52 protein-coding genes and 1 tRNA gene (2 of these 53 only partly in view) are annotated in these 56,131 nt (G+C 62.2%); 32 read left to right on the forward strand and 21 right to left on the reverse strand.

Annotation, left to right across the window (positions count from 1 at the left end; all coding sequences use genetic code 11):
- From lon to ACYCCG_RS17135, 3 genes are all read left to right on the forward strand, one after another.
- Nucleotides 1-738, forward strand: the 3' end of a protein-coding gene (gene lon, locus ACYCCG_RS17125; RefSeq protein ID WP_209964868.1) for an endopeptidase La. The gene continues 1,659 nt to the left of window position 1, outside the view; 738 of the gene's 2,397 nt are visible here — the last part of the coding sequence; its start codon lies off the left edge, out of view; its stop codon occupies nt 736-738.
- A 152-nt stretch (nt 739-890) separates the two neighbouring features.
- Nucleotides 891-1,163 carry a nucleoid-associated protein HU-beta gene (hupB, locus tag ACYCCG_RS17130; protein ID WP_003250246.1) on the forward strand — a complete coding sequence of 91 codons (273 nt, stop codon included), beginning with the start codon at nt 891-893 and terminating at the stop codon, nt 1,161-1,163.
- 181 nt (nt 1,164-1,344) lie between these two features.
- Complete coding sequence (locus ACYCCG_RS17135) at nt 1,345-3,216, forward strand: SurA N-terminal domain-containing protein (protein WP_209964870.1); 1,872 nt, start codon at nt 1,345-1,347, stop codon at nt 3,214-3,216.
- Nucleotides 3,217-3,331: 115 nt separating this feature from the next.
- Here ACYCCG_RS17135 and ACYCCG_RS17140 read toward each other — a convergent pair whose 3' ends face one another.
- The gene (locus ACYCCG_RS17140) at nt 3,332-4,372 is read right to left on the reverse strand and encodes a patatin-like phospholipase family protein (RefSeq protein ID WP_176683952.1); all 1,041 of its coding nucleotides are present in this window, start codon (nt 4,370-4,372) and stop codon (nt 3,332-3,334) included.
- A gap of 177 nt (nt 4,373-4,549) precedes the next feature.
- Here ACYCCG_RS17140 and ACYCCG_RS17145 point away from each other — a divergent pair, with 177 nt between their 5' ends.
- From ACYCCG_RS17145 to ACYCCG_RS17155, 3 genes are all read left to right on the forward strand, one after another.
- Nucleotides 4,550-4,828, forward strand: coding sequence for a hypothetical protein (locus ACYCCG_RS17145; protein WP_176683951.1), 279 nt, complete (start codon nt 4,550-4,552; stop codon nt 4,826-4,828).
- A 14-nt stretch (nt 4,829-4,842) separates the two neighbouring features.
- Nucleotides 4,843-5,622, forward strand: a complete 780-nt coding sequence (locus tag ACYCCG_RS17150) for a CHAD domain-containing protein (protein ID WP_339443602.1) — start codon at nt 4,843-4,845, stop codon at nt 5,620-5,622.
- A 77-nt stretch (nt 5,623-5,699) separates the two neighbouring features.
- Entirely contained in the window at nt 5,700-6,497 is a 798-nt protein-coding gene (locus ACYCCG_RS17155; RefSeq protein ID WP_459671259.1) for an acyl-CoA thioesterase, read from the forward strand.
- 41 nt (nt 6,498-6,538) lie between these two features.
- Here ACYCCG_RS17155 and ACYCCG_RS17160 read toward each other — a convergent pair whose 3' ends face one another.
- The 3 genes from ACYCCG_RS17160 to ACYCCG_RS17170 form a co-directional block, all read right to left on the reverse strand.
- The gene (locus tag ACYCCG_RS17160; protein ID WP_176683948.1) at nt 6,539-6,907 is read right to left on the reverse strand and encodes an Mpo1-like protein; all 369 of its coding nucleotides are present in this window, start codon (nt 6,905-6,907) and stop codon (nt 6,539-6,541) included.
- A 75-nt stretch (nt 6,908-6,982) separates the two neighbouring features.
- Nucleotides 6,983-8,461: a methyl-accepting chemotaxis protein gene (locus tag ACYCCG_RS17165; RefSeq protein WP_176683947.1), complete on the reverse strand. Its 1,479-nt coding sequence runs from the start codon at nt 8,459-8,461 to the stop codon at nt 6,983-6,985.
- Nucleotides 8,462-8,587: 126 nt separating this feature from the next.
- Nucleotides 8,588-9,385: a TatD family hydrolase gene (locus ACYCCG_RS17170; protein WP_176683946.1), complete on the reverse strand. Its 798-nt coding sequence runs from the start codon at nt 9,383-9,385 to the stop codon at nt 8,588-8,590.
- A 155-nt stretch (nt 9,386-9,540) separates the two neighbouring features.
- On the opposite strand from ACYCCG_RS17170, the gene ACYCCG_RS17175 reads away from it, so the two are divergent.
- From ACYCCG_RS17175 to greB, 4 genes are all read left to right on the forward strand, one after another.
- Complete coding sequence (locus ACYCCG_RS17175; protein WP_176683945.1) at nt 9,541-10,947, forward strand: MltF family protein; 1,407 nt, start codon at nt 9,541-9,543, stop codon at nt 10,945-10,947.
- A gap of 112 nt (nt 10,948-11,059) precedes the next feature.
- Complete coding sequence (locus tag ACYCCG_RS17180; RefSeq protein WP_010953281.1) at nt 11,060-11,497, forward strand: DoxX family protein; 438 nt, start codon at nt 11,060-11,062, stop codon at nt 11,495-11,497.
- A 248-nt stretch (nt 11,498-11,745) separates the two neighbouring features.
- Nucleotides 11,746-12,054 (forward strand): hypothetical protein, encoded by a 309-nt coding sequence (locus ACYCCG_RS17185; RefSeq protein ID WP_176683944.1) that lies wholly within the window; start codon nt 11,746-11,748, stop codon nt 12,052-12,054.
- 11 nt (nt 12,055-12,065) lie between these two features.
- Nucleotides 12,066-12,554, forward strand: a complete 489-nt coding sequence (gene greB / locus ACYCCG_RS17190) for a transcription elongation factor GreB (RefSeq protein WP_209964877.1) — start codon at nt 12,066-12,068, stop codon at nt 12,552-12,554.
- 97 nt (nt 12,555-12,651) lie between these two features.
- Here the strand turns inward: greB and ACYCCG_RS17195 are convergent, their stop codons facing one another.
- Both ACYCCG_RS17195 and ACYCCG_RS17200 read right to left on the reverse strand, forming a co-directional pair.
- Entirely contained in the window at nt 12,652-15,159 is a 2,508-nt protein-coding gene (locus tag ACYCCG_RS17195; protein ID WP_176683942.1) for an ABC transporter permease, read from the reverse strand.
- Nucleotides 15,156-15,842, reverse strand: coding sequence for an ABC transporter ATP-binding protein (locus ACYCCG_RS17200; RefSeq protein ID WP_021782890.1), 687 nt, complete (start codon nt 15,840-15,842; stop codon nt 15,156-15,158). Before ACYCCG_RS17200 ends, ACYCCG_RS17195 begins: the two co-directional genes overlap by 4 nt.
- Before the next feature lie 10 nt (nt 15,843-15,852).
- Between ACYCCG_RS17200 and ACYCCG_RS17205 the strand changes: the two genes are divergently transcribed.
- From ACYCCG_RS17205 to ACYCCG_RS17215, 3 genes are all read left to right on the forward strand, one after another.
- Nucleotides 15,853-16,458 (forward strand): arylesterase, encoded by a 606-nt coding sequence (locus ACYCCG_RS17205; protein ID WP_176683941.1) that lies wholly within the window; start codon nt 15,853-15,855, stop codon nt 16,456-16,458.
- A gap of 58 nt (nt 16,459-16,516) precedes the next feature.
- Nucleotides 16,517-16,807 (forward strand): hypothetical protein, encoded by a 291-nt coding sequence (locus ACYCCG_RS17210; RefSeq protein WP_003250283.1) that lies wholly within the window; start codon nt 16,517-16,519, stop codon nt 16,805-16,807.
- 113 nt (nt 16,808-16,920) lie between these two features.
- Entirely contained in the window at nt 16,921-17,898 is a 978-nt protein-coding gene (locus ACYCCG_RS17215; RefSeq protein ID WP_176683940.1) for a L,D-transpeptidase family protein, read from the forward strand.
- A 132-nt stretch (nt 17,899-18,030) separates the two neighbouring features.
- Here the strand turns inward: ACYCCG_RS17215 and ACYCCG_RS17220 are convergent, their stop codons facing one another.
- Nucleotides 18,031-18,282: an Lpp/OprI family alanine-zipper lipoprotein gene (locus ACYCCG_RS17220; protein WP_003250288.1), complete on the reverse strand. Its 252-nt coding sequence runs from the start codon at nt 18,280-18,282 to the stop codon at nt 18,031-18,033.
- 507 nt (nt 18,283-18,789) lie between these two features.
- On the opposite strand from ACYCCG_RS17220, the gene ACYCCG_RS17225 reads away from it, so the two are divergent.
- Nucleotides 18,790-19,071: a GNAT family N-acetyltransferase gene (locus tag ACYCCG_RS17225; RefSeq protein ID WP_003250290.1), complete on the forward strand. Its 282-nt coding sequence runs from the start codon at nt 18,790-18,792 to the stop codon at nt 19,069-19,071.
- A 69-nt stretch (nt 19,072-19,140) separates the two neighbouring features.
- Here ACYCCG_RS17225 and ACYCCG_RS17230 read toward each other — a convergent pair whose 3' ends face one another.
- Nucleotides 19,141-20,217: a 3-deoxy-7-phosphoheptulonate synthase gene (locus tag ACYCCG_RS17230; protein WP_176683939.1), complete on the reverse strand. Its 1,077-nt coding sequence runs from the start codon at nt 20,215-20,217 to the stop codon at nt 19,141-19,143.
- Between the two features lie 232 nt (nt 20,218-20,449).
- On the opposite strand from ACYCCG_RS17230, the gene ACYCCG_RS17235 reads away from it, so the two are divergent.
- The 3 genes from ACYCCG_RS17235 to cysB all read left to right on the forward strand — a co-directional run bounded on the left by ACYCCG_RS17235 (nt 20,450) and on the right by cysB (nt 23,122).
- Nucleotides 20,450-21,397, forward strand: coding sequence for a putative 2-dehydropantoate 2-reductase (locus ACYCCG_RS17235; protein WP_209964880.1), 948 nt, complete (start codon nt 20,450-20,452; stop codon nt 21,395-21,397).
- A 124-nt stretch (nt 21,398-21,521) separates the two neighbouring features.
- Nucleotides 21,522-22,019 (forward strand): universal stress protein, encoded by a 498-nt coding sequence (locus tag ACYCCG_RS17240; protein WP_176683937.1) that lies wholly within the window; start codon nt 21,522-21,524, stop codon nt 22,017-22,019.
- Nucleotides 22,020-22,147: 128 nt separating this feature from the next.
- On the forward strand, nt 22,148-23,122 hold the full coding sequence (cysB, locus tag ACYCCG_RS17245) for an HTH-type transcriptional regulator CysB (protein WP_010953293.1): 975 nt from the start codon (nt 22,148-22,150) through the stop codon (nt 23,120-23,122).
- A gap of 168 nt (nt 23,123-23,290) precedes the next feature.
- Here cysB and ACYCCG_RS17250 read toward each other — a convergent pair whose 3' ends face one another.
- The 5 genes from ACYCCG_RS17250 to rloA form a co-directional block, all read right to left on the reverse strand.
- Entirely contained in the window at nt 23,291-24,025 is a 735-nt protein-coding gene (locus tag ACYCCG_RS17250; RefSeq protein WP_003250299.1) for a phosphoadenylyl-sulfate reductase, read from the reverse strand.
- 78 nt (nt 24,026-24,103) lie between these two features.
- Nucleotides 24,104-25,444, reverse strand: a complete 1,341-nt coding sequence (pabB, locus tag ACYCCG_RS17255) for an aminodeoxychorismate synthase component I (RefSeq protein ID WP_209964882.1) — start codon at nt 25,442-25,444, stop codon at nt 24,104-24,106.
- A 199-nt stretch (nt 25,445-25,643) separates the two neighbouring features.
- A complete protein-coding gene (locus tag ACYCCG_RS17260; protein WP_176683935.1) occupies nt 25,644-26,624 on the reverse strand; it encodes an alpha-L-glutamate ligase-like protein in 981 nt (326 codons plus the stop codon).
- Entirely contained in the window at nt 26,624-28,159 is a 1,536-nt protein-coding gene (gene rloB, locus ACYCCG_RS17265; protein ID WP_176683934.1) for an osmotic stress tolerance membrane protein RloB, read from the reverse strand. Before rloB ends, ACYCCG_RS17260 begins: the two co-directional genes overlap by 1 nt.
- Nucleotides 28,160-28,164: 5 nt before the next feature.
- Nucleotides 28,165-28,701, reverse strand: coding sequence for a retropepsin-like aspartic peptidase RloA (gene rloA, locus ACYCCG_RS17270; protein ID WP_021782881.1), 537 nt, complete (start codon nt 28,699-28,701; stop codon nt 28,165-28,167).
- 306 nt (nt 28,702-29,007) lie between these two features.
- On the opposite strand from rloA, the gene ACYCCG_RS17275 reads away from it, so the two are divergent.
- The 6 genes from ACYCCG_RS17275 to prpD all read left to right on the forward strand — a co-directional run bounded on the left by ACYCCG_RS17275 (nt 29,008) and on the right by prpD (nt 37,548).
- Nucleotides 29,008-29,724 carry a GntR family transcriptional regulator gene (locus tag ACYCCG_RS17275; RefSeq protein ID WP_176683933.1) on the forward strand — a complete coding sequence of 239 codons (717 nt, stop codon included), beginning with the start codon at nt 29,008-29,010 and terminating at the stop codon, nt 29,722-29,724.
- The gene (gene prpB / locus ACYCCG_RS17280; protein WP_012053054.1) at nt 29,721-30,611 is read left to right on the forward strand and encodes a methylisocitrate lyase; all 891 of its coding nucleotides are present in this window, start codon (nt 29,721-29,723) and stop codon (nt 30,609-30,611) included. Before ACYCCG_RS17275 ends, prpB begins: the two co-directional genes overlap by 4 nt.
- Nucleotides 30,612-30,671: 60 nt before the next feature.
- Entirely contained in the window at nt 30,672-31,799 is a 1,128-nt protein-coding gene (gene prpC / locus ACYCCG_RS17285) for a bifunctional 2-methylcitrate synthase/citrate synthase (RefSeq protein ID WP_021782879.1), read from the forward strand.
- A 162-nt stretch (nt 31,800-31,961) separates the two neighbouring features.
- The gene (acnD, locus tag ACYCCG_RS17290; RefSeq protein WP_459671296.1) at nt 31,962-34,550 is read left to right on the forward strand and encodes a Fe/S-dependent 2-methylisocitrate dehydratase AcnD; all 2,589 of its coding nucleotides are present in this window, start codon (nt 31,962-31,964) and stop codon (nt 34,548-34,550) included.
- Nucleotides 34,551-34,701: 151 nt separating this feature from the next.
- Nucleotides 34,702-35,892 carry a 2-methylaconitate cis-trans isomerase PrpF gene (gene prpF, locus ACYCCG_RS17295; protein ID WP_459671273.1) on the forward strand — a complete coding sequence of 397 codons (1,191 nt, stop codon included), beginning with the start codon at nt 34,702-34,704 and terminating at the stop codon, nt 35,890-35,892.
- Between the two features lie 171 nt (nt 35,893-36,063).
- Nucleotides 36,064-37,548 (forward strand): 2-methylcitrate dehydratase, encoded by a 1,485-nt coding sequence (gene prpD, locus ACYCCG_RS17300; RefSeq protein ID WP_209964887.1) that lies wholly within the window; start codon nt 36,064-36,066, stop codon nt 37,546-37,548.
- A gap of 71 nt (nt 37,549-37,619) precedes the next feature.
- Here the strand turns inward: prpD and acnB are convergent, their stop codons facing one another.
- On the reverse strand, nt 37,620-40,229 hold the full coding sequence (gene acnB / locus ACYCCG_RS17305) for a bifunctional aconitate hydratase 2/2-methylisocitrate dehydratase (protein WP_459671297.1): 2,610 nt from the start codon (nt 40,227-40,229) through the stop codon (nt 37,620-37,622).
- Between the two features lie 405 nt (nt 40,230-40,634).
- Between acnB and ACYCCG_RS17310 the strand changes: the two genes are divergently transcribed.
- Nucleotides 40,635-41,117, forward strand: coding sequence for a DUF1289 domain-containing protein (locus ACYCCG_RS17310; RefSeq protein WP_176683990.1), 483 nt, complete (start codon nt 40,635-40,637; stop codon nt 41,115-41,117).
- A gap of 10 nt (nt 41,118-41,127) precedes the next feature.
- Here ACYCCG_RS17310 and queD read toward each other — a convergent pair whose 3' ends face one another.
- Nucleotides 41,128-41,484 (reverse strand): 6-carboxytetrahydropterin synthase QueD, encoded by a 357-nt coding sequence (gene queD, locus ACYCCG_RS17315; RefSeq protein WP_003250327.1) that lies wholly within the window; start codon nt 41,482-41,484, stop codon nt 41,128-41,130.
- Between the two features lie 445 nt (nt 41,485-41,929).
- On the opposite strand from queD, the gene ACYCCG_RS17320 reads away from it, so the two are divergent.
- Nucleotides 41,930-42,661, forward strand: coding sequence for a zeta toxin family protein (locus tag ACYCCG_RS17320; RefSeq protein ID WP_339443598.1), 732 nt, complete (start codon nt 41,930-41,932; stop codon nt 42,659-42,661).
- A gap of 303 nt (nt 42,662-42,964) precedes the next feature.
- On the opposite strand, the gene ACYCCG_RS17325 is transcribed toward ACYCCG_RS17320, so the two are convergent.
- Entirely contained in the window at nt 42,965-44,044 is a 1,080-nt protein-coding gene (locus ACYCCG_RS17325; RefSeq protein WP_209964892.1) for a patatin-like phospholipase domain-containing protein, read from the reverse strand.
- 237 nt (nt 44,045-44,281) lie between these two features.
- On the opposite strand from ACYCCG_RS17325, the gene ACYCCG_RS17330 reads away from it, so the two are divergent.
- The 5 genes from ACYCCG_RS17330 to ACYCCG_RS17350 all read left to right on the forward strand — a co-directional run bounded on the left by ACYCCG_RS17330 (nt 44,282) and on the right by ACYCCG_RS17350 (nt 48,327).
- Nucleotides 44,282-44,590 carry a PepSY domain-containing protein gene (locus ACYCCG_RS17330; RefSeq protein WP_176683927.1) on the forward strand — a complete coding sequence of 103 codons (309 nt, stop codon included), beginning with the start codon at nt 44,282-44,284 and terminating at the stop codon, nt 44,588-44,590.
- A complete protein-coding gene (locus tag ACYCCG_RS17335; RefSeq protein WP_209964896.1) occupies nt 44,590-44,904 on the forward strand; it encodes a PepSY domain-containing protein in 315 nt (104 codons plus the stop codon). The genes ACYCCG_RS17330 and ACYCCG_RS17335 overlap by 1 nt, the downstream gene beginning before the upstream one ends.
- A complete protein-coding gene (locus tag ACYCCG_RS17340; protein ID WP_010953307.1) occupies nt 44,905-45,573 on the forward strand; it encodes a response regulator transcription factor in 669 nt (222 codons plus the stop codon). It begins immediately after the preceding gene.
- The gene (locus tag ACYCCG_RS17345; RefSeq protein ID WP_209964898.1) at nt 45,570-46,889 is read left to right on the forward strand and encodes an ATP-binding protein; all 1,320 of its coding nucleotides are present in this window, start codon (nt 45,570-45,572) and stop codon (nt 46,887-46,889) included. Before ACYCCG_RS17340 ends, ACYCCG_RS17345 begins: the two co-directional genes overlap by 4 nt.
- Before the next feature lie 283 nt (nt 46,890-47,172).
- On the forward strand, nt 47,173-48,327 hold the full coding sequence (locus ACYCCG_RS17350) for an HPP family protein (protein WP_459671277.1): 1,155 nt from the start codon (nt 47,173-47,175) through the stop codon (nt 48,325-48,327).
- Here the strand turns inward: ACYCCG_RS17350 and ACYCCG_RS17355 are convergent.
- Entirely contained in the window at nt 48,301-49,167 is an 867-nt protein-coding gene (locus ACYCCG_RS17355; RefSeq protein WP_209964903.1) for a LysR family transcriptional regulator, read from the reverse strand. The genes ACYCCG_RS17350 and ACYCCG_RS17355 overlap by 27 nt on opposite strands.
- Nucleotides 49,168-49,346: 179 nt before the next feature.
- On the opposite strand from ACYCCG_RS17355, the gene ACYCCG_RS17360 reads away from it, so the two are divergent.
- Entirely contained in the window at nt 49,347-51,236 is a 1,890-nt protein-coding gene (locus tag ACYCCG_RS17360) for a propionyl-CoA synthetase (protein ID WP_339535730.1), read from the forward strand.
- A 412-nt stretch (nt 51,237-51,648) separates the two neighbouring features.
- Here the strand turns inward: ACYCCG_RS17360 and zapE are convergent, their stop codons facing one another.
- Entirely contained in the window at nt 51,649-52,719 is a 1,071-nt protein-coding gene (gene zapE, locus ACYCCG_RS17365; protein ID WP_459671279.1) for a cell division protein ZapE, read from the reverse strand.
- Between the two features lie 132 nt (nt 52,720-52,851).
- Complete coding sequence (locus ACYCCG_RS17370; protein WP_020193386.1) at nt 52,852-53,094, reverse strand: hypothetical protein; 243 nt, start codon at nt 53,092-53,094, stop codon at nt 52,852-52,854.
- A 259-nt stretch (nt 53,095-53,353) separates the two neighbouring features.
- Between ACYCCG_RS17370 and ACYCCG_RS17375 the strand changes: the two genes are divergently transcribed.
- Nucleotides 53,354-53,428, forward strand: a tRNA-Gln gene (locus tag ACYCCG_RS17375).
- 116 nt (nt 53,429-53,544) lie between these two features.
- Here the strand turns inward: ACYCCG_RS17375 and ACYCCG_RS17380 are convergent.
- Entirely contained in the window at nt 53,545-55,932 is a 2,388-nt protein-coding gene (locus ACYCCG_RS17380; RefSeq protein WP_459671282.1) for a hybrid sensor histidine kinase/response regulator, read from the reverse strand.
- Nucleotides 55,933-55,945: 13 nt separating this feature from the next.
- Nucleotides 55,946-56,131, reverse strand: partial view of a response regulator gene (locus ACYCCG_RS17385; RefSeq protein ID WP_176683919.1) — the 3' end only. Its footprint extends 276 nt past the window's final position; 186 of the gene's 462 nt are visible here — the last part of the coding sequence; its start codon lies off the right edge, out of view; it ends in the stop codon at nt 55,946-55,948.

A 56,131-nucleotide genomic window follows, 5' to 3' on the forward strand; every position in this document is an offset into this window, starting at 1 on the left:
GAACATACCGGGCAGAAGCAGGTCAAGGTCAAGGTGGCCAGCGAGCAGCTGGAGCACCTGCTGGGCGTGCGCAAGTTCCGCTATGGCCTTGCCGAGCAGCAGGACCAGATCGGCCAGGTTACCGGCCTGGCCTGGACCCAGGTGGGCGGCGAGTTGCTGACCATCGAGGCCGTGGTCATCCCCGGCAAGGGCCAGTTGATCAAGACCGGCTCGCTGGGCGATGTCATGGTCGAGTCGATTACTGCCGCGCAGACCGTGGTGCGCAGCCGCGCCCGCAGCCTGGGGATTGCCGCCGACTTCCACGAGAAGCACGACGTGCACATCCACATGCCTGAGGGCGCCACGCCGAAGGACGGCCCTAGTGCCGGTATCGGCATGTGCACCGCACTGGTGTCGGCGCTGACGCAGATCCCGGTACGTGCCGACGTGGCCATGACCGGCGAAATCACCTTGCGTGGCCAGGTATTGGCCATTGGCGGGTTGAAGGAAAAACTGCTGGCGGCACACCGTGGCGGGATCAAGACGGTGATCATTCCCGAGGAGAATGTTCGCGATCTCAAGGAGATTCCTGAAAATATCAAACAGGATCTTCAGATCAAACCGGTCAAATGGATTGACGAAGTCCTGCAAATTGCGCTGCAATACGCCCCGGAGCCCTTGCCAGATGTGGCTCCGGAGATTGTCGCGAAAGATGAAAAGCGCGACGGCGATGCCAAGGAAAGAATTAGCACGCATTAGTAGTTTTCGGCTGGGGGGCTTTCCTTGACAGTTTTTTCGAGGCCTTGCTATAAAGCGGCACGCTATTGTCGTCAGGCCGCCCAGCACACGTTTCATAAGCTTTTCATTACATACTTAGAAACAAACTCAATAGAGAAATAAGGGGACTTAGAGTGAACAAGTCGGAACTGATTGACGCTATCGCCGCATCTGCTGACATCCCGAAAGCTGTAGCCGGCCGTGCGCTGGACGCAGTCATCGAATCCGTCACCGGCGCCCTGAAGCAAGGTGACGATGTGGTACTGGTTGGCTTTGGTACCTTCTCGGTCAAGGAGCGCGCCGAGCGTACCGGCCGCAACCCGCAAACCGGCAAGGCCATCAAGATCGAAGCCGCCAAGGTTCCAGGTTTCAAGGCAGGCAAAGGCCTGAAAGACGCCGTCAACTAAGTCGTCTTTCAGCCGGGCCCGGCCTGGCCTGGTCCGAGCACGGTGATGGCGGGGCGCAAACGTTCCCGCCTGACACGTTTGCTAAGAAAAGGCGCATCCTCGGATGCGCCTTTCTTTTATCAGGATTCTACCCACGCTCCGCGGTTGTCGACGCAGTGGTACAGCCGTTTCTGGGGGACGCATGCTGCAAAATATCAGGGACAATTCACAAGGTTGGATTGCCAAGACCATCATCGGCCTTATCGTCGTGTTGATGGCATTGACCGGTTTCGAAGCCATTTTCCAGGCCGCCACTCATAGCCAGGACGCCGCCAAGGTGAACGGCCAGACCATCAGCCAGAACGAACTGAGCCAGGCGGCCGAGATGCAGCGCCGTCAACTGATGCAACAGTTGGGCAAGGATTTCGACCCGGCGCTGCTGGATGACAAGTTGCTGCGTGAAGAAGCACTCAAGGGGCTGATCAGCCGCAAGCTGCTGCTACAAGGCGCTGAAGATGCCAAGTTCGCTTTCTCTGACGCCGCACTGGATCAGGTGATCTTGCAGACCCCTGAATTCCAGGTGGACGGCAAGTTCAGCGCTGAGCGTTTCGATCAGGTGATCCGCCAGATGGGCTACGGCCGCATGCAGTTCCGCGAGATGCTTGGCGAGGAAATGCTCATCGGCCAACTGCGCACCGGCCTGGCCGGTAGCAGCTTCGTCACCGATCAGCAGGTCGATGCCTTTGCTCGCCTGGAAAAGCAGACCCGCGACTTCGCCTCCCTGACCTTCAAGGCCGACCCGGCCGCAGTCAAGGTCAGCGACGAAGAGGTCAAGGCGCACTACGACCAGCACGCCAAGGAGTTCATGTCGCCTGACCAGGTCGTGATCGACTACATAGAGCTGAAGAAGTCGGCCTTCTTCGACCAGGTCAAAGTGACCGACGAAGAGCTCAAGGCTCAGTACGAGAAGGAAATCGCCAACCTGGCTGAACAGCGTCATGCCGCGCACATTCTCATCGAGGTCAACGACAAGGTCACCGACGCCCAGGCCAAGGCCCGCGCCGAAGAGATCGAGCAGCGTCTGGCCAAGGGTGAGGACTTTGCCGCACTGGCCAAGGAGTTCTCCCAGGACCCAGGCTCCGCCAACAGCGGTGGTGACCTCGGCTTCGCCGGCCCGGGCGTCTACGACCCGGCCTTCGAAGAGGCGCTGTACAAGCTTCAGGATGGCCAGGTATCTGCTCCGGTGCGCACCGAGTTTGGCTACCATCTGATCAAGCTGCTGGGCGTGCAGGCGCCAGAAGTACCGAGCTTCGCCAGCTTGAAGGACAAGCTGACCCGTGATCTGAAGATGCCGCTGGTCGAGCAGCGTTATGTCGACGCCAGCAAGCAGTTGCAGGATGCTGCCTACGAGGCTTCCGACCTGGCTCAGCCGGCCCAGGACCTGAACCTCAAGGTACACACCTCCGCCGCCTTCGGCCGCGAGGGTGGTGAAGGCATTACGGCGAACCGTTCGGTGGTGCAGGCTGCGTTCTCAGAAGAAGTGCTGGATGAGGGTGCCAACAGCAACGCCATCGAACTCGACCCTGAGACCACCGTGGTGCTGCGCGTCAAAGAGCACCGCAAGCCAGAGCAACTGCCGCTGGAAGCTGTGGCCAAGAACATCAGGGAGCACCTGGCCAAAGAGAAGGCGACTGCCGAGCTCAAGGCCAAGGCGGACAAGCTGATTGCCGGCCTGCGCGACGGTTCCATCGCAGCAGGCAGCGTGCACGAAGGGCAGGGCTGGAAAGCCTATGAAGCCGTCACCCGTGGTGAGGACGGTATTGATCCGGTCGAACTGCAGGCACTGTTCCGTCTGGGCAAGCCGCAAGCCAAGGGCAAGCCTGTTTACGGCAGTGTAGTGCTGCGTGACGGTAGCCTGGTGGTGTTGCAGCTCAAGGGTGTGAACGAAGGCGCTACCGCCACCGACGAAGAGAAGCAGCAGATTCGCCGCTACCTCGCGTCACGTGCTGGCCAGCAGGACTTTGCCGCTTACCGCAAACAGCTGGAAGCCAATGCAGACATCACTCGTTACTAAGGTGTTCGTTGCATGAAGAAACAGGCCGCTTCGTGCGGCCTGTTTCGTTTTCGCCAGCCGCGCGGACGGTGATTGTCGAAGAGCACACCGCCTCAGGGGCGGCGCCGACCAGGTTCTACCGCTTCACCCCTTCATAACTATCCAGCGTATCGCGTGCAATCTCTCGCCCCAGGGCGATCAGCTCCGGCGCTTTGTAGAACTCGAAAAACCGGCACACCCGCTTGGGTACGTTTATCAGCACATCCGGTGGATAGCCGGCAATCTTGTACTGTGCCAACGAAGTCTGCATGACCTCGAAGCTCTGGTTGATCAAGTCCAGCAGCGAGGCCGGCCCCACGTTGTCGATGATGAAAGAACCGGTGGCCGACTTAGGCGCGCCCTCGCGCTCCGGGGCCGCCGCTGATTGCTGGCTTTCCGGGTCGGCGCTGTCGGTCAGCCACGGGCTTGGTGGTGCCAACCCTTCGGCGACGATTTCCTTTTCGATGCGGATCAGCTCTTCCGCCGGTTTACGCCGGAATGGCAAGCGTGAGCCCAGCGAGCTCAGCAAGGCGTCAAAACGCATCTTGAAGGCCGCCGGACGCTCGATCACCGGCAACTGGTACTGCTTCTGGTTGGTGGCGTTAAGGTTGACTGCGATGATCAGGTCGCAATGGCTGGACACCACAGGCACGATTGGCAGCGGGTTGAGAATGCCGCCGTCGACAAGCATACGGTTGCCTTGCATCACCGGCGTGAACAGGCTGGGAATGGCCGCCGAGGCACGCATGGCCTGGTGCAGGCAACCCTCCTGGAACCAGATTTCCTGCTGGTTGGTTAGGTCGGCGGCCACTGCGGTGTAGGGGATGCGCAGTTGCTCGATGTTTATCTCGCCGACGATCTTGCGGATCTGCCCGAACACCTTGTCGCCGCGAATCGCACCGAGGCGAAAGCTGACGTCGACCAGGCGCAGCACATCCAGGTAGTCGAGGCTCTCGATCCAGTTGCGATAGTCGTCCAGCTTGCCAGCGGCATAGATACCGCCAATCACCGCACCCATGGAACACCCCGCGACGCAGGCTATGTCGTAGCCGCGGCGCTCGATTTCCTCTATTACGCCGATGTGCGCATACCCTCGGGCTCCGCCCGACCCCAGTACCAGTGCCACACGTTTACTCATGAACATTCCCCAGCCAGTGCCATCATGGTCCTACAATGCACCCATCGCTGCCTGTGCTTCAATGTAGATCGTGCTGAGCTACTGTAATAAAACTGGCCAGGCAACGCCGGCTGGGCATGGCACTTTCCAGCTGTCGGCGCGTCGAACAGCCACCGTTTTTCCATAGAGGTATTACTGATGAAAGCCTGGATTTGCCTTCCACTGATTGCCTTGGCCCTTGCTGGCTGCGCGGGCAAGACGGCCTACCGTGACAGCTGCGCGACCCAGCTGGATGCCGCCTGGAAGGAGCTGGACCTGGCCAAGGCCGAAGGCTTCGCCGGTGCCGTCAGTTACTCCAAAGCCTTGTCTTTGCTGACGGGGGCCAAGACCCAGCAGCAGTTCGAAGGCTTTGAAAGCTGTACCCGCAAAGCCGAAAAGGCCCGCTTCTACATTCGTGAATCTCGCGCCGGGCGCTGATCAGGGAGCATCGTATGTCTGCCATGCTCGACCATGTAGTTGTCCAGATACTGACCTTGCAGGTGCGGTTGCTGGCCTGTCGTGAACGCCTGGCTGCCAATACCGACAGCGAAGCCTTGCACGACCTGCGTGTCACCTTGCGGCGCCTGCGCAGTCTGTTGAGGCCGCTGCGTGGGCTGCCCGGCGTGGAGCAGCTCGAGGATGCTGCAAGGTCGCTGGGTACCCTTACCACGCCCTTGCGTGATCGCGAGGTACTGGCGGCCGAGCTGATCGGACGCGGTCATGCGGCAGCCGGGCAGCGGCGTCTGCAGGGGCGTGACAGGACCTTCGCCAGCGTTGCTGCCAGCCCACAGCTGGCCAGGGTATTGGCGATTCTCGACGCCTTTCCATTGTTCCTGCGGGCGGCGGGCCGGGAGGGGTTGGTCAAGTCGCTGGGCAAGCGCATCGACAAGCGTCTGGTCAAGCAGTGGCGCAAGTTGTACGAAGCGTTGCAGGACCCGGCCCACGATCGCCACCGCCTGCGTTTGCTGATCAAGCGTGCGCGGTATGGTGATGAGGCCTACCCGCAACTCGATCACGCTGGGAAAAAACTGCAACGTCTGCTGAAAAAGGCACAGGGCGACCTGGGCGATTGGCACGACCGCCTGCAATGGCTGCTGCAAGCGCGTGACCAGGCCGACCTGCTCCCCTGCAGGGCCGATTGGGAGCAGGAACTGCATGAGGCGGAGCGTCAGTCAGATATGACGCTGGACGCCCTGCAACAGGCACTGACGCGGCGCTATCACGGAAAATGACCGATATGCGGGCTGATTCCCCGGGGTTTGCTGGCTAGGATGAGCGGACCTTTTCCTTTGCAGGCAGGAGCCGGCCAATGAATTTCAACCAACTGCTCGACGCCGTGCGGGCCAACCCGGATTCCGTCAGCATCCCGCCCAGTTGGGCCCAGGGGCGCGCTGCTTTTGGCGGCTTGATGGCGGCCATGGTGTATGAATCCATGCGCCTCAAGATCTGCGACAACCGCCCGGTACGCTCATTGGCCATCAGCTTTGTGGCACCCGCGGCGGCGGATGTACCCATCCGCTTCGAGGTGGAGGTTTTGCGCGAAGGCAAGGCGGTTAGCACGCTGCTGGGCCGCGCCGTTCAGGCTGGCCAGGTGGTGACCTTGGTGCAGGGCAATTTCGGTGCGGGCCGGCCTTCGGTGGTGGAAGTGCCGGCGTTACCGGCCATTGAAATGCCTGCGCTCGACGAGGCGGCCCCGGAGTTGCCCTATATCAAAGGCGTTACCCCTGAGTTCATGCGGCATGTTGCCCTGCGCTGGGCAGTGGGCGGGTTGCCGTTCAGTGGCAATCAGTCGCGCAAGATGGGCGGTTGGGTACGCTTGCGGGATGTGCTGGAAGAACCGGTGAGCGAGGCGCACGTGCTGGCGTTGGTCGATGCCTGGCCGCCCAGCCTTATGCCGTTTCTCAAGCAGCCCGCTGCGGGCAGTACGCTGACCTGGACCATCGAGTTCATCCAGCCAACAGCGAAGCTGTCGACCCTGGATTGGTGTCGGTACTGCGTGGAGACCGAGCATGCGCGGGATGGCTATGGGCACGCTGCTGCGGCGTTGTGGACGGCGCAGGGCGAGTTGTTGGCGTTGAGCCGGCAGACCGTCACCGTTTTCGCCTGACCCTTGCAAGGCTGCTCACAAGGAGTGCTCCGGCAACTGACTCAGTGTCGGTGCTTGTGCCGCTCCCGCCAGGCCTTCCACCAGGCCCCGCTCAGCACAAAGCGCGGAAAGGTGATGAACTGCTCGGTCAGTAAGCGCTGCACGGCATCCTGGCGGTTGGCGAACGGCTCGGGCTGCTCGGCTTCAAGGCGGTGCCCTTGGCGCTGCAGGCCCAGCGCGGCGACCAGGGCAATCACACCCACCGCGATCTGGCCGAGGTCGAAACCGAACAGGCCGGACAGCACCAGTAGTGTCCCCAGAATGAACAGCGGCACAGCAATCAGGTGCAGCACCAGGTTGGCCGGGTGGCGGTGATTGTGGTGATAGCCGCGCCATTGCCAGGCGGGAAGATTGGGCAGGCGTTTGCTCATGGGGATTTCCTCTCGGTCATGCCCAAAGCTTAGTGCGGCCCCCGAGTGGGGGCCAATCGAGGCTAGCTATGCTGACTATAGCTTGAGCTGGCCAATGGCCTTGTTAAGCTCGCCGGCCAGGGTCGCCAGTTCGCTGCTGGTAGTCGCCGAACCGACCGTCTGCTGCACGGTCCGCTCGGTGACATCGCGGATGCTGACCACCGCGCGGTTCATTTCCTCGGCTACCTGGCTTTGCTGCTCGGCCGCTACAGCGATCTGGGTATTGCTTTCGCGCATCTGCGCCACGGCACCGGTAATTTCAGCCAGCGCCTCACCGGCTTCCTGTGCCTGACGCACGCAGTCGTCGGCCTTGTACGAGCTTTCCTGCATGAACTCCACCGCATCGCGGGTACCCGACTGCAGGGCCGAAACCATGGTAGTGATTTCATCCGTGGAGGTTTGCACGCGTTTGGCCAGGTTGCGCACTTCATCGGCCACCACGGCAAAGCCTCGGCCGAGGTCGCCGGCGCGCGCGGCTTCGATGGCAGCATTGAGCGCCAGCAAGTTGGTCTGTTCGGCAATACTGTGGATCACACTGACTACACCGTTGATCTTCTGACTGTCTTCGGCTAGCTGTCGAATCATCTCGGCAGTTTGCTGCACGCCGCTGGAAAGCCCGGAAATCGAATCCTGCACTCGGCTGACCACCGCTTGGCCGCTGCCGGCCAAGGTGTCGGCGGTTTGTGACAAATCGCGGGTGGCACCGGCGTGCTGGGCGATGTGGTGCACGGTCGCCGACATTTCGTTGATGGCAGTGGCGGCCTGGTCGGTTTCACTCTGCTGGCCGAGCATGCCATGGCGTACGTCGCTCATGCTGGCGGCCAGGCGTGCAGCGCCCGAGTCCAGTTGTGCTGCGCTGTGGGCGACGGTGCTGACCACGCGGTGATAGGTGGACTGCATGGCGTTGAAGGCCCCGGCCATCTGGCCGACCTCGTCGCCACTGGCCAGTGGTACGCGGGCCGACAGGTCGCCGGTTTTTTCCACGTGCAGCATCACGTCCTTGAGGGTGTTGAGCTGGCTGAGCAGGAAGCGGATCAGCAGTTGGGAGGCGCCGAGCATGGCCAGCATCAGGATCAGTACACACACCGCGTAATTGCTGAAGCGATCGAAGAAAACCTGACGCAGACTGGGGGACTGGGCCAGCACAGCCAACTGCTGGTCGCCGTTGCGCAGCACCTGTGCGCCACGCAGCGGGTTTTCACCGAGGATCCAGGCGCTCGGCAGTTCTACCCAGCCTTGGGTGTTGCGCAGGGCATCGAGCGCCTCCCCGGCGTAGGTTGGCGTTTGCCCTGTTGACCAACTGATGACGTTGGCCGGGCGTGGCAGTGCTTGCCCGGCTGGCCAGGCGGCCAGCAACTGAGCTTGTGCGGCCGCCTGGCTCTGAGCCGCCTCGGCACGTGCGCGTTGCTCCAGGTGCACGGCGTACAGCACCAGCAGCAAGGTGGTGACAAAGGCCACTGCGTTGACGGCCCAGAATTTGTACTTCAGGGAAACATTGCTAAGCCAGGCACCCATGGGCAGGTCTTCTCTGAGTTGAGCGGAAACAATATTGGCAAGGTGCCATCATTGTGCCCGCATCCTCGACGGGGTTTGTTGATGCATATCAACGGCGTTCACCCGCCCCGCAGAAACCCGCAAGAATCAGGGGAGCTGGAAAAAGTCGCGCGCCGTTGCCGTGGTATGCGCCGCCGTGTGCTCGGCTGACTCACCGCGATGCGAGGCCACCTCGCGCAGTACCTCCGGCAAGAACGCCGGCTCGTTGCGCCCACTCTTGGGCTTGGGTCGCAAGCTGCGCGGCAGCAGATAGGGTGCGTCGCTTTCCAGCATCAGCCGGCCTTGAGGGATGTTGCCCACCAGCGGGTGCAGGTGAGTACCGCGGCGTTCGTCGCAGATCCAGCCGGTAATGCCGATGTGCAGGTCCAGGTCCAGGTAGGCGAACAGCGCCTCGCGCTCACCGGTAAAGCAGTGCACCACCGCGCCGGCCAGGTGGTCGCGGTAGTCCTTGAGAATCGCCAGCAAGCGCTCGCTGGCATCGCGCTCGTGCAGGAACACCGGCAGGCGCAGCTCCGCAGCCAGTGTCAGCTGGGCTTCCAGGGCTTTTTCCTGCAGCGGGCGAGGGGAAAAGTCGCGGTTGAAGTCCAGGCCACATTCGCCCACAGCGCGTACGCGCGGTTCACTCAACAACAGTCGCAACTGGCGCTCGCTGTCGGCATCCCAGGCCTTGGCATCGTGAGGGTGCACGCCGGCCGTGGCGAAGAGGTGCGCGCCGCTGGCATCCAGTTGTTGGCACAGCTCCAGCGCTTGTTCGCTGACCGCCAGGCTGGTGCCTGTCAGCAGCATTTGCGTAACGCCGGCCTCCAGTGCGCGCTCGACGATTGCTGCCTGTTGGTCATGGAAACTGCTGTTGGTCAGGTTGACGCCGATATCGATCAGTTGCATGGTGCTGTCTCGTGCCGCGGGACGGCCAGCATAGCAAATGCCGCGTTTCTGAAAAAACCAAGAACTTCATGCTGTTGCCGTGGTCATTTGCCGTCGTTCATCACTTGGCGGTGCACCCCATGGATGCCGCTCACCGACCACGGACACGTTTTCGCATGCTGCGATGCTGGCTCATTTTTCTGCTGACGCTCGGGTTGATCTTTACCGGCCCCGCCCAGGCGCGTACGCCGGGGCCACAGCAGAACATACCGCCTGCCAAGGTGCGTGACCTGCTGCAGATTCGCACCAGCAAAGTACTGCGAGTGCTGGTCAACCAGAGCCGCAACAGCTCGGGGGAGGTCAAGGGCGAGCCAGTAGGCATCGAGTATTATCGCCTGCGTGCCTTGGAGCATTTCCTCAATGCTCGTACCGCCGACGACCAGCAGATTCAGCTAAAGCTCATCCCGCGAGCCAAGGAGCAGTTGTTGGGCGCCCTGGCCCGCGGCGAGGGTGACCTGGCCGCGCCAGGCGAGCTGCTTGACCCCACGACGGTGGGCGCTGTCAGCAGCAGTGCGCCGATACTCGACCAGGTGCCGCTGACGCTGGTCGGGCGCAAAGGCGAGCGAAGTTTCAGCAAGGTCGAACAGCTGTCAGGGCGTACCGTCGCCTTGACCAGCGCCAGTGCCGCCGGGCCGCTGATCCAGCAGGTCAACCAGCAACTGGCACTGCGCAAGCGGCCGCTGATCAAAGTGGAGTGGGTCGATTCGACACTGGCGGTGGAGGATGTGCTGGAGATGGTACAGGCGGGTATCTACCACCTGACCGTGGTCGAGCAGCCCATTGCCCGGCGTTGGGCCCGGGTTATGCCGCGCTTGCGCCTGGACAGCCGGGTGCGCCTGGGGCCGCCGCAAGCCATGCGCTGGTATGTAGGGCGTGATGCGCCGCAACTGTTGGCAACAGTCGATCACTTTCTGCAAGGTTACCGCGCGCCAGACAACCAGGATGCGGCGTTCGAGCGTATCTACCGCCGCCAGTACCGGGTACACAACCCGTTGGCCAGCAAGGGCCGCCAGCGTCTGGCCTCGGTACGGGCAGTGTTGCAGAAACACGGCCAGGCGCAACAGATCGACTGGCTCAACCTGGCTGCACTGGCCTTCAAGGAGTCGACGCTCAACCCGGCTGCACGCGGCACTGGCGGTGCCCATGGCCTGATGCAGATTACCCCCGCGGCGGCCCAGCGGGTAGGGGTGAGCAATACCGCGACGGTAGATGGCAATGTCCTGGCCAGTGCCCGTTATCTGGCGCTTATCCGGCGCAAGTTTTTTGCCAGTGCCAAGATCAATGAGCGTGAGCGCATGGCCTTTGTGCTGGCAGCCTACAACCTTGGCCCCGAGCGGGTTCAGGCCATGCGCGCAGAGGCCCGACGGCGAGGGCTCAACGGTAACCAGTGGTTCTTCCAGACCGAGCGTATCGCCATGGAGCAGGTGGGGATGGGACCGGTCAATTTCGTCAATAGCATCAACAAGTACTACCTGGCGTTCAACCGCGAACGCACAGCACTGGAGCGCGTAGCGAAGCGTTAATAATCGATTATATCGATTGTTATGTTGGGTTTTTTGCGATTTTCATATCTATTGAATTGATTATGATGGCGCCCATCCCAACACAACTGCTTCGCTTCAAGGACGCTTCCACATGAACAACACTACCCTCAACGCACTGTTCTCTACTCGTGCTGGCGCAGGCCTAAGCGTTATCCGCATCCTGGTCGGCATCATCTTCATGGCCCATGGTGCGCAAAAACTCTTCGGCCTGTTCGGCGGCTACGGCCTGGAAGGCACCGGCCAATGGATGGAAAGCATCGGCCTGGCGCCGGGTTATCTGATGGCCTTGCTGTCCGGCAGTGCCGAATTCTTCGGTGGCCTGGCCTTGGTGGTCGGCCTGCTGGCTCGCCCGGCGGCCCTGGCGCTGACGGTGACCTTGATAGTGGCGATCGTTTCGGTGCACATCGGCAACGGCCTGTTCATGTCCAACAACGGCTATGAGTTCGCCCTGGCGCTGTTGGCCGGCACTGTTGCAGTCATGATCGAAGGCGCCGGCCGCTTTTCGCTCGACCGCCTGATCGCCCGCTAATCACCTGTATGCTGCGAGCAACGAGCCGCAGGCAAGCGCGGGCCAATACTCGGCTTGTTCTTGCTTGCGGCTTGTAGCTTGCAACTTGGGGCTCATCGCTCTAGCATACCGCCTGCGCCGATTTAAACAGCTACTTGCGGGGCGCAGGAAAGCCCCACCTCCGGGTCGTCCGAAATACCGCTAAAGCGCTGGTTCGGTGACGCCTCCCACCGCTGCCCAGCGGGATTCGCGAGGCGGAGAGAAACTCCATGAGTTGCCCACGTACCAGTGTCTGTTTGAGCCCTTTGCCTGCCAGCCAGGCGTCCCGTACACCGCGCATCCTGCTCGGCGGTCGGCATCAGCCCACCCTTTTGCGTCATCTTGAAGGCCTGTCACGGCGCAAGGGGCAGGCACGTGCCTTTCTGATCCAGTTTGCCGATAGCGGCTGCCACCTCGCGCAGTATGGCAATGACCGTTTCGATCTGGCTGTGATCCAGGCGCCGGTGCCGGATGAGGCCGCCGAAGTCATAGGCCATCTTACCCGCATCGCGCGTCAAGGCCTGATTACCCGCCGCTGAGGAATGCGCTATTGAGCACCAATATCATTACCACAGAAGGCCATGAGGCACTGAAGAAAGAGCTGGACCACCTGTGGCGGGTTTATCGCCCGGAAATCACCCAAAAGGTTGCCTGGGCGGCGTCGTTGGGTGACCGCAGCGAGAACGCGGACTACCAGTACAACAAGAAGCTGCTGCGCGAAATCGACCGCAGGGTGCGGTACCTGCGCAAGCGTCTTGAAGATGTGAAAGTGGTGGCCTATTCGCCTGAGCAGGAAGGTAAAGTATTTTTCGGTGCCTGGGTTGAGATCGAGAACGACGAGGGCGAGACCATGAAGTTTCGCATTGTCGGCTACGACGAGATCTACGGGCGCAACGATTACATTTCGATCGATTCGCCCATGGCTCGCGCCTTGTTGAAGAAGGAGGAGGGTGATGAGGTGGTGGTGCATACACCTACCGGTGAAGCGACCTGGTATGTGAGCAGCATCAGTTACGGCCAGGGCGTCTCGACGGACTGACTGGGCCCGTTTTGCGCCGCCCTGAGGCATGTGCTGTCCTTTTAAGGAATCGCCCAGCCCTCAGGGTCGCTCCTGCAGAAGCTCTGACAGCCAGGCCTCAAGCCTCGCGCAACACCGCCAGCGGGCTGGCATTCAGCGCCCGCCGCGTTCCCAGCACCCCCGCACCACCCACCAGCAGCGCCCCCGCCAGCGGCAACACCAGCAACCACGGGTGCGGGCTCCACTGCAAGTCGAAGGCATAACGATACAGTACCCAGGTAATCAGTTCGCAGCCCACGGCCGCCAATAGCCCGCTGGCCGCACCCAGCAGGCCGAACTCGATACGCCGTGCCTTGACCAGCAACGGCCGCGCCGCACCCAATGCCCGCAGCAGTGCGCCTTGGCGAATGCGCTCGTCCAGCGTGGCCTGCAAGCCAGCGAACAGCACGGCCAGCCCGGCGGCCAGCACGAAAAGCAGCACATACTCCACCGCCAGGGTGACCTGGGCGAGGATGCTGCGCAGCTGGTCGAGCAAGGCATCCACCTGCAGGATGGTCACCGCCGGAAACGCCCGTGACAGTGCCACTACATCCAGGTCATGCCCCGGTGCCAAATAGAAGCTGGTCAGGTAAGTGGTCGGCAGCCCCTGCAGCGTACCGGGCTGGAAGATCATGTAGAAGTTCGGCTGGAAGCTGTCCCAATGCACGCTGCGCAAGCTGCTCACGCGGGCTTGGCGTTGCTGTCCGCCAATATCGAACGTCAGCAGGTCGCCCATCTGCAGTTTCAGGCTGCTGGCCAGTTCCGCTTCCACCGAAACCCCCGGGATGTCGTTGTCGGCTGGCAAGGCTTGCCACCAGCTGCCGGCGCTCAACACATTGCCTTCGGGTAACTCGGCGGCCCAGGTCAGGCTAAGGTCGCGCTGCACCGCGCGCTCGCCTGCCGAGTCCTTGCTGACCATCTGCTGTACCGGTTTTTCGTTGATTTGCACCAAGCGTCCGGGTGTCACTGGGTAGAGCGGTGCCGAAGCGGCATTGACCTGGTGCAGGCGTTGGGCGAACAGCTCACGGTCATCTGGCAGGATGTTCAGGGCGAAGTGGTTAGGCGCATCCTTGGGTAACTGTGCTTGCCAGGTGTCGAGCAGCTCTGCGCGCAGCAGGGCGACCAAGGCCATGGCCAGCAGTATCAGGCCGAAGGCCAGTGCCTGGCCAGCCGCAGCCATGGGGTGGCGTAATAGCTGGCCCAGCCCCAGACGCCAGGTGAGTGGCGCTCCGGCCAGCAGTTGGCGCAGGCTGCGTAAACCGAGCAACAGCAGCCCGCCGAGCAGAAGTGCAGCGACCAGGCCGCCACCGAGCAGGGCGAAGGTGAGCAGCAGGTCGAGGCTCAGGCGCCACATGATGAGGCCCAGGGCGAGGAGGGCGGCGCCGTACACCAACCAACTGCGCGCAGGTATCGGCAGCAGGTCACGGCGCAGCACGCGCAGTGGCGGCACCTGGCCCAGCGCTGCAATCGGCGGCAGGGCGAAGCCAGCCAGTGCCACCAACCCGGTACCGATACCTGCCAGCGCTGGAATGATGCCGCCGGCGGGCACCACGCTCGGCAGCAAGCCGTGCAGCAGGCGGAACAGGCCCAGCTGAGCCAGCCAGCCGAGCAGGGCGCCGGCCAGGGCAGCGACCAGTCCGAGCATGGCCAGTTGCAGGCAATACAGGCCCAACGCCTGGTGGCGCGACAGGCCCAGGCAGCGCAGCAGGGCGCTGGCGTCCAGCCGGCGTGCAGCATAGCGGCTGGCCGACAGAGCCACGGCTACGCCTGCCAGCAGCACAGCCACCAGGCTGGCCATGTTCAGGTAGCGCTCGGCTTTGCCCAGGGCGCCGCCGATCTGCTGGTTGCCATCGCGGGTGTCACGCAGGCGCTGGTTGGCGGCCAGGTCTTTTTCCACGGCCTGACGGTACTGCGCCAGCGCCTCGGCATCGCCGCGCCACAGGTCGCGGTAGGTGACCCGGCTACCCGGCTGGATCACACCGGTGGCTTCCAGGTCGGCCAGGTTCATCATCACGCGCGGGGTAAGGCTGTAGAAGTTGTTGGCGCGGTCCGGTTCGTAGGTAAGCACACGGCTCATGCGCAGGGATTTCATGCCCACGTCGATGCTGTCGCCGATCGCCAGCCCCAGTGCCGCCAACAGGCGCGGTTCTACCCACACCTCGCCACGGGCAGGGCCGCCGCCGGGTGTTTCTTCGGCATAGGGTGCCGGAGCGCTGCGTACTTGCCCGCGCAATGGGTAGGCGCCGTCGGCGGCCTTGACGCTGGACAGCTGGATGCCATTGTCACCGCCGACCACGCTGGTGAACTCGACCACGTGTGCATGGCGCAAGCCCAGTGCCTTGCCGGCATCGAGCTGTTGTCCGCGGGCCGGGGCGCTGCCCTGCAGTACCAGGTCGGCGCCAAGGAACTCGCTGGCACGCAGCTGCATGGCGCCGTTGAGGCGGGCGCCGAAATAGCCGATGGCGGTGCTGGCGGCTACCGCCACCAACAGGGCAAAGAACAGCACGCGCACTTCACTGGCGCGAACATCGCGCAGCAACTGGCGCAGTGCCAGGCGACACAAGCGGGACAGCGGCATATGGCTCACCGGGCCTCCATCGGCGCCACAAGGCGGCCCGCGTCCAGGCGGATCTGGCGCCGGCAGCGGCGGGCCAGGCGTTCGTCATGGGTGACCAGCACCAAGGTAGTGCCGCGCTCCTTGTTCAGCTCGAACAACAAGTCGCTGATGCGCTCGCCGGTGTGGCTGTCGAGGTTGCCGGTGGGCTCATCGGCAAACAGCACCGCAGGCTGCGCGGCGAAGGCGCGGGCGATTGCCACGCGTTGCTGCTCGCCGCCCGACAACTGCCGAGGTGTGTGGCTCAGGCGCTTGCCCAGGCCGACCCGTTCCAGCAAGGTGCGAGCCTGTTCACGGGCATCGCGGCGGCCGTCCAGTTCCAGTGGCAGCATGACATTTTCAAGGGCATTGAGGCTGTCGAGCAGCTGGAACGACTGGAACACGAAGCCCACATGTTCGGCACGCACACGGGCACGCTGGTCTTCATCCAGTGGCCCCAGGTCGTGGCCGGCGAGCATGACTTTGCCGGCGCTGGGCCGGTCGAGGCCGGCGAGCAGGCCGAGCAGGGTCGATTTGCCGGAGCCCGAGGCGCCGACGATGGCCAGGCTGTCGCCTTGGGCCAGGTCGAGAGAAAGCGCGTGGAGGATGGTGAGGTCACCTTCCGCGCTGGGGACCACTTTGCTAAGGTTCTGCGCAACGAGAATGCTGGGGCTCATGGAGAATCCGATGCGAGTGTGGTGGTTGAGTGCCGGTCTGGCCCTGTATTGCCTGGCCCAGAGCGCAGCGGCAGGAACACTGCTGATTGTTGGCGATAGTATCAGCGCCGGTTTTGGCCTGGATAGCCGCCAGGGCTGGGTGTCTCTCTTGCAGGCCCGCCTCAGGGAGGAAGGTTTTGACGATAAAGTGGTCAATGCGTCGATCAGTGGCGACACCAGCGCAGGCGGCCAGGCGCGGCTGCCGGCGCTGCTTGCAGCACATAAACCAAGCCTGGTGGTGCTGGAGCTGGGCGGCAACGATGGTCTGCGCGGGCAGCCGCCTGCTCAATTGCAACAAAATCTTGCCTCGATGATCGAGCACTCGCGCGAGGCAGGTGCCAAGGTGCTGCTCTTGGGCATGCGCCTGCCGCCCAATTATGGTGTGCGTTACACCACTGCATTTGCCAAGGTGTATGAACAGCTGGCGGTGGACAAACAGGTTCCTTTGGTGCCGTTTTTCCTCGAAGGGGTAGGGGGTGTACCTGAGTTGATGCAGGCTGATGGCATCCATCCGGCCCAGGGTGCTCAGCAGCGGCTGCTGGAAAATGCCTGGCCAGCGATAAAACCCTTGCTGTGACGCTTTAAACGGGGACGCCTTTCGGCTAATGTTGCGCCCCCCGTTTCGAGTGCTCCAAATGCCGCGCCCTGCCTGGTCCCTGTATGCCTATCAACTGATCGAGCCCGATGAGCAGCTCGACCTGTTCGCCTGCCAGGAAATTCGCGTCCACCTCGTGGCCCGCCAGCTTGAGCTGGGCGTGCCGGTCGACCGTACTTTGTGCGGCGGCCTGCTGCCAGCCCAGCCGCGTTGGTCGGGGGTGCCGCGATCGATCTATCGCGATGGCCGCCTGTGTGAGCTGTGCCGTGCCATCCTCGATGCCCAGCGACGTGGCATGCGCCCGGTGTGGCCAGAGCTGCACGGCAGCTGAACGACAAGCGCCTTTCATCATCTGAAACGTTTGCAACGTGCCAATGCCTCCCGCTTGCATCGGCGCGGGTGTACAATCGATCCTCTTGACCCACCTTTCGAAGGATTTACCGGATGTTGCCGCGCTTTCCTGCCGTCACCCGTAGCCTGTCCCTGGCCGCCCTGTTGGTAGCGGGCCCCGCTGCTGCGCTGGAGCTGCCACTGCCACCGCCCGGTGAAGACATCGTCGGCCAGGTGCATGTGATCAAGGCAAAGTACGAGGACACGTTCGCCGATATCGGCACCGCAAACGACCTTGGCTACCTGGAAATGATCGCCGCCAACCCGGGCGTGGACCCTTGGCTGCCGGGCGCCGGCACCGAGATCATCCTGCCGACCCGTTTCGTCCTGCCGCCGGGCCCGCGCGAAGGCATCGTCATCAACCTGGCCGAGTACCGCTTGTACTACTTCCCTAAGGGGCAAAGCGTGGTGTACACCTTCCCGCTGGGTATTGGTCGCGAGGGTTGGGGGTCGCCGATCGCCAACACCAGGATCACCGCCAAGACGCCCAACCCGACCTGGACGCCGCCCGCTTCGATTCGCAAAGAGCACGCAGCTGACGGTGACATCCTGCCGACCGTCGTGCCGGCTGGCCCGGACAACCCGCTTGGGCCGTTCAAGTTCACCTTGGGCGTGCCGGGCTACCTGATCCATGGTTCGAACAAGAAGTTCGGCATTGGCATGCGCACCAGTCACGGCTGCTTCCGCATGTTCAACAATAACGTGCTTGAACTGTCGAAGATGGTGCCGGTAGGGACTCCGGTGCGCATCATCAACGAGCCTTACAAGTTCGGTATCAGTGGCGGCAAGGTCTATCTTGAGGCACACACGCCGCTGGATGACCACGGCAACCCGTCGGTGGTCGACAAACACACCGCCGTTATCAATACCTTGCTCAAGCGCGAAGACCTGGCCAATAACCTACGCATGAACTGGGACATGGTGCGTGATGTGGTGGCCGCTGAAGATGGTATGCCGGTAGAAATTGCCGTGCCGGTGGATAACCAGGCGGGCGCACCGATGGTGACGAGCATTCCGCCCGAACTGCAGTAAGGTAATTTCGACACACCCAGGCCTGCCTTAGTGCAGGCCTTTTCGTACCTGCTGGCCGCGTTTGCCGGTTTCAAAGGCAATAAAAAAGCCGACCCACAAGTGGGTCGGCTTCTTAACAATCCGTGAGGATTATTACTTGCGGCTGGCTTTGTCCAGCATACGCAGAGCGCGCTCGTTGGCTTCGTCAGCGGTCTGCTGAGCCTTCTGAGCGGCTGCCATTGCGTCGTCAGCCTTACGGTAGGCTTCGTCAGCACGAGCTTGAGCGCGAGCTGCTGCGTCTTCAGTCGCAGTCAGACGAGCTTCGGTTTCTTTGGATACGCTGCTGCAACCGGTAGCCAGAACTGCGGCCAGAGCCAGAGCAGAGAATTTCAGAACGTTGTTCATCGTGTTCCCCTTCAAGGACTTTCTATTAAATAGCCATCTCTCAGGAAAGAGAAACTGGCCGGCGTACATAGTACCCATTACTTGTAGTAAGTAAACTGACAGAGCGCAAGAACTGCAAAAAAAATGTTGCTTGACCCTGCGCCGACAAGATTTGCGACGTGTCTGTGAAAAAAATGTGCAGGGTTCGCAAGCGATTGTGGTACTGGAACTTTTTTGTTGAACTAAGGGTGACTTTAACTGTCGATCAGCGTCTTAAGCCCTAGAACATCCGGTGGCTGTTGGGCGGGCTTGGGAAAGTCGCCCGGGCGGCGTTTTGAGCATTTTTAACCGCCACCACCTTGAGCAATCCCGCTTGCGGTGCCTACTATCTTGTGAGTGCCAGAGGATCCGAACGATTACAATCGTCCAATCGTCGAAGCGGCAACAGGTGGCGTAGAGGATTCTGTGCCGGATAAACCACCATCGGTTAAGGTATGGGTCTGCCGAGAAGACCTGCGAGGAGTAGTGATGAGCGAAGCGCTGACCATCCACCATGACCAGGCCGGTCATCAGTTCGAGACCAACGTGGACGGTCATCGTGCCTATCTGACGTACATGGATCTGGGCAAGCAGACGCTGGACATCTATCGCACCTTCGTGCCCAATGCCCTGCGCGGCCGCGGGATTGCTGCCGCCCTGACCGAGCGTGCCCTGGAGTACGCCGAGCAGATGGGCTACACGGTGATCCCGTCTTGCTCGTATGTGGAACGTTACATGGAGCGCCAACAGCGGCATTCGAGCAAGGCCTGAGCTGACGACAGGTACCAGACACAACAAAAAACGCCGGGCAGTGCCCGGCGTTTTTTGTTCGCGCAATATTCAACTGCGCTTACGCTGCGGCAGCACATCCTTGAGCTTGGCATGCATGCTGCGCAGGGTTTTCTCGGTGGCCGACCAGTCGATGCAGGCGTCCGTGATCGACACCCCATACTGCAGATCGTCCAGGTTTTTCGGAATCGACTGGCAGCCCCAGTTCAGGTGGCTTTCGACCATGAGGCCGATGATCGACTGGTTGCCTTCGAGGATCTGGTTGGCGACGTTCTCCATCACCAGCGGTTGCAAGGCTGGGTCCTTGTTGGAGTTGGCATGGCTGCAGTCGACCATGATGTTGGCCTTGATCTTGGCCTTGGCCAGGTCCTGTTCGCACAGGGCGACGCTGACCGAGTCGTAGTTCGGCTTGCCATTGCCGCCGCGCAGTACCACGTGGCCGTATGGGTTGCCCTTGGTGGTGACGATCGACACGCCGCCTTCCTGGTTGATGCCCAGGAAGCGGTGCGGCTTGGACACCGACTGCAGGGCATTGATGGCAACGGTCAGGCCGCCGTCGGTGCCGTTCTTGAAGCCCACCGCCGAGGACAGGCCCGAGGCCATCTCGCGGTGTGTTTGCGACTCGGTGGTGCGGGCGCCGATGGCCGACCAGCTGATCAGGTCTTGCAGGTACTGTGGGGAAATCGGGTCGAGCGCTTCGGTGGCAGTCGGCAGGCCCATTTCGGCCAGGTCCAGCAGCAACTTGCGGCCGATGTGCAGGCCGTCCTGGATCTTGAACGAGTCATCCAGGTACGGGTCGTTGATCAGCCCTTTCCAGCCGACGGTGGTGCGCGGCTTTTCGAAGTACACGCGCATGACCAGGTACAGCGTATCGGACACTTCTTCGGCCAGCACTTTCAGGCGCTCGGCGTATTCGTGGGCAGCCTTGATGTCGTGGATGGAGCAAGGGCCGACCACGACGAACAGGCGATGGTCCTTGCCGTCGAGAATATTGCGCACGACTTCACGGCCGGCAGTCACGGTCTGCAGGGCCTTGGCGCTGAGGGGGATTTCCTTCTTGAGCTGATCAGGGGTGATCAGGGTCTCGTTGGAGGCAACGTTCAAGTCATCGATCGGTAAATCAGCCATCGTGTTACTCGTCAGGTCACGGGTGCCGGCCGCCAACTAACCCCGTGCGGCCCAGCAGCAAGAATAATCGCAGCGGGGAGCCGAACCTTAGCGCGTTACAGGTGGCACGACAATGGGCTTGACCCAGTCATTGTGGGGTTTTTACCTGAGCGAGGGTGTTGCGTGCGAATGGACTGCCCAGCGCTGCGTAACCTGTGTAAAAAGAGCGCTGACTATAGACCTGGAGATTGGCATGCATTCTCACCCCCCTCGCATCGGCATCATCGGCAGCGGTGCCATTGGTGGCTTTTATGGGTTGATGCTGGCCCGGGCCGGTTTCGACGTGCATTTTCTGTTGCGTAGTGAGTATCAGGCCGTTTGTGAACAAGGGCTGAGCCTGGACAGTGCCGTGCATGGCGCATTGCAGATGAGGGTGCAGGCGTATGCCAGTGCCACCGACATGCCGCCCTGTGACTGGCTCCTGATCGGGGCCAAGGCCACCAGCAACGAGCAGTTGGCTCCGTTGATCGTCCAGGCCGCTGCGCCCGGCGCCAAGGTGGTGCTGTTGCAGAACGGCCTGGGTGTAGAGGAACAGTTGCGTCCGGCCTTGCGGAGCGACATGCACCTGCTCGGCGGCCTGTGCTTCATCTGCGTTAACCGCCAGGCACCAGGTGTCATTCGTCACCAGGCTTTGGGTGCGGTCAACCTGGGTTATCACAGCGGGCCGGCCAGCGATTGTGGTGTCGCGCTGGTGAATGAAGGCGCCGGGTTGTTCCAGGCTGCGGGGATCGACTCGCAGGTCATGCCGAACCTGGCCTTGGCACGCTGGCAGAAGCTGGTGTGGAACGTGCCTTACAACGGCCTGTCGGTGCTGCTGGGGGCCAGCACTTCGCCACTGATGGCCGACAGCAATGCCCGCGCGCTGATACAGGCCTTGATGGCCGAGGTGGTGCAGGGCGCGGCAGCCTGTGGCCATGTGCTGCCCGAAGGCTATGCCGAGCACTTGTTCCAGGTGACCGAGCGCATGCCTGACTACTGGCCGAGCATGTATCACGACCACGTCCACAAACGCCCGTTGGAGCTGGGGGCCATCTATGCCGAGCCGCTGGCACGCGCACGGGCGGCAGGCTGCAACCTGCCGCGCATTGAGATGCTGTACCAGGCGCTGAGTTTCATCGACAGCGGCAACAGGCCTGCCTGAAGGGGGCGGAGGCTTCGGCGGGGCGCTACAGCCCGCGGCCACAGCGCGCCGGACGGCAAAGCGAGCGTCCGGCGCGCTGCTAAGCTGAAGCTTGCTCTGCCGCTGCGGCAGTCGAGGAGGTCGAATGATCCGCTCCATGCTGTACGCCACCGACCTCGGTGTCTACGCCCCTTTCGTGATGCAACACGCGCTGGCCCTGGCGCGCACGTTCAGTGCCGAGCTGTATGTGATCCACGCGGTAGAGCCGATGGGGCAGTTCGCCGAATCCCTCCTGCAAAGTTACCTTGATGAGCAGACGCTCGACCAGTTGCATCGCCAGGGGGTGAACACAGTGATGGCGAACATAGAGCAGCGTGTGCTGGAAAACTTTCGTGACGAGCTGGGCGAAGAGGCTGACCTGGCGGTGATCAAGGCCGTGCGGGTGCGTCAGGGTGACCCGGCGCAGGTGATTCTCGACCAGGCTCAGCGGCTAAGCGTCGACCTGTTGATATTCGGTAGCCACAGTGCGGGTGCCGGGGTGGATGTACCGTTGGGGCGTACGGCGGTGCGGCTGCTGCAGCTGTCGCCGGTGCCGGTGTACATGGTGCCCTTGGCGCAGCATCTGGGGCGTAGGAAAGCATGAAGATAGGTGTAGGCCGTCTCCGTGGGCATGTAACAAAATAGTTCTAGATTTATTTCAAGAACCACTAATATAGTTATATATCGTCGCTGCCTGCTGCCGCGGACTCATCGCTGAACCGAGGGAAACCTATGAAGCTTCAACAACTGCGCTACATCTGGGAAGTGGCGCACCATGACCTCAATGTCTCCGCGACGGCGCAGAGCCTGTATACCTCCCAGCCAGGTATCAGCAAGCAGATCCGCCTGCTCGAAGACGAATTGGGTGTTGAAGTATTTGCCCGCAGCGGCAAGCATCTGACCCGCGTTACCCCGGCCGGTGAGCGCATCATCAACACAGCAGGCGAAATCCTGCGCAAGGTCGAGAGCATCAAGCAGATTGCCCAGGAGTTCTCCAACGAGAAGAAGGGCACGCTGTCCATCGCCACCACCCACACCCAGGCGCGCTATGCGTTGCCGCCGGTTATCAGCAGCTTCATCAAGCAGTATCCGGAAGTGTCCCTGCACATGCACCAAGGTTCGCCCATGCAGATTGCCGAGATGGCAGCGGACGGTACGGTCGACTTCGCCATCGCCACCGAGGCGCTGGAGCTGTTCGGCGACCTGATCATGATGCCGTGCTACAAGTGGAACCGTTGCGTCGTGGTGCCACAAGGTCACCCGCTGGCCAAGCTGCCGAAATTGACCCTGGAAGCAGTCGCCGAATACCCGATCGTCACCTACGTGTTCGGCTTCACCGGGCGCTCGAAGCTGGATGAGGCTTTCAATCACCGCGGCCTCACGCCAAAAGTGGTCTTCACCGCGGCTGACGCCGACGTGATCAAGACTTATGTACGCCTGGGGCTGGGCGTGGGTATCGTTGCCGGCATGGCTGTGGACGCCAAGCTCGACAGTGACTTGGTGGCGCTGGATGCCAGTGAGCTGTTCGAAGCCAGCATCACCAAGATCGGCTTCCGTCGTGGTACCTTCCTGCGCGGCTTCATGTGCGACTTCATCGAGAAGTTTGCCCCGCACCTGACTCGTGAAGTGATGGCCAAGGCCATTCAGTGCCACAACAAGCAAGAGCTGGAAGAATTGTTCGAAGGTGTCGAGCTGCCGGTGCACTGATTCGGGAATGCTGGGGCCGCTGTGGGAGTAACTGTCTAGCTCAATTTCTAAAAGCTGGCGCGATCCCTGTGGGAGCGGGCTTGCCCGCGAATACGGGCGAAGCCCGTGCCATCCACCGCGGTGTCTTCTTCGCGGGTAAACCTGCTCCTACAGAGCGCCAGCACTAGCTCAAGCCTTGCTGATCAGGTTGCCCGCATGCAACCCGCATTCCTTCTGTGTCGACTCTTCCCACCACCAGCGCCCTTCACGTTCATGCTGGTTTGGCAGCACCGGGCGGGTGCACGGCTCGCAGCCAATGCTGATGAAGCCACGCTCGTGCAGGCTGTTGTACGGCAGCTCGAGCATGCGGATATAACCCCATACCTCTTCACTGCTCATCTGCGCCAGTGGGTTGAACTTGTACAGCGTGCGCTCAGGCGTGGAGAAGGCGCTGTCGATTTCCAGTGCTGCCACCTGGCTGCGGGTGCCGGGGCTTTGGTCGCGGCGCTGGCCGGTAGCCCAGGCGCTGACGGTGGCCAGCTTGCGTCGCAGTGGCTCGATCTTGCGAATGCCGCAGCACTCGCCATGGCCGTCCTTGTAGAAGCTGAACAGGCCCTTTTCCTTGACGAACGGGTCGAGCTTGGCGCGGTCGGGGCTGAGAATCTCGATCGGCAGGTTGTACTGTTCGCGTACCTGGTCGATGAACCGGTAGGTCTCCGGGTGCAGGCGCCCAGTGTCGAGGCTGAATACCTTTACCTGCTTGTTCAGCTTCCAGGCCATGTCGACCAGCACCACATCCTCGGCGCCGCTGAAGGAGATCCACAGGTCATCACCGAAGTGCTCGAAGGCCAGCTTGAGGATGTCTTGTGGGGACTTGTTGGCATAGGTCGCGGCCAGGGCGGCGACGTCGAAGGGTTGGCTCATCAGGCGGTTTCCATCTTGGCTGTGGCGCTGTGCGCTCGTAGTGGTGTGATGGTAACAAAAAACGCGGTCTAGAAGGGCTTACAAGCCCTGCAGGGTCTGCATCAGCACCCGCACTTTGGCTATCGACTCTTCATATTCGGCCTGCCACTGCGAATCGGCTACCACCGCGCCGCCGCCCCAGCAACTGACCTGGCCATCTTTGATCAGCAAGCTGCGAATGGCGATCGAACTGTCCATTTCGCCACGCACATCCACATACAGCAGCGAGCCGCAGTACAGCGCACGGCGTGCTGGTTCCAGTTCGTCGATGATCTGCATGGCGCGGATTTTCGGTGCGCCGGTGATCGAGCCGCCTGGGAAGCTGTCGCCGATCAGGTCCAGCGCATCCTTGTCGCTGGCCAGCTGGCCGGTGATGCTGCTGACCAGATGGTGCACGTTGGGGTAGCTCTCCAAGCTGAACAGTTCCGGGACCTTCACTGAGCCGATCTCACACGTGCGCCCAAGGTCGTTGCGCAGCAGGTCGACGATCATCAGGTTTTCCGAGCGGTCCTTTGGGCTGTGCAGCAGCTCTTCGGCGTTACGCTTGTCTTCAGCCGGGTCGCTGGCGCGCGGGCGGGTGCCCTTGATCGGCCGGGTTTCCACCTGGCCTTGGCTGACGCGGATGAAGCGCTCGGGCGAAAAGCTCAGCAGGGTACTGCCGTCGGCCAGTTGCTGGTAGCCGGAGAAGGGTGTCGGGCAGGCTTGGCGCAGGGCCTGGTAGGCCCGCCATGGATCGCCTTGGCAGGGCGCACGAAAGCGCTGGGTGAGGTTGATCTGGTAGCAGTCACCGGCCTGGATGTAGCGTTGTACCTGGTCGAAAGCTGTTTTGTACTGCTCGGGCTCCAGGTCACCGGCCATCGGCGCGAGTAGGCGGAAGTCGCCGGTGGTGGCGGTGGTGTCCTGGAACAGGCTGATCAGGCGTTCGCGTTTGTCGCCTGCCAGGCTCGGGTGGAACACCAGCTGGCTGGTGCCGAGCAGATGATCGCTGACCAGTGCCCAGTCATACAGGCCCAGTTGTGCGTCTGGCAGGCCGAGGTCGTCCACGGCCAGACTTGGCAGGTGTTCCAGGCGGCGGCCGAAGTCGTAGCTCAGGTAGCCGATCAGGCCGCCGGCGAAGGGTAGTTCTATACCGTTGGGCAAGTCCGCGTGGCCCAGTTGTTCCAGGCCAGCACGCAGGCGCTGGAGGAAGACGCGGCCCTCTTCATCGGGCTGCGCCTGCAGTTGTTGCAGCGGCCATGCGCTGAGCAGGTCGAACCGGCCGCGTTCGGCGCCGGGGCGGGCGCTGTCGAGCAGGATCGCACCGGGGGCCTGGCGCAGGTGGGCGAAATAGGCGGCAGGGTCGGGCTTGTAGGGCAGGGGGTGTAGCGTGCAGGTCGGCATCAGTATGGACGGCGATGTAAAAGCGAGGAGGGCGATTGTAGACCTGTGCAGGAAAAGCGCCTAGCGCTGGGTACGACATTCAACGCTGTGTTTGGCCCATGCGCAGCACAAGGCAGCCCCTGCAGGTCGAGTGAAGCGCTTGAACCCCGTGCAGTGGCAGCCTTGTGCTGTGAATGGGCTGCAAGGCAGCCCCTGTATTTCAGCGGTTAGGCACATGCCCGAACAAACCCTGCGCTACCCGTACCCGCTGCTCGGCGTCTTCGCTCACACCCTCCTTGGCCAGTGCTTCGATGTGTGCCTCGATGGCATGGGTGCGTTGAGTCAGGCCGCAATCGTTGGCAATCTGGATGTTCAGCCCCGGGCGGGCGTTGAGCTCCAGAATCAGCGGGCCTTTCTCCTGGTCAAGCACCATGTCCACACCGATATAGCCCAGGCCACACAGTTCATAGCAGCCAGCGGCCAGTTTCATGAAACCGTCCCAGTTCGGCAGTTGCACGCCGTCCACCGCGTTGGTGGTGTCCGGGTGCTTGCTGATGATGTTGTTCAGCCAGGTGCCGCGCAGGGTCACGCCGGTGGCCAGGTCGACACCCACGCCGATGGCGCCCTGGTGCAGGTTGGCCTTGCCGCCGGACTGGCGAGTCGGCAGGCGCAGCATGGCCATCACCGGGTAGCCCATCAGCACGATGATGCGGATGTCCGGCACGCCTTCGTAACTGATGCTCTTGAATATCTGGTCCGGGGTCACGCGGTACTCGATCAGTGCGCGGTCGCGGTGCCCGCCGAGAGAGTACAGCCCGGTGAGGATGCTGGAAATCTGGTGCTCGATTTCCGCATGGCTGATGATCTTGCCCGACACCGTGCGGTAGCGGTCCTCGAAGCGGTCGGCGATTACCAGGATGCCATCACCGCCGGCGCCTTGCGCCGGCTTGATGACGAAATCGCTGCGCCCGCCAATGATCTGGTCGAGCTTCTCGATCTCTTTTTCGGTCTCGATGATGCCGTACATTTCCGGCACATGGATGCCGGCCGCCAGCGCGCGTTCCTTGGTGATGATCTTGTCGTCGACGATCGGGTACAGGTTGCGCTTGTTGTACTTCAGCACATAGTCCGCGTTACGCCGGTTGATCCCCATGATGCCCCGGGCCTCCAGGGCTTTCCACGTCTTGATCAGGCCAAACATCAGGTGTCAGCCTTATTCAGGAAAGCCTTGAAGCGCACGAGCTCGGTCAGGCGGTAGCCGCGATAACGGCCCATCGCCAGCATGAAGCCCACCAGGATCAGCAGCACTGCCGGGAAGGTGAACACGAAGTACACCAGTTCCGGCACCATCATCAGCAGGTGTGCCAGGGCAGCGGCGAACAGGGTGCCGACGGCCACTTTCATGGCATGTCCACCACCACGCTCCTCCCAGGTGATCGACAGGCGTTCGATGGTCATGGTCAGGATCACCATGGGGAACAGTGCTACCGACAGTCCGCGTTCAAGGCCCAGCTTGTGGCTGAACAGACTGATGGCGGCAATCAGCACCACGACAAAGGTCAATACCACCGACAGGCGTGGCAGCATCTGCAGCTTGAGGTGTTCCAGATACGAGCGCAGCGACAGGCCCAGGGCAGTGATCACCGTGAACAGCACAATACCAAAGCCCAGCTGGGTTTCGCGGAACGCCAGGGCAATCAGCACCGGTGTGAATGTGCCCAGGGTCTGGATACCGATCAGGTTGCGCAGCACCAGGATCACCAGCACGCCGATCGGGATCATGACCATGATCATGAAGGTCTGCTGGGTTTGCAGCGGCAGGCCGTACAGCGAGTATTCGAGGAAGTCGGCGTCAGTGTTCTCGTCGGTCAGCTTGGCCAGGCGGATGGCGTTCATCTCGCTGTTGTTCATGCTGAAGGTGACGTTGGCCTTCTTGCCGCCATCGACGGTGATCAGGTTGTCGTCACCGGTCCACCACAGCAGGCGGTCGCTCGGCAGGCCTTGCTCACCGGTGTCCGGGTTGAAGTACAGCCAGTCGTCACCGTTGAAGCTGCGCAACCACAGCTCCGGGGTTTGCGGGGTGTCGGCCAGCAGGCGGATGGTGTGCACCCGTTCCATTGGCACGTGGGCGATCGACAGCAGCAGGTCGATGACCTCGGCTTTCTTCATCGCCGAAGTGTCGCCGGCCAGCAGTAGCTTGACGTTGTCGTCGTTTAGGTTGTTGACCCGCTTGATGGTCTCGCTGACGAAGGTCTCGACGTCAGCCGAGTGCTGACGTATAGGCGCCATCAGCGCTTCGGCGGCGATCTTTTCGGGGCCTTCGACGGCCAGGCTGTCACGGAAGGTCGGGCCTTTGACCTTGGTCTTCTCGCTGCTGTAGCGCTTGGTCAGTACCAGGCGGTAGTAGAGGGTCTGTTTGCCACTGGCGCGACGTGCCGACCAGGTAACCTTGCGGTTGCCGTCTGCACGGTTGATGCTGACCCCGTAGTTGTTGGAGATGAAGCTCTCGTTGAGGCTGACGTAGTCGCGGTTCAGCGGTGGCACGAACATCTGCACCTTGACCGGATCCTTGCTGTTGGCCACGAACTCGACCTTGGCGTCGATGTTCCACAGGTCGTCGGTTTCATCCTCGGTCACCGGGATGCCGAGCACGAAGATCTGATAAGCCGTGACCGCCACGCCCAATAGCACCAGCACGGTGATCAGGGCTTTCAGATGGAGGGTAAGAGAGCGCATCGGGATTACTCTGCTTTGGGAGCGTCGGTGGCACAGGCAGGTTTGCCGGCCGCGTATTTAAGGCTTGGGTCAACCAGTGCGTCGAAGTGCTTGAGCGCCTCGGAGCCGATCAGCAGCGGGAACTGGAAGGCGCTGCGGTCGGTGAGGTTGACTTCGATGGTGCGTCTGGCCTGGCCCATGCAGATTTCGAGTTCGATGACCGGACGGGCCGTGTAGGCCTTGCCCGATTCGGCATCATAGTCGCCAGCCCGGCGCTTGATCTTGCTGACGCGTGCCAGTGGGCGTTCGATCGGGTGCGAATGGGCCGCATCGATCGCGAGGTAGAAGCGTACCCAGCTTTCGCCATTGCGCTTGAACCGTTTGATGTCGCGGGCGCTGAGCGATGCGGTCTTGGCGCCGGTGTCGAGCTTGGCGGCCACTTCCAGATCCAGGTCGCCCAGATGCGCGTATTCGTTGAGGCCATACACGGTCTTGCCCGCAGCCTGGCCAAGGGCCGGCAGCAGGGTGAGGCATAACAGCAATAAAACGGGTGTAAGTCTCATATTCCTGGCGCGGTGCTTTGCAAGGTTCTAGGCAAGGTTCAGGGCAAGAAGACTGGCAATTACTGCGCAAGCTTCCTCGTTTATCTGTCAACAAGCATGCATGCATGACAGACAGGCTATCCATACCCCATCGGAGGCGCGGCATTCTATCACGCCGACGTCTTGACGCCAGCGGTGCGCGATCTGACAGCGTAGAAGTGGTGATAGTTCGCGATTAGACGATTGTCGACAATATTCATTTTGTCTTTGACTTGGCGGTCTCATTTAGCTAGTTTCTGACGAGTAGTTTTAAAAGGTGTCGACAATATGCAGGACCTTTCCACCCCCGGGCCGGTGCTGGCAGACGAAACGGAAACCCTCTCCGAAAACGTCTTCCGGCGCATCCAGGCGGCCATTGTCAAGGGTGATATCGCCCCCGGTAGCAAAATTTCCGAGCCGGAGTTGGCGCGCACCTATGGCATCAGCCGTGGGCCGCTACGCGAGGCTATCCACCGCCTTGAAGGCCAACGCCTGCTGGTACGCGTGCCGCATGTGGGCGCGCGGGTGGTATCGCTCAATCACGCCGAGCTGATCGAGCTGTACGAAATCCGTGAGTCGCTGGAAGGCATGGCCTGCCGTCTGGCCGCTGAACGCATGAGCCAGGCTGACATCGACGAACTGCGCCGGGTGCTCGACACCCATGAGCGCGACGCAGCGTTCCAGGCGGGCCTGGGCTACTACCAGCAGGAAGGCGACTACGACTTCCATTACCGGATTATTCAGGGTAGCGGCAACCAGACCCTGGTCAAGATGCTCTGCGGCGAACTGTACCAACTGGTGCGCATGTACCGTATCCAGTTCTCCGCCACGCCCAACCGGCCACGCCAGGCCTTTGCCGAGCACCATCGCATTCTTGATGCAATCGCCGACCGCGACGGCGAACTGGCCGAACTGCTGATGCGTCGTCACATCGGCGCGTCCAAGCGCAATATCGAGCGTCACTACCTGGACGCCCACAACAACAGCACACGAGGTGAGAAATGACAGTCAAGAGCACCCCCGGTCAGCGTTTCCGTGACGCCGTTGCCGCTGAACATCCGCTGCAGGTGGTTGGCGCCATCAATGCCAACCATGCCCTGCTGGCCAAGCGTGCCGGCTTCAAGGCCATCTACCTGTCTGGTGGTGGCGTGGCCGCCGGCTCCCTGGGCCTGCCAGACCTGGGCATCACTGGCCTGGACGACGTGCTCACCGACGTGCGCCGTATCACCGACGTGTGCGACCTGCCGCTGCTGGTGGATGTCGACACCGGCTTCGGCGCTTCGGCCTTCAACGTCGCCCGTACCGTGCGTTCGATGAGCAAGTTCGGCGCTGCCGCCATCCACATCGAGGACCAGGTTGGCGCCAAGCGTTGTGGCCACCGTCCCAACAAGGAAATTGTCAGCCAGCAGGAAATGGTCGACCGTATCAAGGCTGCCGTCGATGCCCGCAGCGATGACAGTTTCGTGATCATGGCGCGTACCGACGCGCTGGCCGTCGAAGGCCTGAACGCCGCCCTGGACCGTGCCGAGGCGTGCGTCGAAGCTGGCGCCGACATGATCTTCCCGGAAGCCATCACCGAGCTGCAGATGTACAAGACCTTCGCTGATCGGGTGAAGGCACCTATCCTGGCCAACATCACCGAGTTCGGTGCCACGCCGCTTTATACAACCGAAGAGCTGGCCTCGGTCGACGTGTCGTTGGTGCTGTACCCGCTTTCGGCGTTCCGCGCCATGAACAAGGCGGCTGAGAACGTGTACACCGCGCTGCGCCGTGACGGCACGCAGAAGAACGTGATCGACACCATGCAGACCCGCATGGAGCTCTACGATGCCATTGGTTATCACGCCTTCGAGCAGAGCCTCGATGCACTGTTTGCCCAGAAGAAGGGCTAAGCGCCAACTCCCGAATTAGCCGGAAAGCATCCATAACAAATTCAAGAAAGGAGAAACACCATGGCCGAAGCAAAAGTACTCAGTGGCGCAGGCCTGCGTGGCCAGGTGGCCGGCCAGACTGCACTGTCGACCGTGGGCCAGGCCGGTGCCGGGCTGACCTACCGTGGTTATGATGTGCGTGACCTGGCTGCCGGTGCCGAGTTCGAAGAAGTCGCCTACCTGCTGCTATATGGCGAGCTGCCCACCCAGGCCGAGCTGGCCGACTACAAGCACAAGCTCAAGGGCCTGCGTGACCTGCCGCAAGCCTTGAAGGAAGTGCTTGAGCGCATCCCGCGCGATGCCCACCCGATGGACGTCATGCGTACCGGTTGCTCGGTAATGGGCACCCTCGAGCCAGAACTGACCTTCGAAGCCCAGCGCGACAAGACCGACCGCCTGCTGGCGCTGTTCCCGGCCGTGATGTGCTACTGGTATCGCTTCACCCACCATGGCGTACGCATCGACTGCACCAGTGATGAAGACACCCTGGGTGGCCACTTCCTGCACCTGCTGCACGGCAAGAAGCCGAGCGAGCTGCACGTCAAGGTCATGAACGTGTCGTTGATTCTCTACGCTGAACACGAATTCAACGCCTCGACCTTCACTGCCCGTGTCTGTGCCTCGACCCTGTCTGACTTGTACTCCTGCGTTACCGCAGCCATCGGCTCGCTGCGTGGACCGCTGCACGGCGGTGCCAACGAGGCAGCGATGGAACTGATCGAACGCTTCCAGAGCCCGCAGGAAGCCACCGCCGAGCTGCTGCGCATGCTCGAGCGCAAAGACAAGATCATGGGCTTTGGCCATGCCATCTACAAAGAGTCCGACCCGCGCAACGAGGTGATCAAGGGCTGGTCGAAACAGCTGGCTGACGAAGTGGGTGACAAAGTGCTGTACCCGGTTTCCGAAGCCATCGACAAGACCATGTGGGAGCAGAAGCGCCTGTTCCCCAATGCCGACTTCTACCATGCCTCGGCGTACCACTTCATGGGTATTCCGACCAAGCTGTTCACCCCGATCTTCGTCTGCTCGCGGCTGACCGGCTGGGCGGCGCACGTCTTCGAGCAGCGCGCCAACAACCGCATCATCCGCCCGAGCGCCGAGTATGTCGGCGTCGAGCAGCGCCAGTTCGTGCCGATCGAGCAGCGCTGAATAGCTACAGAGAGGCAGCCCGTTTCCCTTGTGGGAGCGGGCGTGCCCGCGAATGCGCCCAGCCTTGCAACCTCTGTGCACCTGCTGACGCATTCGCGGGCACGCCCGCTCGTACAGGTACGGTGAAACCTTCCGAACCCTGTGACCGAGCCTGATTCCATGATGAACACTGCATACCGCAAGCACCTGCCAGGCACCGACCTGGACTATTTCGATGCCCGCGCGGCGGTCGAGGCGATCAAGCCCGGCGCCTACGACGGCTTGCCTTACACGTCCCGCGTGCTCGCCGAGAACCTGGTGCGCCGCTGCGACCCTGCTACGCTCGATGCCTCGCTGAGCCAGCTGATCGAGCGCAAGCGCGATCTCGACTTCCCGTGGTTCCCGGCACGCGTGGTGTGCCACGACATCCTCGGCCAGACTGCGCTGGTCGACCTTGCCGGCCTGCGTGACGCCATTGCCGACAAAGGCGGCGACCCGGCCCAGGTCAACCCGGTGGTGCCGGTGCAGCTGATCGTCGACCATTCGCTGGCCGTCGAGTGCGGTGGTTACGACCCGCAGGCCTTCGAGAAGAACCGCGCCATCGAAGACCGCCGCAACGAAGACCGCTTCCACTTCATCAACTGGACCAAGAAGGCGTTCAAGAACGTCGACGTGATCCAGCCGGGCAACGGCATCATGCACCAGATCAACCTGGAGAAGATGTCACCGGTGGTCCACAGCGACCACGGCGTCGCCTACCCGGACACCTGCGTCGGCACCGACAGCCACACGCCGCATGTCGATGCGCTGGGTGTGATCGCCATCGGCGTAGGCGGCCTGGAAGCCGAGAACGTGATGCTCGGCCGCGCCTCCTGGATGCGCCTGCCGGAAATCGTCGGCGTCGAGCTGACTGGCAAACTGGCCCCGAACATCACTGCCACCGACCTGGTCTTGGCCCTGACCGAGTTCCTGCGCAAGCAGAAAGTGGTCGGTGCTTACCTGGAGTTCCATGGTGAGGGTGCACGTGCCCTGACCTTGGGCGACCGCGCCACTATTTCCAACATGGCCCCGGAATACGGCGCCACTGCGGCGATGTTCGCCATCGACCAGCAGACCATCGACTATCTGCGCCTGACCGGCCGTGAAGAGCAGCAGGTCAAACTGGTGGAAACCTACGCCAAGGCCACCGGCCTGTGGGCCGACAGCCTGGGCGCTGCCGTCTATGAACGCACCCTCAGCTTCGACCTGTCGAGCGTGGTGCGCAACATGGCCGGCCCGTCCAACCCGCACGCCCGTGTCGCCACCAGCGACCTGGCCGCCAAGGGCATTGCCGGCAACTGGGAAGAGGTGCCGGGGCAAATGCCTGACGGTGCGGTGATCATCGCTGCCATCACCAGTTGCACCAACACCAGCAACCCGCGCAACGTGATTGCTGCAGGCCTGATTGCACGCAATGCCAACAGGTTGGGCCTGGCCCGCAAGCCGTGGGTGAAGTCGTCGCTGGCGCCCGGCTCCAAGGCCGTGCAACTGTATCTGGAAGAAGCCGGCCTGGAGAAAGAGTTGGAGCAACTCGGTTTCGGCATCGTCGCCTTCGCCTGCACCACCTGCAACGGTATGTCCGGTGCCCTGGACCCGGTGATTCAGCAAGAAATCATCGACCGCGACCTGTATGCCACCGCCGTGCTGTCGGGTAACCGAAACTTCGACGGGCGTATCCACCCGTATGCCAAGCAGGCCTTCCTCGCCTCGCCACCGCTGGTGGTGGCCTATGCCATAGCCGGTACCATTCGCTTCGACATCGAGAAGGATGTGCTGGGCGTGGTCGATGGCAAGGAAATCCGCCTGAAGGATATCTGGCCCAGTGATGAAGAGATCGATGCCGTGGTGCGTGCAGCGGTCAAGCCGGAGCAGTTCCGCAAGGTGTACATTCCGATGTTCGCCATCGAGGAAGACCGTGGGCCGAAGGTGGCGCCGCTGTATGATTGGCGCCCGATGAGCACCTACATCCGCCGCCCTCCCTACTGGGAAGGCGCCCTGGCCGGCGAGCGTACGTTGCGTGGCATGCGCCCGCTGGCGGTGTTGCCGGACAACATCACCACCGACCACCTGTCGCCGTCCAACGCCATCATGCTCGACAGTGCCGCCGGTGAATACCTGGCGAAAATGGGCCTGCCGGAAGAGGACTTCAACTCCTACGCTACTCACCGGGGTGACCACCTGACGGCCCAGCGCGCCACCTTCGCCAACCCCAAACTGTTCAACGAAATGGTGCGCAACGACGACGGCAGCGTGAAGCAGGGTTCGCTGGCGCGTATCGAGCCGGAAGGCAAGGTTACCCGCATGTGGGAGGCGATCGAGACTTACATGCAGCGCAAGCAGCCGCTGATCATTGTCGCCGGTGCCGACTACGGCCAGGGTTCGTCCCGTGACTGGGCGGCCAAGGGCGTGCGTCTGGCCGGTGTCGAGGCGATCGTGGCCGAAGGCTTCGAGCGTATTCACCGCACCAACCTGGTAGGCATGGGCGTGCTGCCGCTGGAGTTCAAGCCGGGCACCGACCGCAAGACCCTGGACCTGGATGGCAGCGAAACCTATGACGTGCTGGGTGCGCGTACGCCACGGGCGACCCTGACCCTGGTGGTGACCCGTGCCAATGGCGAGAGCCTGGAAGTACCGGTGACCTGCCGTCTGGACACCGCCGAGGAAGTGTCGATTTACGAAGCGGGCGGGGTGCTGCAGCGCTTTGCCCAGGACTTCCTCGAAGCGACCGCCTGAGCATGAATCGGGGGCCGCTTTGCGGCCCTTTCGCGACACAAGGCCGCTCCCTCAGCGGGCGGCGCAGTACCTGTGGGAGCGGCCTTGTGTCGCGAAAGGGCTGCAAGGCAGCCCCAGGGTATTTCACCGGACTATCAGGATGCCCAAGAAAATGGCACATGTACCCCAGATCAAAATCCCCGCCACCTACATCCGCGGCGGCACCAGCAAAGGCGTGTTCTTCCGCCTGCAAGACCTGCCTGAGCAGGCGCAAATTCCAGGTCCTGCCCGCGATGCGCTGCTGCTGCGGGTAATCGGTAGCCCCGACCCTTACGGCAAGCAGATTGACGGCATGGGCGGCGCCACGTCGAGCACCAGCAAGACCGTGATCCTGTCGCAAAGCATCAAACCCGAACACGATGTCGACTACCTGTTCGGCCAGGTCAGCATCGACAAGGCCTTCGTCGACTGGAGTGGCAACTGCGGCAACTTGTCCGCTGCGGTCGGTTCGTTTGCCATCAGCAGTGGCCTGGTCGACCCGGCGCGTGTTCCGCGCAACGGTATCGCCACGGTGCGTATCTGGCAGGCAAATATCGGCAAGACCATCATCGCCCACGTCCCGATCACTGAAGGTGAAGTGCAGGAAACCGGCGACTTCGAGCTGGACGGGGTCACCTTCCCGGCGGCCGAGGTGCAGTTGGAGTTTCTCGACCCTGCAGCCGATGAAGGCGGCGCTGGCGGTGCCATGTTCCCAACCGGCAAGCTGGTCGATGACCTGGAAGTGCCGGGGGTCGGCACGTTCAAGGCAACCTTGATCAATGCCGGTATCCCGACCATTTTTGTCAATGCTGCCGATATCGGCTACACCGGTAGCGAACTACAGGACGCCATCAACGGCGACCCGCAAGCGCTGCTGCGCTTCGAGACCATTCGCGCCTATGGCGCCGTGCGCATGGGGCTTATCGACAACGTCGACCAGGCTGCCGGGCGTCAGCACACGCCGAAAGTGGCGTTCGTCGCACCGCCGAGCACCTACACTGCGTCCAGTGGCAAGGCGGTGCAGGGCGGTGATATCGACCTGCTGGTGCGGGCCTTGTCGATGGGCAAGCTACACCATGCCATGATGGGTACGGCTGCGGTGGCAATTGGCACTGCGGCGGCCATTCCGGGCACGCTGGTCAACCTCGCCGCTGGCGGGGGCGAGCGCAGCGCTGTGCGTTTCGGTCATCCTTCGGGCACCCTGCGGGTCGGGGCCGAGGCGCGCCAGGTGAATGGTGAGTGGACGGTAACCAAGGCAATCATGAGCCGCAGTGCTCGAGTGCTGATGGAGGGCTGGGTTCGCGTGCCTGGCGACAGCTTCTAACGCACCACCGGCGCTCGGCTTTAGTTCGTTGGGGCCGCTTGGCGGCCCTTCGCGGGCTTGCCCGCTCCCGCAGGGTAACCACAGGTTCTGAATGCTGTGGTCAACCTGTGGGAGCGGGCAAGCCCGCGAAGGGCTGCACGGCAGCCCCGGCAATTCTGAAGGGAGCTGGATATGAGCGCCAACGTAGACCTCAACGACCGCCCGGACTACGACCGGGTACTACAAACCCTGGCCGATTACGCCCTCGGTTATCGGGTCGAATCCCGCGAGGCCCTGGACACCGCGCGCAACTGCCTGATGGACACCCTAGGTTGCGGCCTTCTCGCCTTGCGCTTCCCTGAGTGCACCAAGCTCCTTGGCCCTCAGGTAGAAGGCACGCTGGTCCCAAATGGTGCTCGCGTCCCCGGCACCTCCTATCGCCTCGATCCGGTCAAGGCTGCCTGGGACATTGGCTGCACGGTGCGCTGGCTGGACTACAACGATACCTGGCTGGCCGCCGAATGGGCTCATCCCTCGGACAACCTTGGCGGCATCCTGGCAGTGGCTGATCACCTGTCACAGAAGCGTCTTGCCGCGGGTGAAAAGCCACTGCCGATGCGTGATGTGCTCGAGGCCATGGTCATGGCGCATGAAATCCAGGGGGTGCTGGCGCTGGAAAACGCCTTCAACCGCGTCGGCCTCGATCATGTGATTCTGGTGAAGGTCGCCTCGACCGCCGTGTGCGCCAGGTTGATGGGGGCCAATCGTGAGCAGATGCTCTCGGCCTTGTCCCACGCCTTCGTAGACGGCCAGGCCCTTCGTACCTATCGCCACGCGCCCAACGCCGGTTCGCGCAAGTCCTGGGCCGCGGGTGACGCCTCCAGCCGAGGAGTGCAACTGGCTGACATCGCCTTGCGTGGGGAAATGGGCGTGCCGGGCGTGCTCACGGCTTCGCAGTGGGGGTTCTACGATGTTTCGTTCAGCCATACCAACAAAGACCTGGCACTCAAGCCCGCGGGGCAGTACGAGCTGCGTCTGCCCCAGGTGTTGGGCAGCTATGTGATGGAAAACGTGCTGTTCAAGGTCAGTTTTCCTGCCGAGTTCCACGCCCAGACCGCCTGTGAGGCAGCAGTAACCCTGCATCCACTTGTGCGTAACCGTCTGCATGAAGTCGACCGCATCGTCATCACCACCCAGGAATCAGCGATCCGCATCATCTCCAAGAGCGGCCCGCTGGCCAATGCCGCCGACCGTGACCACTGTCTGCAGTACATGGTGGCCGTGCCGCTGATCTTTGGCCATCTGGTGGCCGAACATTATGAGGACGCCTTCCATGCCAACCACCCAAGTATCGACCGCCTGCGCGAGAAGATGGAGGTGGTGGAAGACCCGCGCTTCAGTCGCGAGTACCTGGAGCCGGACAAGCGTTCGATCGCCAACGCGCTGCAGGTGTTCTTCAAGGATGGCAGCAGCACCGAGCAAGTGGTGGTGGAATACCCGATCGGGCATCGTCGGCGGCGCGGGGAAGGTATACCGTTGCTGGAGGCCAAGTTCAGGGCCAACCTGGCGACCCGCTTTGCCCGGCAGCGGTGTCAGCAGATTTTCGAACTGTGCAAGGACCAGCAGAAGCTGGAAGGCATGGCGGTGCACAGGTTCGTGGATTTGTTTGTGATATGAGCTTGCCTGCGCATAAAACAACAAAGCCCCGGCATCGCTGCCGGGGCTTTGCTTACAACCTGTAACTCAGCTTACGCCTGGACCACCGGGATCTTGGCGTTGGCTGCCGCTTCGCGGAACTCGGCGATCTGGTCGAAGCTCAGGTAGCGGTAAACGTCGGCAGCCATGCTGTCGATGTCTTTCGCATACTGCATGTACTCTTCGACGGTCGGCAGTTTGCCGATGATCGAAGCGACAGCGGCCAGCTCGGCCGATGCCAGGTACACGTTGGTCGCGTCGCCCAGACGGTTCGGGAAGTTACGGGTCGAGGTGGAGACCACGGTCGAGCCGGTCTGCACACGTGCCTGGTTACCCATGCACAGCGAGCAGCCTGGCATTTCCATGCGAGCACCGGCCTTGCCGTAGATGCCGTAGTAGCCTTCTTCGGTCAGCTGGTGAGCGTCCATCTTGGTTGGCGGAGCCAGCCACAGACGGGTCGGAATGCCACCCTTGACCTTCTCCAGCAGCTTGCCGGCAGCGCGGAAGTGACCGATGTTGGTCATGCACGAACCGATGAACACTTCGTCGATCTTCTCGCCTTGTACCGAGGACAGCAGGCGGGCATCGTCCGGGTCGTTCGGCGCGCAGAGCACAGGCTCTTTGACGTCGGCCAGGTCGATTTCGATGATTTCGGCGTATTCGGCATCGGCGTCGGCCGACAGCAGCTCAGGCTTGGCCAGCCAGGCTTCCATGGCCTGGGCGCGGCGCTCCAGGGTGCGGGCATCGCCGTAGCCTTCGCCGATCATCCAGCGCAGCAGGGTGATGTTGGACTGCAGGTACTCGGCGATGGCCTTTTCCGGCAGCTTGATGGTGCAACCGGCAGCGGAACGCTCGGCCGAGGCGTCGGACAGCTCGAAGGCTTGCTCGACGGTCAGTTCGTCCAGGCCTTCGATTTCCAGGATGCGGCCGGAGAAGGCGTTTTTCTTGCCTTTCTTCTCGACGGTCAGCAGGCCCTGCTGAATGGCGTAGTAAGGGATGGCATGAACCAGGTCGCGCAGGGTGATGCCTGGCTGCAGTTTGCCCTTGAAGCGCACCAGGATCGATTCTGGCATGTCCAGCGGCATGACGCCGGTGGCGGCAGCGAAGGCCACCAGGCCGGAACCGGCCGGGAACGAGATGCCGATCGGGAAGCGGGTGTGCGAGTCGCCACCGGTACCCACGGTGTCAGGCATCAGCATGCGGTTCAGCCAGCTGTGGATGATGCCGTCGCCCGGGCGCAGCGACACGCCGCCACGGGTGCGGATGAAGTCTGGCAGGGTGTGGTGGGTGGTGACGTCGATCGGCTTCGGATAGGCCGCGGTGTGGCAGAACGACTGCATGACCAGGTCAGCAGAGAAGCCCAGGCATGCCAGGTCCTTCAGCTCGTCGCGCGTCATCGGGCCAGTGGTGTCCTGGGAGCCGACGGTGGTCATTTTGGGCTCGCAGTAAGCGCCTGGGCGCACGCCCTGGCCTTCTGGCAGGCCACAGGCACGGCCGACCATTTTCTGCGCCAGGGTGAAGCCCTTGCCGGAATCGGCAGGCTGCTCTGGTTTCTTGAACAGGTCGGAGGCACCCAGGCCCAGCTCGGCGCGGGCTTTTTCGGTCAGGCCACGGCCGACGATCAGCGGGATACGGCCGCCAGCGCGGACTTCATCCAGCAGCACTTCGGTTTTCAGCGCGAAGGTGGTGACCAGTTCGTCGCTGTCGTGACGGCGTACTTCACCTTTGTATGGGTAAACGTCGATGACGTCGCCCATGCCCAGGTTGGTGCAGTCGAATTCGATCGGCAGGGCGCCGGCGTCTTCCATGGTGTTGTAGAAGATCGGGGCGATCTTGGTGCCGAAGCAGAAGCCACCGGCGCGCTTGTTCGGCACGTACGGGATGTCGTCGCCGAAGAACCACAGTACCGAGTTGGTAGCGGATTTACGCGAGGAGCCAGTACCGACCACGTCGCCGACATAGGCAACCGGGAAGCCCTTGGCCTTGACGGCTTCGATCTGGGCCAGCGGGCCGACCGAACCAGGCTGCTGCGGTTCGATGCCGTCGCGGGCCATTTTCAGCATGGCCAGGGCGTGCAGCGGAATGTCAGGGCGCGACCAGGCGTCCGGGGCAGGCGACAGGTCGTCGGTGTTGGTTTCGCCAGGCACCTTGAACACGGTCAGGGTGTACTTGTCGGCGATGGCCGGACGCGAGGTGAACCACTCGCCGGCAGCCCAGGATTCCAGGACGGCCTTGGCGTGAGCGTTACCGGCCTTGGCTTTTTCGGCCACGTCGTGGAAAGCATCGAACATCAGCAGGGTGTGCTTGAGCTGTTCGGCCGCGACGGCGCCCAGTTCGGCGTCATCCAGCAGTGCGACCAGCGTTTCGATGTTGTAGCCGCCCTGCATGGTGCCCAGCAGTTCGGTGGCGTGCTTGCGGTCGATCAGTGGCGACGTGGCTTCGCCCTTGGCGACAGCGGAGAGGAAAGCGGCCTTGACGTAGGCAGCTTCGTCGACCCCTGGCGGTACGCGGTTGGTGATCAGGTCTACGAGGAAGGCTTCTTCGCCGGCCGGCGGGTTTTTCAGCAGCTCGACCAGGCCTGCAGTTTGTTCGGCGTTCAGCGGCTGGGGAACGATACCCAGGGCGGCGCGCTCTTCGATGTGTTTGCGGTAGGCTTCAAGCACAGTTATTTCCCTCATCAGTGGTCCCTAAAGGGGGTCCGGGACGCTTATCCAGCATTCAATGCACCCATGCGCTGCCGCGGCTTTGTGGGCCGCCCAGCCAGGGTCGCAAAGAATCCTTACAGAAGCTGCTTTCAAAGTTTTACGCCTGCAGAACGGGGGCTGATGAGGGCTGGCGCGGGCATGCGAGGGATGCATGGCCCGGGCCAACGCCGTTCTACCGGATCAACTGTGCTCGTGACGCTTTGAAAACAGCTTCCAACGGACATTGTTGCCTTTGAAAAGGCCGGGTGATTCTACGGTAAAAAAAGCCCGAAGGTAAGGCGGTGTACATGACTTTAACGAGTGACCCCGGTTAGACAAAGGGCTAACATGGGCCTGTATTCCATCGCCAAGCTGTTGTTTTTCATGTCCAACAAGTCCATCAAAACCCCTTGCGTCGGCCTGTGCTCCACGGTGTACGGGGACACGGTGTGCCGTGGTTGCAAGCGTTTTCACCACGAAGTGATCAACTGGAACGGTTACGACGACTCGCAAAAGCGCGCCGTGTGGTTGCGCCTTGAGCAGCTGCTGGTGCAGGTGATGATGGCCAAGCTTGAGGTGTTCGACAAAGGCCTGCTGCGCCAGCAACTGGAGCAGCGCTCCATCCGCTTTGTCGAGCAGCAGTCGGAATATTGCTGGGCTTACCAGCTGATTGCCCGCGGGGCGCGGATGATCCGTGACCTGGAGGCCTATGGCATGGCGTTGCTGCCGGAGTTCCGTGACTGGGAACTGCCCCAATTGCGCGATGCGATCGATCGCGAGTTCTTCCTGCTTTCAGAGGCGCACTACCAGCGCTACATCGCCCCCAGCTTCCTGCGCGATGCCATGGGCAGCGCGCAGGGCCAGTGAGCCGGGCGAATCAGTCGCCGGTGTATTCGCAACCGCTGGTGCAGGTTTCGTGGATGCGAACCTTGGACAGTTCTGGCATCAGCGGCTTGACCTGGTCCCAGATCCACTTGGCGATCACTTCGCTGGTGGGGTTTTCCAGGCCGGGGATGTCGTTCAGGTAGTTGTGGTCCAGCTGATCATAGATCGGCTTGAAGATCGCCTTGACCTCGGCGAAGTCGCGGATCCAGCCCGTGTGCGGGTCGAGCGGGCCGGTCAGGTGCAGGCCTACCTTGAACGAGTGGCCATGCAAACGGCCGCATTTGTGCCCTTCAGGGACGTGGGGCAGGCGGTGGGCCGATTCGAATGTGAATTCCTTGAAAATTTCCACTGGTGGACCTGTATAAGCTGGTGGGATAAGGGCTTGGGCAGAAACTGGTGTTTCAGTGGACTGCTCAATGTACTGATTGGTCGTCGCTGGCGCCAGGCAACCGAATTGCGCGTATCTTAACCTGTTTTGTAAACGTGCCCTCACGGATTCCGCGATAGGCGGTGTCCCGGTCTATCCTCGCCAAGTGCAGCAACATGTCGAGGCGCAGGAAGCGGTCGAGGTGCTCTGCATGTCGCATGGGCTTCTCTTATATGGCCGGTCAGGCCTTGAGCGGTTCACTGCCGGCCAGGTACAGCTGCAGGCTGGACTTGCGTGCCATGAAGAACGAGACGTTGGCGGTGATAGCTGCGGGTACAGATTCGACTCGTCTGCTCGTCCCGCCTCTCCTGGGTGCGGAGAATAATGCTGCAGTGGTACATTTCCTGATCGTCAAAAGGACTGAGAAATGACCCAAGAAGAACAGGAGATTTCTAGCCGCGCTCTGCAGTTCGCAAAAGAGAATCGTACACGCATCGCTCGTGAACTGACTTGCATTGAAACCTATCCGGCGGATGAATACCCGGTGTCAGTTTTTATGGCAGGATCTCCTGGCGCTGGGAAAACCGAGGTTTCAAGAGCTTTTATCGGTCACATGCAGTCCACAGGATCTAGTGCGCTACGTATCGATCCTGACGATTTCAGGGGGTATTTTCCCGACTACAACGGGAAAAATTCCAGCCTTTTCCAGCGTGGGGTAACCACGGTTGTGGAGAGAACCCTGGATCTGGTGTACAAGCAGCGGCAGTCTTTTCTCTTGGATGGCACCCTCGCCAACCTTGATGTCGGAAGAAGAAACATCGCTCGCGCGCTTGAAAAAGTGAACAGGTCGGCCCAGGTCATCTACGTGTACCAGCGACCTGAGCTGGCTTGGGAGTTTGTTCTGGCGAGAGAGAAGAAGGACGGAAGGAACATCCCGTGCTCGGAATTTGTAAGACAGTTTTACGCGGCCAAGGTGTCGGTATGTGCACTGAAACGTGAATTTGATGGCAGGCTGCAGGTAGATGTGATCATCAAGGATAACGATGGCAGCAACAGTGACATCGGTATCGACCTTTCAGCTGACGAAATTGACGCATTTGTCAACCAGCCCTATGATCACCATGAGCTTGAGCGTGTTTTGAACGGAGAGTCCCAATGAAAGGCGAAAAGGTAGCAGGCGTGTCGACTAAGCCCCACGAGGCATCGACTATGTCTGAGTTTTTCCGCCACGGGTCCGTGGAGGAGAGGCTATCTGTGTATCGAATGGCTGCAACGGCTGCCATCGACGAGCAGAAGGATGTGATTCGCTCAGCAAAGTCTGGGGAATTCAGTATGGCCAAATGCAAAATGTGAGCGTTCACTCCGCCTAGTAATTCCAAGCCCAGCCCCGTGCTGGGCTTTTTGCATCTGCGGTCTGCCGTGCTGCAAGCTTTCCAATCAACGATAGGCTTGTGACATGGCGCTACAAGGCTTGCAGGCGTTCATGCAGCCGCCCGGTGGCGGTCAGTTCCAGAAGTTCATCCCCCAGGCGCTGGCTTTCGGCAATGGCCTTGTACCAATAGCGCTTGCGCCCTGGCGCATCGCCCATGAAGCGCTTGAAGTCGTTGCGGTCGGGCAGCTTGCCGTAGGGCAGGGCGGCCAGGTATTGCGGCGAAGGCGTCATCAGCAGCACGTTTTGCAGGCGGGTGGCATCGCCCTTGCGCCAGGGCAGGGCCTTGTCGAACCAGCCGGGTACGACCTTGTCGGTGAAGTGCGGGTACAGCACCAGGTCGTCACCGCGATAGGGCAGGTCGAGGTGGTAGTCGAGCAGGCCGCCGTCGCGGTAGGTGCCGGCGCCGGCACCGGGGATGTCTTTTACGCCCTGCATGACCATCGGTATCGACCCGGAAGCGAGCAGGGCATGGCGCAGGTTGGCCAGGTCCAGCGGCAGGTAGCGTGAGGGGAAGTCGGTCAGGGTGTCGAGCGGAGGGGCGGCGCGCCCATCGTGCAGAATGATGCGCTCGAAGTGGCGGGCCAGGCGCGAACGGCCCAGAAGGTTGCTGGCAACCACCGAGCCCAGGCCCAGCCCCAGGCGGCCGCGATGGTCGTGAGCGAGCTGGCCATGGCTTTTCACCACCAGGATGTTCAGGCGGTAGTGCGGGTTGGCCAGCAGTTGGCCGTCGCGGCCTTCCAGCAGGTCATCGAGCATGCGTTGGCAGCTGCGGCTGATTTCGGCCGGAGTGACGCCCTTGGCAAAATCTTGCTCGGTGTACAGCTCGCCCAGGCGGCGGATGCCGGCGACCGGGTCGTCGAGGCAGGCGCTGGCGAAGCGCCAGGCACCGATCGATGCGCCGATCAGGGCACGCTGACGGGGTGCCGAGGGTAGCCACTCGCCGAACAGCGCCAGGTCAAGGCCCTGGATGCCCAGCGGCTTCGGCCCACCCGCCGCGCCCGGCAATACCCCGACATCGGCCGCCTGCAGGCCGCGCTCGCGGATGTGTCGCAAGGCACGCTGGCCGGCCTTGAAGGTGAGGGCGGGGTATTTGATGTGGATGGCGCTCATGGCGGGTCTCTTGGGCATAGGAGCAGCCTTGTGCTGCGAGGGGCCGTTACAGATAACATAACTGCATGTGCCTGTATTGGCCCTTCGCAGCACAAGGCCGCCCCTTGCACGGGGGGCGAGTCTGGTTGGCATCGTAACTGCGCTATCATGCCGCCAGTTGCTTTCAGGTTGAATTAAGGACCGGTGGTTAATCTTAACCCCGTAGACAACTTGCACAGTTCTCAGGAGAAAAGAACGATGAAAACCATGACTGCCCTGATCACCGCCGCTGCCCTTGCCCTGGGCGCCAATGCTGCCTTCGCCAAGGACGTTCAGCCTGACGAAGTGGTCAAACTGGTCAACGCCAAGACCATCAAGTCGCTGGACGAGCTCAAGGCCGCTGCCGTGGCCAAGCACCCAGGCGCCACCGTCACTGACTCGGAACTTGAAGACGAGTACGGCCGTTACATCTACAAGGTCGAGCTGCGTGATGCGCAGAACGTCGAATGGGACGTCGACATGGATGCCAAGACCGGTGAGGTGCTCAAGGACGAACGAGACAGCTGATGATCCATGTATCCCGGCCGGCACGTTACCTGGCACTCTCGCTGCTGGCCGTCTGCTCCTTGGCTGTGGCCCGCGACCTGGACCAGGATGAAGCCCTGAAGCTCCGTCAGAAGGGCGTCATTCTGCCGCTCGAACAGCTGCTCGAGACCGCCCTGGGGCGTCACCCCGGGGCGCGTCTGCTGGAAGCCGAGCTGGAAGAAGACGATGATCGCTACGAATATGAAGTCGAGTTGCTGACGACTGAAGGTGTGGTGCGCGAGATCAAGCTCGATGCCAGCACCGGCGCCCTGCTCAAAGACGAGGAAGATGACTGAATGCGCCTGTTGCTTGTCGAGGACAACGTACCGTTGGCCGATGAACTGACCGCCGGCCTGCAGCGCCAGGGCTATGCCGTGGACTGGCTGGCTGATGGCCGTGACGCGGTTTACCAGGGGCAAAGCGAGCCTTACGACCTGATCATCCTGGACCTCGGCCTGCCTGGCTTGCCCGGCCTGGACGTGCTGGCCCAGTGGCGTGCCGCCGGCCTGGCCACACCGGTATTGATCCTCACCGCCCGCGGCTCCTGGGCCGAGCGCATCGAAGGGCTGAAGGCCGGGGCTGACGATTATCTGAGCAAGCCCTTCCACCCCGAAGAGCTGCAACTGCGCATCCAGGCCTTGTTGCGCCGCGCCCGTGGCCTGGCCAACCAGCCTAAGCTTGAAGCGGCCGGCCTGCACCTTGACGAAAGCCGTCAGTGCGTGAGCCGCGACGGGGTGGATGTGCAACTGACCGCCGCCGAGTTCCGCCTGCTGCGCTACTTCATGCTGCACCCGCAGCAGATCCTGTCCAAAAGCCACCTGGCCGAGCACCTCTACGACGGTGAAACCGAGCGCGACTCGAACGTGCTCGAGGTCCACGTCAACCATTTGCGCCGCAAGCTGGGCCGCAGTGTGATCGAAACCCGTCGCGGGCAAGGCTACATCTATGCCGGGAGCGGCGAGTGAAGTCGATCCAGGCGCGCCTGAGCCTGGGCCTGGTGGCGGTACTGGTGGTAGTCGGCGTGGTGCTGGCGCAACTGACGCTGTGGCTGTTCGAGGCCGGCCTGCAACGTTATCTGGAAAACGGCCTGCGCAAGGAAAGCGAGAACCTTCTGGTGGCATTGGTGCGTGGGCCTTCCGGCCTGCAGCTGGATGAGCGGCGCATCTCGGCTGCCTATCAGCGGCCGTTCTCCGGTTACTACTTCCGCATCGATTTCGACCAGGGTACCTGGAGGTCTCGTTCGCTGTGGGACCTGGACATGCCCAAGCCCGCAGCGCCCGGGCTTTCCGATAGCCATGAACTCGGCCCGGAAGGCCAGCAACTGCTGGCCCTGCGTGCCGACTACCGGCGCCTGGGCCAGGACATTTCGATCAGTGTGGCTCAGGACTATTCACCGGTGCGCGAGGGTTTCCGACGCTTGCAGCAGATCGGCCTGGGCATGGGCCTGGTGGCGCTGATCCTGATTCTGGTGCTGCAGCGCATCACAGTTACCCGCTCGTTGCGGCCGCTGGAGCGGGCACGCCAGCAGATCGCCCAACTGCAGCAGGGGCAGCGCTCGCAGCTGGATGCCGAGGTGCCCAGCGAGTTGGTGCCGCTGGTGGGGCAGATCAACCACTTGCTTAGCCATACCGAAGACAGCCTGCGCCGCTCACGCAACGCCCTTGGTAACCTCGGCCATGCGCTGAAGACGCCGCTGGCGGTGCTGCTGAGCCTGGCTTCCAGTGAACGCCTGCAGGGGCTGCCGGAGGTACGCGCGCAAATGCGCGAGCAGTTGCAGCAGATTCAGGAACGCCTGGCGCGTGAGCTGAACCGTGCACGCCTGGCAGGGGATGCGCTGCCGGGCGCGCAGTTCGATTGTGATGCCGAACTGCCGGGGTTGCTCGGGACCTTGGGCATGATTCATGGCGAGGGCGTGCTGTTGGCAAGTGATGTGCCGCCCGGGCTGTTGTTGCCATGGGACCGCGAGGACGTTCTGGAACTGTTGGGTAATCTGCTGGACAACGCCTGCAAGTGGGCTGACAGCGAGGTGCGCGTGGGTATCGCGTCGAACGCCGAGGGCTACCGGCTGTGGGTCGATGACGATGGCCCGGGTATTGCGCAAGACCAGCGGCAGCAGGTGCTTGAGCGAGGTTCACGGCTGGACGAGCAGGTGACTGGGCATGGGCTGGGGTTGGGTATCGTGCGCGATATCGTTGATGCCTGGGAAGGGCGCCTGGCCTTGCTGGAAAGCCCGCTGGGCGGCCTGCGGGTGAGCATCGACCTGCCGCGCAAGGCTCGTTAATGCCGGGGCCGCTGTGCGGCCCATCGCGACACAAGGCCGCTCCCACAGGTCTACGCAATCCCCTTTGGCCCTATCAGTACTACAAAAAAATTGCAGTACAGCCGCAGTTTTTTGAATTAGCCCAAATTCCCCCCACCCGGCAAAATCCTCCCCACGAAACCCTGCGGTTTCCATCTCTCCACGGACGGAGCCCCTTGTGATATTGCATGCGCAATACGAGGCCCAGGCCAACTCGGCTGGGCTTTCTTTTTGAACAGAAAAACCAAAGATCCCGATTGCCCAAATGTCTGCCTCGCGTTCCGAAAGTCGTCTGCAGCGGCTGTTGCCGGCCCCCCTCAACATCCCCCCAAAAGAATGGTTGCGTGCCGGTATCGGTGCGCTGCTTGGCCTGTTCCTCGCGGGCTGGCTGACCAGCCTGGCCTATGGCCCCAGCATCGCCCTGCACTTGCTCGGCCCGCTGGCTGCCTCGGCAGTACTGGTGTTTGCCGTGCATTCCGGCCCCTTGGCCCAACCTTGGCCGGTGTTGGGCAGCTACGCCCTGGCGGGTGCAGTGGGGCTGGCCATGCGCGAAGGCTTCGGCCCCGAGCTGTGGGTGGCTGCTGCGGCGCTCGGTATCTCGATCCTGGTCATGTGCCTGTTGCGCTGCCTGCACCCGCCGGGTGGTGGTGTGGCAGTGAGTGCGGTGCTGGCCGACCCGGGGTTGACCGCCATGGGCGATCACCTGCTGGAGCCGGTGCTGCTCAATGCGCTGATCCTGGTGACCGTGGCAATCGCCTACAACCGTTTGACGGGTGTGCGCTACCCGAAAGGCGCGGTGCCACGCAAAGACCTGCACCACACCCATGACCCGCTGCCCGGCGAGCGGGTCGGCATCCGCAGTGAAGACCTGGACCAGGCCCTGGAAGAGCTGGGCGAGTTCGTCGACGTCACCCGTGACGAGCTGGAGCGCATCATCCTCGCCACCGAGCAGCACGCCCTGCAGCGAAGCCTTGGTGGTATCACCGCGGCCTCGGTGATGTCCCGCGATGTGCAGTTCGCCACGCCTGATACCACGCTGGAGCAGGCCTGGAAAATGCTCGCCAGCCATCACCTGAAGACCCTGCCTGTCCTGCAGCACGGCAAGCTTGTGGGCATCGTCAGCCTCGGCGACCTGATTGGCCCGGCGATGCAGCGTGGGCGTTTCAGCTGGCGCGGCCTGTTCGGCCGCAAGGCGGTGCGCATGGCGCAAGTCATGAGTACGCGGGTTGTCAGTGTCAGCAGCCAGCACCCGCTGGAACGCCTGCTGCCCTTGTTGTGCGAACAAGGCCTGCACTGCTTGCCGGTGCTTGATGCTGACAAGCTGGTGGGGGTGATCACCCAGACCGACCTGATCGCCGGCCTCAAGCGCCAGTTGCTCAGCAAGATCGAGGCATCAGATAACCGGGTCCCAGCGTTGTGACCAGTCGCTGGCGCCGGTAGCTACCAGTCGGCGCAGGATGGCGAAGGCCTGTTGCAGGGCTTCGCTGTCGCGTTTGCGTGGGTACACCAGGAAGGTCGGGTAGGTGAACTCCGGTGCCTGTGGCACCCGCTCGAACACGCCGCTGTCCAGATAGGCTTGCACCACCCGCGTGCGGAAGTAGCCACTGCCACCTTGGTCGAGTATGAACTGCAGGGCCAAGGGGCCAAGGTTGAAGCTTAGCGCCGGGCGCGCACAGTCGGGCAGGGCCGCATCATGCTGGCGGCGGAAGGCCTCGCCCCAGTCGATGTAGATGTATGGTTCGGGCCGGTCGACCCGGCGCACGCGAATCAGCTTCTCTTCCATCAACTGCTCCACCTGCAGGCCTGGGCCGTAGGTCGGCTGGTAGACCAGCGCGGCGTCCAGCAAGCCCATTTCGACCTTGCGCAGGAGCGACTCTCCATCGCTGACCTCGCTGCGGATGGCATGGCTGGGCAGTTCGCGGTGCAGGGCACTTACCCAGTCGAGCATCATCGGGTTGCCCAGGCTCACCTCGCCGCCGACATGCAGCACCTGCTGGCAACCTTCAGGCAGCGGCAGGTCGCGGCGCGCGGCCTCCCAGGTTTGCACCAACTGGTTGGCATAACTGACGAACGCTTCGCCATCGCTGGTCAGGCTGGCGCCGCTGCGGCTACGCACGAACAGCTGGCAACCCAGTTGCTGCTCCAGGCGCTGCACGCGCGCGGTGATCGCGGTTTGTGACACGAACAGGCGTTCGGCTGCGGCGACCAGGCTGCCGCAACGCACAATTTCCAGGAAGGTACGGGCCTGATCGATGTCCATGGGCTGCTCGGTGTTTGTGGGGGGGCCTATTCTAGAGGCTTTGCACCGTTATGGGGCGTTATTGCGTTGTCTGCAAATTTGCAGGTCGGTTGTGACTTTAGTCCCATGGCAGGGTGGGTGTAGCGGTCCATACTCAAGTTTCGCCCTTCAATAACAACAAGTACCGGGTTTCTGACGATATGAGCTACCAGCACAGCTACGCCCATTCCATTTCCGACCCTGCCGCTTTCTGGGCGGAACAGGCCGCACACCTGGCCTGGCACCGCAAGCCTGCCCTTACCCTGCAAGACAACGCTGACGGGACCCACCGCTGGTTCGCTGATGGCCGTCTCAACAGCTGTTACCTGGCCCTCGATCACCAGATCGAGCAGGGCCGGGGCGAGCAGTTGGCTTTGATCTACGATTCGCCAGTGACCGGCGTGCAGCAGACTTACACCTACAACCAGTTACGTGATGAGGTCGCGCGCCTGGCCGGTTTGCTGCGCCAGTTGGGGGTGAACAAGGGCGATGGGGTGATCATCTACATGCCCATGGTGCCGCAAGCGGCCATGGCGATGCTGGCCTGCGCGCGGATCGGCGCGGTGCATTCGGTCGTGTTCGGTGGTTTCGCCGCCAACGAGTTGGCCCTGCGCATCGATGACGCCCGGCCCAGTTTGTTGCTGACGGCATCGTGCGGGCTGGAGTTCGACCGGATCATTGCATACAAGCCGCTGGTTGACCGCGCCTTGCAACTGGCCCGGCACCAGCCGCGCAATGTGCTGGTGCTGCAGCGGCCGCAAGCGCACGCTGAACTGCTGCCAGGCCGCGACCTGGACTGGCAGGCGGCCTTGGCCGGTGCCGAGCCGGTGGCGCCTGTGGAGCTGGATGCCGGCGACCCGCTATACATCATGTACACCTCAGGTACCACCGGTAAGCCCAAGGGTATCGTCCGGGAAAACGGCGGCAATGCCGTGGCGCTGTGTTATGCCATGCGCCATATCTATGGCATGCAGGCCGGCGATGTGTGGTGGGGCATTTCCGACGTCGGTTGGGTGGTCGGCCATTCACTGATCGTCTATGGGCCGTTGATGAGCGGCTGTACCACGGTGTTCTACGAAGGCAAGCCGATCCGCACCCCGGATGCTTCGGCCTATTGGCGAGTGGTGGAGCAGTATCAGGTCAACGCGCTGTTCTGTGCACCGACGGCCATGCGCGCCATCCGCAAGGAAGACCCGGAGGGCGAACTGATCCGCAAGCATGACCTCAGCTCGCTGCGGCAACTGTTTCTGGCGGGGGAAAAGCTGGATTCCAGCACCCATGAATGGCTGGAGCGGGTGAGTGGCAAACCGGTGCACGACCACTGGTGGCAGACCGAGACCGGCTGGCCGGTCACCGCGCCTTGCGTCGGGCTGGAGGGCAGTGCGGCGAAGCCAGGGTCGAGCAACCGGGCGGTGCCGGGTTACAACGTTCGCGTGCTGGATGACGAAGGCCACTTGCTCGGGGCCAACCATCAGGGTTCGATCGTGATTGCCCTGCCATTGCCACCCGGTTGCAGTCAGACGCTGTGGGGGGATCACGAGCGCTACCTGCAGGCCTATCTGCGCACGTATCCGGGGTACTACCACACGGGCGATGGCGGCTATCTGGATGATGATGGTTTCGTCTACATCATGGGGCGCACCGATGATGTGATCAACGTTTCCGGTCATCGCTTGTCCACCGGCGAAATGGAAGACCTGGTCGCCCGCCACCCGGCGGTAGCGGAGTGCGCAGTGATCGGCGTGCATGACGAGATCAAGGGCCAGGTACCGCTGGCGCTGGTAGTACTCAAGGATGGCGAGGGCATTGCTGAAGCGCAGTTGCTGGTGGAGCTGGTGGGCAGTGTACGCGAGGAAATCGGCCCGCTGGCCTGCTTCAACCGGGTTCGGCTGGTGAAGCGTCTGCCCAAGACCCGTTCCGGCAAGATTCTGAGGGCGGTGCTGCGCAAGATTGCCGATGGGCAGGATTATGTGCCGCCTTCGACCCTGGATGACCCGGCAGTGCTGGGCGAGATCGAAGCGGTGCTGGCGGATTTGCCCAGGGCGGGTTGATGGTTTGACCTCGATGGCCCTATCGCGGGCGGGACACGCAACGGTGGTTCGGCAGAGGCCGTCGTGTAGGAGCGGGTTTACCCGCGAAAGGGCCGGGCCTGCTGGCCAATATTCCTGGGCATTCATCGTTGCAGCTACCACCGTATTCGCGGGTAAACCCGCTCCTACAACCTATCGGGGGTGGACACACATTGGTGTTTGGGCGCAGGCCGTCGTGTAGGAGCGGGTTCACCCGCGAAAGGGCCGGGCCTGCTGGCCAATATTCCTGGGCATTCATCGTTGCAGCTACCACCGTATTCGCGGGTAAACCCGCTCCTACACCTATCGGGGGTGGACACACATTGGTGATTGGGCGCAGGCCGTCTGTAGGAGCGGGTTTACCCGCGAAAGGGCCGGCTCAGGCACTGCAGTCTCAGGGGGCAATCTGGTGCAGTTGCCCCAACCGGCTGCGGGTACGCATCAGGTCGGCCAGTGGGCCGCCCAGGCTCTCTTCCAGCGGTCGTTTACCGATCACGACCACCCGCCGATCCTGGTCATACAGCACATCCACCAGGTTGACGAAGCGCTGCTGAGCCGCAAGCGAACACTCCGAGAGGTCATCCAGCCCATCGATCACCCACTCGTCATAGTCCCTGGCCAGCACCAGGTAGTCGATGACCGCGGTGGCCTTCTCGCACAGATCGTCAAAGCCAAGCACCACCCGCCGGCTATCGACGGCCAGCGCCCGCAGCGGGCGCTTGTTCACCTCCAGTATCACCGGTTGCTCGTTCGGCACGTTCAGCGCCTGGCGCTGCGCCGCATCACCCGGCCAGACATAATGGCCCTGGGTAAAACGCTGATGCTCGCGGTTGGCCGGCAAGCTGCGAAAATCAGTGTCGCCACCGACTTCGAGCACTTGCATCGAGCTGTTGATCAGGCGAATGACCGGCAGAAAACGCTCGTGATACAGCGGGTTGGGCAACAGCCCTTCGGGCGCATAGTTAGAGGTCACCAGCAGGTACACGCCACGGGCGAACAAGGCGTTGAACAGCCGGGTGAGCAGCATGGCATCGCCTATGTCATGCACATGGAATTCGTCGAAGCACAGCACCCGGCAGCCGCCCACCAGTTCGTCCAGCGTTGCGCCCAGCGCGTCGTCCAACGCCCGGTGGCGATGCATGCCCAGATGCAGGCGGGCAAAGAAGTCATGAAAGTGCAGGCGCAGCTTGGCGGCTATCGGCACGGCCTGGAAAAAGCCATCGAGCAGCCAGCTTTTACCACGGCCGACCGAGCCGTACAGGTACAGGCTGCGCGGTTGGCCCTGTTCAAGCTGCTTCAGTTGTTCGGCCATGCAGTGGATTACCCGCCGCTGACCGTCACTCAGCTGATAACCGCGGCTGTGCGCCTTGTCCTCGAACCAGCCGAGCAGCTCGCTCTGTTGATTGGCGGTGCCGCGCAACCGTTGGCCAAGCTGGCGCAGCGGGGTAGGGATCCAGGCAGACAAAAGCAACGCTCCTTGGGCGATGGTGGGGCAGCCTGCAGCTTGCCCGAGGGCGGCCATTTTGACTAATAGAGAAAGTGCCGGGCAATCATCACTTCTTGCGATAGGTCTGACCGCCTGTTGTACCTGTACGGGCTATGCCTTGCGCTCCAGCTGGCGCTCGATCATGTACTTCACCGCCAGGCGACGCTCCTTGAGGTGGCGCAGGTCTTCGTCGACGAAGTTACCGGCCGAAATCGATTCGGCAGCCAGCACCTGGTTGTCGATGTCCACGTATTCGTCCAGCAGGCGGTCCAGCGCCTTGTCCTGCTGGCGGCGCTGCTGGACGATTTCACGCGGGTAGTGCAGGTCCTGGTAGAGGTCGTGAGAGACAGGCATGGGGTCCTCCTTGGTCAATGCAATGGGCTTATCTGATTGGAAGTGCGGAATGCGATTGTGTTGAAGCGAGGCAGGCGGAAACCGACGGACGGTCGCTGCACCAGAGCCGAAATGACTAACTCGCTGTTTTTTGGCAATTTTTTTTATCAGGGGGGTTCACAGACCGAAAGTTTGTTGTTAAAGTGCCGCGCATTCCAAGACAACAACCCAGTTGTCACTCACTTGGAATTGTCAGGGCAGCAAACGCTGCATCCGATACAGGGGCGTCGCCAAGCGGTAAGGCAGCAGGTTTTGATCCTGCCATGCGTTGGTTCGAATCCAGCCGCCCCTGCCATTTTTCAGATTCAAACGTACTTCACCCAGTGCCAGGAAAGATGAGCGCTGGGTTTTCGCGTTTGTGTGGTTTTGCGCGCCACCGCGCCTCCTGAGCGCGGTTCGTGCCGTACCGGATTACCCGGCAATCCCCAGCATTCCGTTCAGCGCCCTGGCCAGTTCATCAGCCTGCACCGGCTTCTGGATCACCAGGCTGCCCGGCAGTTCCAGCCCCTGCAACTCCGCATAACCTGTAAGAAACACCACCGGCACGTGGGGGTACCGTTCGCGGGCCGCCAGCGCCAGTTGTGCGCCGTTGAACTCGGGCATGGCGAAATCAGTCAGCAGCAGGTCAATATCGTCATCCAGCAATGCCAATGCCTGTTCGCCGCTGTGCGCCTGGCGCACCTGGTAGCCGTATTGGCGTAACACATCGCCAAGCATGTCGCGCACCAGGTGGTCGTCGTCCACCAGTAGCACCGTGCGATTATGGCCGCTTTCGCTGATCGGCTGACTGAGCGCGGCTGCCACGGGTTCGTTCACCATCTCTTCTTTTACCGCCGGCAGGTATACCGCCACTTCGGTACCGCGACCGAGTGTGGTGTCGATGCGCACGCCGCCACCGGACTGCTTGGCGAAGCCGAATACTTGGGCCAGGCCGAGGCCCGAGCCTTTACCGATGTCCTTGGTGGTAAAGAAAGGCTCGAAAACCTTGGCCAGCACCTCTTCGCTCATGCCGCAACCCGTATCGCGGATGCTCAGCATCACGTACTCGCCTGGGTCCGGGTCTTCCGGACGTTGCGGGCGCTTGTCGATACGGGTGTTGCGCGTTGTCAGGGTCAGCTGGCCGCCGTCGGGCATGGCATCGCGGGCATTGATCGCCAGGTTGAGGATGATCATCTCGGTCTGGGTGGGGTCGGTCAGTGCCTGCCACAGGGCCAGGTCAAGGTCCAGGCGCACCGAGACGTTGCCACCCAGGGTGCGGCGCAGCAGCTCTTCCAGGCCGGCCAGGGTACGATTGAGGTTCAGCGGCACCGGCTCCAGACGCTGGCGGCGGGAGAAGGCCAGCAGTTGTGAGGTCAGCTTGGCGCCACGCTCGCCCGCTTCGCGGATATGGGTGAGGCGAGTGCGGGCCTTGTCCAGGTCGGCCTTGGCCAGATCGCGCTCCAGAAAGCTGGCACCGGTGAGTATCACCGTCAGCAGGTTATTGAAGTCATGCGCCACGCCGGCCGTCAGTTGCCCGACCGCTTCCAGCCGCTGCATCTGCTGCAGAGCGGCCTCGATGCGCTCGCGCTCGTTGATCTGTTCGCGCAGCCGGGCGTTGGCATCTGCCAGGCCCAGGGCGGCTTCGCGCTCGCTGGTGATGTCGCGTGCCACCACGTACAGCAGGGTGTCCTCCGGCACCACCACCCACGACAGCCAGCGCTGTTGGCCGCCGGCATGCAGGATGCGACCGACAAAGCGTGCGCTGGTGCGGCCATGGGACAGGGCGGCCAGTTCGGTGAGTAACTGTTCCTGGTCCTGCTCAGGCAGCAGGTGCAGCAAGGACGACTGGCTCAGGCGTTCGCGTGAGAAGCCCAGGCTGGCTTCCCAGGCGGGGTTCAGTGCGACCGGGGTCAGGTCTTTGTTCAGCACGGCGAGCAAATCTTGCGACAGCTCCCAGGCGCGGTCGCGTTCGCGGGTACGGCGCTCGACCCGCTCGCCGAGCATCTCGTTCAGCTGACGCAGCGCCTGGGTGGCCTGGCGTTGCGCGTGGATGTCCTGCAGTACGCCTGAGAAGCGAACGCACTGATCATCGACGAACTGGCTCTGGCCGCTGCTCAGCAGCCAGCGTGGCTCCAGGCCATTGGGTTGGGCGATCCGAAACTCCACGCGGTAATGACCGTCACTTTCCGGGCGCATGGCATGTTCCACCGCCTCGCGCACCAGTGGCAGGTCGTCGGGGTAGATGCCGGCGTAGAACACTTCAAGGCTCATTTCGGTGCTGGTGGGCAGGCCGAACAAGGTCTTGCAGCGGTCATCCCACAGCAACAGGCCCTCTTGCGGGCGCAGGTCCCAGGTGCCCATGCCGGCAGCGTCGATGGCAATGCGAGCACGTGCTTCGACGTCCGCCAAGGCCTCTTCGGCGCGGCGACGGCGCTGGCGTTCCTGCACTTCGCTCAGGGCTCGGCGCACGGCTTTGGGCAGCAATGGCAGGTTCTTCTTCAACACATAGTCGGTCGCGCCCAGGCGGATCATTTCCACCGCGTGCTCTTCACCGTAAATGCCGGACAGGAATATGAACGGGATGTCGGGTGCCAGGCGTTGGGCGATGGCCAGCACTTCGGTGCCGGACGAGCCTGGTAGTACGCAATCACACAAGATCAGGTCGTAGCGGGCCTGGCGCAGGGCATGTTCGACACCCGCATGGTCGAACACCAGCTGCGACTGTACATGCAGCCCGCTGCGCTCCAGGCGCATCAGGGTAAGCTCGGCGTCCATCGAGCTGTCTTCGACCATCAGTAGTTTCAACGGCGTTTGCTGCATCGTCGCGGCGGCCTCAGTTGCTACCGCGACGGTTCAGTCGCAGTGAGCCGGGTGGCGGTTCGTTTAGCACTGCCCAGAATACTCCGAGGTCGGAGATGGCGGCGACGAATTCCTTGAACTCCACCGGTTTGACCACATAAGCGTTTACCCCCAGCTCGTAGGCACGCAACAGGTCGGGCTCTTCGCGCGAGGAGGTCAG

The organism is Pseudomonas sp. VEM90 (genome assembly GCF_054611535.1).

What these genes read in the sequence shown, in the direction of transcription:
- rloA (WP_021782881.1), bottom strand. Translation starts at nt 28,701, where the DNA reads ATGAGACTTACACCCGTTTTATTGCTGTTATGCCTCACCCTGCTGCCG.
- acnD (WP_459671296.1), top strand. Translation starts at nt 31,962, where the DNA reads ATGAACACTGCATACCGCAAGCACCTGCCAGGCACCGACCTGGACTAT.
- ACYCCG_RS17370 (WP_020193386.1), bottom strand. Translation starts at nt 53,094, where the DNA reads ATGCCTGTCTCTCACGACCTCTACCAGGACCTGCACTACCCGCGTGAA.
- ACYCCG_RS17175 (WP_176683945.1), top strand. Translation starts at nt 9,541, where the DNA reads ATGCTGCGATGCTGGCTCATTTTTCTGCTGACGCTCGGGTTGATCTTT.
- cysB (WP_010953293.1), top strand. Translation starts at nt 22,148, where the DNA reads ATGAAGCTTCAACAACTGCGCTACATCTGGGAAGTGGCGCACCATGAC.
- ACYCCG_RS17185 (WP_176683944.1), top strand. Translation starts at nt 11,746, where the DNA reads ATGAGTTGCCCACGTACCAGTGTCTGTTTGAGCCCTTTGCCTGCCAGC.
- ACYCCG_RS17215 (WP_176683940.1), top strand. Translation starts at nt 16,921, where the DNA reads ATGTTGCCGCGCTTTCCTGCCGTCACCCGTAGCCTGTCCCTGGCCGCC.
- ACYCCG_RS17275 (WP_176683933.1), top strand. Translation starts at nt 29,008, where the DNA reads ATGCAGGACCTTTCCACCCCCGGGCCGGTGCTGGCAGACGAAACGGAA.
- ACYCCG_RS17165 (WP_176683947.1), bottom strand. Translation starts at nt 8,461, where the DNA reads ATGGGTGCCTGGCTTAGCAATGTTTCCCTGAAGTACAAATTCTGGGCC.
- ACYCCG_RS17205 (WP_176683941.1), top strand. Translation starts at nt 15,853, where the DNA reads ATGCGAGTGTGGTGGTTGAGTGCCGGTCTGGCCCTGTATTGCCTGGCC.
- rloB (WP_176683934.1), bottom strand. Translation starts at nt 28,159, where the DNA reads ATGCGCTCTCTTACCCTCCATCTGAAAGCCCTGATCACCGTGCTGGTG.
- ACYCCG_RS17170 (WP_176683946.1), bottom strand. Translation starts at nt 9,385, where the DNA reads ATGCAACTGATCGATATCGGCGTCAACCTGACCAACAGCAGTTTCCAT.
- ACYCCG_RS17235 (WP_209964880.1), top strand. Translation starts at nt 20,450, where the DNA reads ATGCATTCTCACCCCCCTCGCATCGGCATCATCGGCAGCGGTGCCATT.
- ACYCCG_RS17200 (WP_021782890.1), bottom strand. Translation starts at nt 15,842, where the DNA reads ATGAGCCCCAGCATTCTCGTTGCGCAGAACCTTAGCAAAGTGGTCCCC.
- ACYCCG_RS17220 (WP_003250288.1), bottom strand. Translation starts at nt 18,282, where the DNA reads ATGAACAACGTTCTGAAATTCTCTGCTCTGGCTCTGGCCGCAGTTCTG.
- ACYCCG_RS17360 (WP_339535730.1), top strand. Translation starts at nt 49,347, where the DNA reads ATGAGCTACCAGCACAGCTACGCCCATTCCATTTCCGACCCTGCCGCT.
- ACYCCG_RS17225 (WP_003250290.1), top strand. Translation starts at nt 18,790, where the DNA reads ATGAGCGAAGCGCTGACCATCCACCATGACCAGGCCGGTCATCAGTTC.
- ACYCCG_RS17250 (WP_003250299.1), bottom strand. Translation starts at nt 24,025, where the DNA reads ATGAGCCAACCCTTCGACGTCGCCGCCCTGGCCGCGACCTATGCCAAC.
- ACYCCG_RS17210 (WP_003250283.1), top strand. Translation starts at nt 16,517, where the DNA reads ATGCCGCGCCCTGCCTGGTCCCTGTATGCCTATCAACTGATCGAGCCC.
- ACYCCG_RS17380 (WP_459671282.1), bottom strand. Translation starts at nt 55,932, where the DNA reads ATGCAGCAAACGCCGTTGAAACTACTGATGGTCGAAGACAGCTCGATG.
- ACYCCG_RS17230 (WP_176683939.1), bottom strand. Translation starts at nt 20,217, where the DNA reads ATGGCTGATTTACCGATCGATGACTTGAACGTTGCCTCCAACGAGACC.
- ACYCCG_RS17240 (WP_176683937.1), top strand. Translation starts at nt 21,522, where the DNA reads ATGATCCGCTCCATGCTGTACGCCACCGACCTCGGTGTCTACGCCCCT.
- prpC (WP_021782879.1), top strand. Translation starts at nt 30,672, where the DNA reads ATGGCCGAAGCAAAAGTACTCAGTGGCGCAGGCCTGCGTGGCCAGGTG.
- ACYCCG_RS17150 (WP_339443602.1), top strand. Translation starts at nt 4,843, where the DNA reads ATGTCTGCCATGCTCGACCATGTAGTTGTCCAGATACTGACCTTGCAG.
- ACYCCG_RS17260 (WP_176683935.1), bottom strand. Translation starts at nt 26,624, where the DNA reads ATGTTTGGCCTGATCAAGACGTGGAAAGCCCTGGAGGCCCGGGGCATC.
- ACYCCG_RS17160 (WP_176683948.1), bottom strand. Translation starts at nt 6,907, where the DNA reads ATGAGCAAACGCCTGCCCAATCTTCCCGCCTGGCAATGGCGCGGCTAT.
- prpF (WP_459671273.1), top strand. Translation starts at nt 34,702, where the DNA reads ATGGCACATGTACCCCAGATCAAAATCCCCGCCACCTACATCCGCGGC.
- ACYCCG_RS17180 (WP_010953281.1), top strand. Translation starts at nt 11,060, where the DNA reads ATGAACAACACTACCCTCAACGCACTGTTCTCTACTCGTGCTGGCGCA.
- ACYCCG_RS17140 (WP_176683952.1), bottom strand. Translation starts at nt 4,372, where the DNA reads ATGAGTAAACGTGTGGCACTGGTACTGGGGTCGGGCGGAGCCCGAGGG.
- ACYCCG_RS17145 (WP_176683951.1), top strand. Translation starts at nt 4,550, where the DNA reads ATGAAAGCCTGGATTTGCCTTCCACTGATTGCCTTGGCCCTTGCTGGC.
- ACYCCG_RS17310 (WP_176683990.1), top strand. Translation starts at nt 40,635, where the DNA reads ATGTCCAACAAGTCCATCAAAACCCCTTGCGTCGGCCTGTGCTCCACG.
- ACYCCG_RS17355 (WP_209964903.1), bottom strand. Translation starts at nt 49,167, where the DNA reads ATGGACATCGATCAGGCCCGTACCTTCCTGGAAATTGTGCGTTGCGGC.
- ACYCCG_RS17320 (WP_339443598.1), top strand. Translation starts at nt 41,930, where the DNA reads ATGACCCAAGAAGAACAGGAGATTTCTAGCCGCGCTCTGCAGTTCGCA.
- prpB (WP_012053054.1), top strand. Translation starts at nt 29,721, where the DNA reads ATGACAGTCAAGAGCACCCCCGGTCAGCGTTTCCGTGACGCCGTTGCC.
- ACYCCG_RS17325 (WP_209964892.1), bottom strand. Translation starts at nt 44,044, where the DNA reads ATGAGCGCCATCCACATCAAATACCCCGCCCTCACCTTCAAGGCCGGC.
- ACYCCG_RS17155 (WP_459671259.1), top strand. Translation starts at nt 5,700, where the DNA reads ATGAATTTCAACCAACTGCTCGACGCCGTGCGGGCCAACCCGGATTCC.
- ACYCCG_RS17330 (WP_176683927.1), top strand. Translation starts at nt 44,282, where the DNA reads ATGAAAACCATGACTGCCCTGATCACCGCCGCTGCCCTTGCCCTGGGC.
- ACYCCG_RS17350 (WP_459671277.1), top strand. Translation starts at nt 47,173, where the DNA reads ATGTCTGCCTCGCGTTCCGAAAGTCGTCTGCAGCGGCTGTTGCCGGCC.
- prpD (WP_209964887.1), top strand. Translation starts at nt 36,064, where the DNA reads ATGAGCGCCAACGTAGACCTCAACGACCGCCCGGACTACGACCGGGTA.
- ACYCCG_RS17135 (WP_209964870.1), top strand. Translation starts at nt 1,345, where the DNA reads ATGCTGCAAAATATCAGGGACAATTCACAAGGTTGGATTGCCAAGACC.
- ACYCCG_RS17340 (WP_010953307.1), top strand. Translation starts at nt 44,905, where the DNA reads ATGCGCCTGTTGCTTGTCGAGGACAACGTACCGTTGGCCGATGAACTG.
- ACYCCG_RS17335 (WP_209964896.1), top strand. Translation starts at nt 44,590, where the DNA reads ATGATCCATGTATCCCGGCCGGCACGTTACCTGGCACTCTCGCTGCTG.
- pabB (WP_209964882.1), bottom strand. Translation starts at nt 25,444, where the DNA reads ATGCCGACCTGCACGCTACACCCCCTGCCCTACAAGCCCGACCCTGCC.